Source organism: Variovorax sp. 01N425 (assembly GCF_056399465.1).
Window position 1 is genome coordinate 168750 of the sequence record NZ_JBFTRJ010000007.1, and the last position, 54465, is coordinate 223214.

General features: G+C 68.2%; 55 protein-coding genes and 1 tRNA gene (2 of these 56 running past the window's edge). 19 read left to right on the forward strand and 37 right to left on the reverse strand.

The features are described from left to right. The 6 genes from AC1DSC_RS14500 to AC1DSC_RS14525 all read right to left on the reverse strand — a co-directional run. Positions 1–1605, reverse strand: partial view of a TonB-dependent receptor gene (locus AC1DSC_RS14500; protein ID WP_369663352.1) — the 5' portion only. Its footprint begins 555 nt before the window's first position; only the first 1605 of its 2160 coding nucleotides appear in the window; the start codon lies at positions 1603–1605; the stop codon falls past the left edge of the window. 234 nt (positions 1606–1839) lie between these two features. Beyond that, a complete protein-coding gene (locus AC1DSC_RS14505) occupies positions 1840–2046 on the reverse strand; it encodes a YbdD/YjiX family protein (RefSeq protein ID WP_015866757.1) in 207 nt (68 codons plus the stop codon). Positions 2047–2059: 13 nt separating this feature from the next. After that, positions 2060–4126: a carbon starvation CstA family protein gene (locus tag AC1DSC_RS14510; RefSeq protein WP_369663353.1), complete on the reverse strand. Its 2067-nt coding sequence runs from the start codon at positions 4124–4126 to the stop codon at positions 2060–2062. A 126-nt stretch (positions 4127–4252) separates the two neighbouring features. Then, positions 4253–4657 carry a hypothetical protein gene (locus tag AC1DSC_RS14515; RefSeq protein ID WP_015866759.1) on the reverse strand — a complete coding sequence of 135 codons (405 nt, stop codon included), beginning with the start codon at positions 4655–4657 and terminating at the stop codon, positions 4253–4255. A gap of 136 nt (positions 4658–4793) precedes the next feature. Then, positions 4794–5315 carry a C40 family peptidase gene (locus AC1DSC_RS14520; protein WP_369663354.1) on the reverse strand — a complete coding sequence of 174 codons (522 nt, stop codon included), beginning with the start codon at positions 5313–5315 and terminating at the stop codon, positions 4794–4796. A 9-nt stretch (positions 5316–5324) separates the two neighbouring features. Continuing rightward, complete coding sequence (locus AC1DSC_RS14525; RefSeq protein ID WP_015866761.1) at positions 5325–5747, reverse strand: DUF1801 domain-containing protein; 423 nt, start codon at positions 5745–5747, stop codon at positions 5325–5327. Between the two features lie 116 nt (positions 5748–5863). Between AC1DSC_RS14525 and AC1DSC_RS14530 the strand changes: the two genes are divergently transcribed. Genes AC1DSC_RS14530 through AC1DSC_RS14540 form a run of 3 tightly spaced genes read left to right on the forward strand, consistent with a single transcriptional unit; the run spans position 5864 to position 8408 of the window. Continuing rightward, positions 5864–6424, forward strand: a complete 561-nt coding sequence (locus AC1DSC_RS14530; protein ID WP_015866762.1) for a hypothetical protein — start codon at positions 5864–5866, stop codon at positions 6422–6424. Then, entirely contained in the window at positions 6421–7614 is a 1194-nt protein-coding gene (locus tag AC1DSC_RS14535) for a PrsW family intramembrane metalloprotease (protein WP_018905292.1), read from the forward strand. The genes AC1DSC_RS14530 and AC1DSC_RS14535 overlap by 4 nt, the downstream gene beginning before the upstream one ends. An 11-nt stretch (positions 7615–7625) precedes the next feature. Continuing rightward, positions 7626–8408 carry an extensin-like domain-containing protein gene (locus AC1DSC_RS14540; protein WP_369663355.1) on the forward strand — a complete coding sequence of 261 codons (783 nt, stop codon included), beginning with the start codon at positions 7626–7628 and terminating at the stop codon, positions 8406–8408. An 18-nt stretch (positions 8409–8426) separates the two neighbouring features. Here AC1DSC_RS14540 and AC1DSC_RS14545 read toward each other — a convergent pair whose 3' ends face one another. Both AC1DSC_RS14545 and AC1DSC_RS14550 read right to left on the reverse strand, forming a co-directional pair. Beyond that, positions 8427–8822, reverse strand: coding sequence for a hypothetical protein (locus AC1DSC_RS14545; protein ID WP_369663356.1), 396 nt, complete (start codon positions 8820–8822; stop codon positions 8427–8429). Then, complete coding sequence (locus AC1DSC_RS14550) at positions 8822–9373, reverse strand: type VI secretion system amidase effector protein Tae4 (protein WP_369663357.1); 552 nt, start codon at positions 9371–9373, stop codon at positions 8822–8824. The genes AC1DSC_RS14545 and AC1DSC_RS14550 overlap by 1 nt, the downstream gene beginning before the upstream one ends. Positions 9374–9714: 341 nt before the next feature. Between AC1DSC_RS14550 and AC1DSC_RS14555 the strand changes: the two genes are divergently transcribed. Further along, a complete protein-coding gene (locus AC1DSC_RS14555; RefSeq protein ID WP_369663358.1) occupies positions 9715–11298 on the forward strand; it encodes a serine hydrolase domain-containing protein in 1584 nt (527 codons plus the stop codon). A gap of 2 nt (positions 11299–11300) precedes the next feature. On the opposite strand, the gene AC1DSC_RS14560 is transcribed toward AC1DSC_RS14555, so the two are convergent. Genes AC1DSC_RS14560 through AC1DSC_RS14570 form a run of 3 tightly spaced genes read right to left on the reverse strand, consistent with a single transcriptional unit; the run spans position 11301 to position 13986 of the window. Further along, positions 11301–11924, reverse strand: a complete 624-nt coding sequence (locus AC1DSC_RS14560) for a DUF938 domain-containing protein (protein ID WP_369663359.1) — start codon at positions 11922–11924, stop codon at positions 11301–11303. Positions 11925–11974: 50 nt separating this feature from the next. After that, positions 11975–12619, reverse strand: coding sequence for a response regulator transcription factor (locus AC1DSC_RS14565; protein ID WP_027730758.1), 645 nt, complete (start codon positions 12617–12619; stop codon positions 11975–11977). Then, entirely contained in the window at positions 12616–13986 is a 1371-nt protein-coding gene (locus AC1DSC_RS14570) for a cache domain-containing protein (protein WP_369663360.1), read from the reverse strand. Before AC1DSC_RS14570 ends, AC1DSC_RS14565 begins: the two co-directional genes overlap by 4 nt. 84 nt (positions 13987–14070) lie before the next feature. Between AC1DSC_RS14570 and AC1DSC_RS14575 the strand changes: the two genes are divergently transcribed. Continuing rightward, entirely contained in the window at positions 14071–14487 is a 417-nt protein-coding gene (locus AC1DSC_RS14575; protein ID WP_369663361.1) for a hypothetical protein, read from the forward strand. 16 nt (positions 14488–14503) lie between these two features. Here AC1DSC_RS14575 and AC1DSC_RS14580 read toward each other — a convergent pair whose 3' ends face one another. From AC1DSC_RS14580 to AC1DSC_RS14615, 8 genes are all read right to left on the reverse strand, one after another. Then, the gene (locus AC1DSC_RS14580) at positions 14504–15442 is read right to left on the reverse strand and encodes a VTT domain-containing protein (RefSeq protein WP_015866771.1); all 939 of its coding nucleotides are present in this window, start codon (positions 15440–15442) and stop codon (positions 14504–14506) included. A 40-nt stretch (positions 15443–15482) separates the two neighbouring features. Beyond that, a complete protein-coding gene (locus tag AC1DSC_RS14585; RefSeq protein WP_015866772.1) occupies positions 15483–16493 on the reverse strand; it encodes an aldo/keto reductase in 1011 nt (336 codons plus the stop codon). A 68-nt stretch (positions 16494–16561) separates the two neighbouring features. After that, positions 16562–18103, reverse strand: a complete 1542-nt coding sequence (locus AC1DSC_RS14590; protein WP_369663362.1) for an alkaline phosphatase D family protein — start codon at positions 18101–18103, stop codon at positions 16562–16564. Further along, a complete protein-coding gene (locus AC1DSC_RS14595; protein ID WP_369663363.1) occupies positions 18100–18870 on the reverse strand; it encodes a glycerophosphodiester phosphodiesterase family protein in 771 nt (256 codons plus the stop codon). The genes AC1DSC_RS14590 and AC1DSC_RS14595 overlap by 4 nt, the downstream gene beginning before the upstream one ends. 18 nt (positions 18871–18888) lie before the next feature. After that, on the reverse strand, positions 18889–19809 hold the full coding sequence (locus tag AC1DSC_RS14600; protein ID WP_369663364.1) for an ABC transporter permease subunit: 921 nt from the start codon (positions 19807–19809) through the stop codon (positions 18889–18891). A 24-nt stretch (positions 19810–19833) separates the two neighbouring features. Then, positions 19834–20742, reverse strand: a complete 909-nt coding sequence (locus tag AC1DSC_RS14605; RefSeq protein WP_369663365.1) for an ABC transporter permease subunit — start codon at positions 20740–20742, stop codon at positions 19834–19836. 13 nt (positions 20743–20755) lie between these two features. Continuing rightward, positions 20756–22084 carry an extracellular solute-binding protein gene (locus tag AC1DSC_RS14610; RefSeq protein WP_369663366.1) on the reverse strand — a complete coding sequence of 443 codons (1329 nt, stop codon included), beginning with the start codon at positions 22082–22084 and terminating at the stop codon, positions 20756–20758. 45 nt (positions 22085–22129) lie between these two features. After that, entirely contained in the window at positions 22130–23482 is a 1353-nt protein-coding gene (locus AC1DSC_RS14615; protein WP_369663367.1) for an iron-containing alcohol dehydrogenase, read from the reverse strand. A gap of 174 nt (positions 23483–23656) precedes the next feature. Here AC1DSC_RS14615 and AC1DSC_RS14620 point away from each other — a divergent pair, with 174 nt between their 5' ends. Beyond that, on the forward strand, positions 23657–24616 hold the full coding sequence (locus AC1DSC_RS14620; protein ID WP_436287899.1) for a sugar-binding transcriptional regulator: 960 nt from the start codon (positions 23657–23659) through the stop codon (positions 24614–24616). Between the two features lie 8 nt (positions 24617–24624). On the opposite strand, the gene AC1DSC_RS14625 is transcribed toward AC1DSC_RS14620, so the two are convergent. Further along, positions 24625–25881 (reverse strand): YVTN family beta-propeller repeat protein, encoded by a 1257-nt coding sequence (locus AC1DSC_RS14625; protein ID WP_369663369.1) that lies wholly within the window; start codon positions 25879–25881, stop codon positions 24625–24627. A gap of 136 nt (positions 25882–26017) precedes the next feature. On the opposite strand from AC1DSC_RS14625, the gene AC1DSC_RS14630 reads away from it, so the two are divergent. Both AC1DSC_RS14630 and AC1DSC_RS14635 read left to right on the forward strand, forming a co-directional pair. After that, positions 26018–26581, forward strand: coding sequence for a sigma-70 family RNA polymerase sigma factor (locus tag AC1DSC_RS14630; RefSeq protein ID WP_062365801.1), 564 nt, complete (start codon positions 26018–26020; stop codon positions 26579–26581). Then, complete coding sequence (locus AC1DSC_RS14635; protein ID WP_369663370.1) at positions 26568–27233, forward strand: anti-sigma factor family protein; 666 nt, start codon at positions 26568–26570, stop codon at positions 27231–27233. Before AC1DSC_RS14630 ends, AC1DSC_RS14635 begins: the two co-directional genes overlap by 14 nt. A gap of 5 nt (positions 27234–27238) precedes the next feature. Here AC1DSC_RS14635 and AC1DSC_RS14640 read toward each other — a convergent pair whose 3' ends face one another. The 8 genes from AC1DSC_RS14640 to AC1DSC_RS14675 all read right to left on the reverse strand — a co-directional run bounded on the left by AC1DSC_RS14640 (position 27239) and on the right by AC1DSC_RS14675 (position 37114). After that, positions 27239–28498 (reverse strand): MFS transporter, encoded by a 1260-nt coding sequence (locus tag AC1DSC_RS14640; RefSeq protein ID WP_369663371.1) that lies wholly within the window; start codon positions 28496–28498, stop codon positions 27239–27241. A 126-nt stretch (positions 28499–28624) separates the two neighbouring features. Further along, complete coding sequence (gene urtE, locus AC1DSC_RS14645) at positions 28625–29317, reverse strand: urea ABC transporter ATP-binding subunit UrtE (protein ID WP_369663372.1); 693 nt, start codon at positions 29315–29317, stop codon at positions 28625–28627. Between the two features lie 522 nt (positions 29318–29839). Beyond that, the gene (urtD, locus tag AC1DSC_RS14650; protein ID WP_015866785.1) at positions 29840–30718 is read right to left on the reverse strand and encodes an urea ABC transporter ATP-binding protein UrtD; all 879 of its coding nucleotides are present in this window, start codon (positions 30716–30718) and stop codon (positions 29840–29842) included. Positions 30719–30833: 115 nt separating this feature from the next. Then, positions 30834–32051 (reverse strand): urea ABC transporter permease subunit UrtC, encoded by a 1218-nt coding sequence (gene urtC / locus AC1DSC_RS14655; RefSeq protein ID WP_369663373.1) that lies wholly within the window; start codon positions 32049–32051, stop codon positions 30834–30836. After that, positions 32048–33595: an urea ABC transporter permease subunit UrtB gene (gene urtB / locus AC1DSC_RS14660; protein WP_369663374.1), complete on the reverse strand. Its 1548-nt coding sequence runs from the start codon at positions 33593–33595 to the stop codon at positions 32048–32050. The genes urtC and urtB overlap by 4 nt, the downstream gene beginning before the upstream one ends. 196 nt (positions 33596–33791) lie before the next feature. After that, positions 33792–35060 (reverse strand): urea ABC transporter substrate-binding protein, encoded by a 1269-nt coding sequence (gene urtA / locus AC1DSC_RS14665; RefSeq protein WP_015866788.1) that lies wholly within the window; start codon positions 35058–35060, stop codon positions 33792–33794. 118 nt (positions 35061–35178) lie between these two features. Then, on the reverse strand, positions 35179–36651 hold the full coding sequence (locus tag AC1DSC_RS14670) for an MFS transporter (protein ID WP_369663375.1): 1473 nt from the start codon (positions 36649–36651) through the stop codon (positions 35179–35181). Between the two features lie 76 nt (positions 36652–36727). Beyond that, a complete protein-coding gene (locus AC1DSC_RS14675) occupies positions 36728–37114 on the reverse strand; it encodes a hypothetical protein (protein ID WP_015866792.1) in 387 nt (128 codons plus the stop codon). Between the two features lie 114 nt (positions 37115–37228). Here AC1DSC_RS14675 and AC1DSC_RS14680 point away from each other — a divergent pair, with 114 nt between their 5' ends. Next, positions 37229–38155 carry an AraC family transcriptional regulator gene (locus tag AC1DSC_RS14680; RefSeq protein WP_015866793.1) on the forward strand — a complete coding sequence of 309 codons (927 nt, stop codon included), beginning with the start codon at positions 37229–37231 and terminating at the stop codon, positions 38153–38155. Here the strand turns inward: AC1DSC_RS14680 and AC1DSC_RS14685 are convergent. Both AC1DSC_RS14685 and ppk2 read right to left on the reverse strand, forming a co-directional pair. Further along, positions 38152–39219 (reverse strand): extracellular catalytic domain type 1 short-chain-length polyhydroxyalkanoate depolymerase, encoded by a 1068-nt coding sequence (locus tag AC1DSC_RS14685; RefSeq protein WP_369663376.1) that lies wholly within the window; start codon positions 39217–39219, stop codon positions 38152–38154. The two genes, AC1DSC_RS14680 and AC1DSC_RS14685, sit on opposite strands and share 4 nt — an antisense overlap. Positions 39220–39267: 48 nt before the next feature. Continuing rightward, on the reverse strand, positions 39268–40185 hold the full coding sequence (ppk2, locus tag AC1DSC_RS14690) for a polyphosphate kinase 2 (RefSeq protein WP_369664502.1): 918 nt from the start codon (positions 40183–40185) through the stop codon (positions 39268–39270). Positions 40186–40337: 152 nt separating this feature from the next. Here ppk2 and AC1DSC_RS14695 point away from each other — a divergent pair, with 152 nt between their 5' ends. The 7 genes from AC1DSC_RS14695 (at position 40338) to AC1DSC_RS14725 (ending at position 46690) form a co-directional block, all read left to right on the forward strand. Beyond that, the gene (locus AC1DSC_RS14695; RefSeq protein WP_015866796.1) at positions 40338–41372 is read left to right on the forward strand and encodes a transporter; all 1035 of its coding nucleotides are present in this window, start codon (positions 40338–40340) and stop codon (positions 41370–41372) included. 97 nt (positions 41373–41469) lie between these two features. Further along, complete coding sequence (locus AC1DSC_RS14700; protein WP_062365789.1) at positions 41470–42327, forward strand: 3',5'-nucleoside bisphosphate phosphatase; 858 nt, start codon at positions 41470–41472, stop codon at positions 42325–42327. After that, positions 42324–43301, forward strand: a complete 978-nt coding sequence (locus AC1DSC_RS14705) for a DMT family transporter (RefSeq protein WP_369663377.1) — start codon at positions 42324–42326, stop codon at positions 43299–43301. The genes AC1DSC_RS14700 and AC1DSC_RS14705 overlap by 4 nt, the downstream gene beginning before the upstream one ends. A gap of 15 nt (positions 43302–43316) precedes the next feature. Next, positions 43317–43952, forward strand: a complete 636-nt coding sequence (locus AC1DSC_RS14710) for an L-threonylcarbamoyladenylate synthase (protein WP_015866799.1) — start codon at positions 43317–43319, stop codon at positions 43950–43952. A gap of 43 nt (positions 43953–43995) precedes the next feature. Beyond that, positions 43996–44667: a site-2 protease family protein gene (locus AC1DSC_RS14715; protein WP_015866800.1), complete on the forward strand. Its 672-nt coding sequence runs from the start codon at positions 43996–43998 to the stop codon at positions 44665–44667. 16 nt (positions 44668–44683) lie between these two features. After that, positions 44684–46015 carry a tryptophan--tRNA ligase gene (locus AC1DSC_RS14720; protein ID WP_062365786.1) on the forward strand — a complete coding sequence of 444 codons (1332 nt, stop codon included), beginning with the start codon at positions 44684–44686 and terminating at the stop codon, positions 46013–46015. 72 nt (positions 46016–46087) lie between these two features. Continuing rightward, complete coding sequence (locus tag AC1DSC_RS14725; protein WP_015866802.1) at positions 46088–46690, forward strand: response regulator transcription factor; 603 nt, start codon at positions 46088–46090, stop codon at positions 46688–46690. A 140-nt stretch (positions 46691–46830) separates the two neighbouring features. Here AC1DSC_RS14725 and shkS read toward each other — a convergent pair whose 3' ends face one another. The 3 genes from shkS to serS all read right to left on the reverse strand — a co-directional run bounded on the left by shkS (position 46831) and on the right by serS (position 49962). Then, positions 46831–48246, reverse strand: a complete 1416-nt coding sequence (gene shkS / locus AC1DSC_RS14730; RefSeq protein WP_015866803.1) for a surface-behavior sensor histidine kinase ShkS — start codon at positions 48244–48246, stop codon at positions 46831–46833. 236 nt (positions 48247–48482) lie between these two features. Beyond that, positions 48483–48572 (reverse strand) — tRNA-Ser (locus AC1DSC_RS14735). Positions 48573–48630: 58 nt separating this feature from the next. Continuing rightward, a complete protein-coding gene (gene serS, locus AC1DSC_RS14740) occupies positions 48631–49962 on the reverse strand; it encodes a serine--tRNA ligase (RefSeq protein ID WP_018905263.1) in 1332 nt (443 codons plus the stop codon). Positions 49963–50023: 61 nt separating this feature from the next. On the opposite strand from serS, the gene AC1DSC_RS14745 reads away from it, so the two are divergent. Continuing rightward, positions 50024–50425, forward strand: a complete 402-nt coding sequence (locus AC1DSC_RS14745; protein ID WP_015866805.1) for a VOC family protein — start codon at positions 50024–50026, stop codon at positions 50423–50425. Between the two features lie 112 nt (positions 50426–50537). Here the strand turns inward: AC1DSC_RS14745 and AC1DSC_RS14750 are convergent, their stop codons facing one another. Genes AC1DSC_RS14750 through AC1DSC_RS14760 form a run of 3 tightly spaced genes read right to left on the reverse strand, consistent with a single transcriptional unit; the run spans position 50538 to position 52943 of the window. Further along, positions 50538–51500: a threonine/serine dehydratase gene (locus AC1DSC_RS14750; protein ID WP_369663378.1), complete on the reverse strand. Its 963-nt coding sequence runs from the start codon at positions 51498–51500 to the stop codon at positions 50538–50540. Further along, positions 51497–52465 (reverse strand): 4-hydroxy-3-methylbut-2-enyl diphosphate reductase, encoded by a 969-nt coding sequence (gene ispH, locus AC1DSC_RS14755; RefSeq protein ID WP_015866807.1) that lies wholly within the window; start codon positions 52463–52465, stop codon positions 51497–51499. The genes AC1DSC_RS14750 and ispH overlap by 4 nt, the downstream gene beginning before the upstream one ends. A gap of 34 nt (positions 52466–52499) precedes the next feature. Then, a complete protein-coding gene (locus AC1DSC_RS14760) occupies positions 52500–52943 on the reverse strand; it encodes an FKBP-type peptidyl-prolyl cis-trans isomerase (protein ID WP_015866808.1) in 444 nt (147 codons plus the stop codon). A gap of 109 nt (positions 52944–53052) precedes the next feature. On the opposite strand from AC1DSC_RS14760, the gene radC reads away from it, so the two are divergent. Beyond that, positions 53053–53730 carry a RadC family protein gene (gene radC / locus AC1DSC_RS14765; protein WP_015866809.1) on the forward strand — a complete coding sequence of 226 codons (678 nt, stop codon included), beginning with the start codon at positions 53053–53055 and terminating at the stop codon, positions 53728–53730. Next, a complete protein-coding gene (locus tag AC1DSC_RS14770; protein WP_015866810.1) occupies positions 53730–54386 on the forward strand; it encodes a Smr/MutS family protein in 657 nt (218 codons plus the stop codon). Before radC ends, AC1DSC_RS14770 begins: the two co-directional genes overlap by 1 nt. Positions 54387–54399: 13 nt before the next feature. On the opposite strand, the gene AC1DSC_RS14775 is transcribed toward AC1DSC_RS14770, so the two are convergent. Further along, positions 54400–54465 carry the 3' portion of an NAD(P)/FAD-dependent oxidoreductase gene (locus AC1DSC_RS14775; RefSeq protein WP_369663379.1) on the reverse strand. The gene runs 1158 nt beyond the window's last position, so 66 of the gene's 1224 nt are visible here — the last part of the coding sequence; the start codon falls outside the window, past its right edge — the gene reads right to left on this strand; it ends in the stop codon at positions 54400–54402.

The following is a 54465-nucleotide window of genomic DNA, read 5'->3' on the forward strand; positions in this document are numbered from 1 at the left end:
CGTGAGGTTGAGCGCGCCGTCCAGGAAGTCGAGCTTGGCGCCGATCTCCTTGTTGACGGTGATCTCGGGATCGTTGGCGGCGTTGTTGGCCGACAGCGCGAAGGTCTCGGCCGAAGGCTGGAACGAGCGGCTGTACGAGACGTAGTAGGACTGCGAGTCGCTCGGCTGCCAGACCAGGCCCGCGCGCGGGCTGAACTTGCGGTCGGTGCGCGAGAAGGGAGCCAGCGTGCGCTCGAAGGAAGTCTCCTGGCGGAAGTCGTCGTAGCGTCCGCCGACGAGCGCCTTCCACTGGGGCGCCAGCGTGATCTGGTCCTGCGCATAGAGCGCGGCCGTCTTGAAGGTGGAGTTGCTCGGAATCGCGCTGTTGGCCAGGTAGCTGGCGAGCGGGATGGGCGGCGGCGCGGAGACCGGGTTCAGGATGCTCACGCGCTCGAAGCCGGTGGCCGAGGACACCGTGTACGCACGCTTGTCCTGCTTGCCGAGTTCGGCGCCGATCAGCCACTCCTGCTTGAAGCCGCCAAGCTCGTTGCGCCATGTCAGGTCGGTCTGGTTGAACCAGCCGCTCTCGTCGCGGTCGACGAAGCCGCGGGTGCGGCCGACGGTCATGCGCACCGGGTCGGTGGTGCCGCTGGGCAGCGTGTTGAAGCGGTCGAGCTTGTAGCTGTAGTAGCGCGTGGTGTTGCGCAGGCTCAGCGTGTCGCTGAAGCGGTGGATGAGCGTGGCGGTGAAGGACTGCACGCGGGTGGTGGTGGTGTCGTCGCGCTTCGCGAAGGCCGAGCCGTAGTAGGTGCCGATCGGCACGTTCACCGGGCGGCCGTTGAGCGCCGGAATGCCGAAGTCGGTCAGCCGCTGGTCGTAGGCGTTGGTGTATTGCAGCAGCAGGTCGGTCTGCGGGCTGAACTTCATGGCCAGCGAGGGCGCGATGCTGTAGCGGTCGATGAACTGCTGGTCGCGCCAGCTGCCCGACTTTTCGCGCGCCACGTTCAGGCGGAAGGCCATGTTCTCGCCGATGGGGCGGTTGAGGTCGGCGGTGAGCCGCTTGAAGTCATGGGTGCCCAGGCCGAGCGACACCTCGCCGAAGGGGCGCTCGAAGATCGGCTTCTTCATCACGCGGTTGATCAGCCCGCCCGACGAGCCGCGGCCGTACAGCACCGCGGCCGGGCCCTTGAGCACCTCGATGCGCTCGGTGTCCGACAGGTCGCGGAAGTACAGCGCGTCGTCGCGCACGCCGTCCACGAACCAGTCGGCAATGGCTGTGAAGCCGCGGATCACCACCTGGTCGCGCTGGCCGTCGCCCGCATTGAAGGAAACGCCGGGCGCATTGCGCAGCGCGTCCTGCATGGAGGTGGCGCCCTGGTCCCGCAGCAGCTGCGCGGGCAGCACGTTGACCGCCTGGGGAATGTCGCGCAGCGGCGCACTGCCTTTCGTGGCCGTACTGCCGACCGAGGGTGCATAGCCGGGCTCCTGCTCGGAGGTGACGGTGATCTCCTGCAACGTGCTGGCCGAGGTCTGGGCCTGGGCCGCGCAATGCAGTGCGGCAAGGGTGGCAAGGAAGAGCGGCGTGCGGCGAAGGCGGCGACGCACGGCAGGCGGGCGAGCGGACATGGAGAATTTCCCTCAGGGCGATTTTTTGGGATCGCGAAGCGCCATGCCGCTTCTTCCATCGACCGATGGAGAAACCGCATGCGCCCTGCCTGGAGAAAAATCTGGGTTGGGTCCTTTGCCCGGTTCGCCCTGGCGCGTGGCCGGGGCTTCCTGCAACAAAAGTTCGCTTCGCGCGAACGGCGGGATTGTAAACACAGCCGCGCGGTTTGCGCGCGGCGCCGCCGCCGCCCCTCTTCAGCAGCAGCGCCCCTTGCCCCCGCCGTAGCGCGCCTCGAGCCGCTCGCGGAAGAAGGCCTCGTAGCTCATCGGCGGCTGCTCGGGGTGCGTGGCCGCCATGTGGGTCAGGTAGGCGTCGTAGTCGGGCAGCCCGACCATGAGCCGCAGCGACTGCTTGAGCGAGCGCGCGAAGTAGCGCCCGGCTTCCGGCAATGCGAGAGCCATGGCACCCTCCCGCTCAGCGCGCCGCCGAGGCGGCGAGCGGTTCGAACGGCGTCTCCTGTGCGGTCGGCCGGTGGGCCGCGCGTGCCGCGAGGCAGGCCTTGATGCTGTAGACCAGCACGCTCAGCACCACGAACATGAAGAGCGCGCACAGCGCCGCGTCGAGCCGGTCGTTGAAGACGATGCGCGACATGGCCTCGGGCGTCTTGGCCGGCGCCACCAGCACGCCGTTGGCCAGGCCCTCGGTGTAGCGGGCCGCGTGCGAGAGGAAGCCGATCTTCGGATCGGGCGAGAAGATCTTCTGCCAGCCGGCCGTGAGCGTGCACGCCAGGAGCCATGCGGCCGGCGCAATCGCCACCCAGGCATAGCGCTCGCGCTTCATGCGGAACAGCACCACCACGCCCAGCAGCAGCGCCACCGCGGCCAGCATCTGGTTGGAGATGCCGAACAGCGGCCACAGCGTGTTGATGCCGCCCAGCGGATCGACCACGCCCCGGTACAGGAAGTAGCCCCAGGCCGCCACGCACAGCGCCGTGGCAAACAGGTTGGCCGCCAGCGAATCGGTGCGCTTGAGCGCGGGCACGAAGCTGCCCAGCAGGTCCTGCAGCATGAAGCGGCCGGCGCGGGTGCCGGCGTCCACGGCCGTGAGGATGAAGAGCGCCTCGAACAAGATCGCGAAGTGATACCAGAAGGCCATCATGGCCTGCCCGCCGATCACCTGGTGGAGGATGTGGGCCATGCCCACGGCCAGCGTGGGCGCACCGCCCGCGCGGCCGAGGACGGTGCTTTCGCCCACGTCCTTGGCGGTCTGCATCAGCATCTCGGGCGTGACCACGAAGCCCCAGCTCGAGATGGTCTGCGCGGCCTGCTGCGCGGTGCTGCCCACCAGCGCGGCCGGGCTGTTCATTGCAAAGTAGATGCCGGGCTCGATGCACGAGGCCGCCACCAGCGCCATCACCGCCACGAAGGATTCGGCCAGCATGCCGCCGTAGCCGATGAAGCGCGCATGGCGCTCGTTGTCGAGCATCTTGGGCGTGGTGCCCGAGGAGATCAGCGCATGGAAGCCCGACACCGCGCCGCAGGCGATGGTGATGAACAGGAACGGGAACATGCTGCCCGACCACACCGGCCCGCCGCCATTCGCAAACTGCGTGAGCGCCGGCATCTGCAGCGTGGGCATGACGAACACGATGCCCAGCGCCAGCGCGATGATGGTGCCGATCTTCAGGAAGGTCGACAGGTAGTCGCGCGGCGCCAGCAGCAGCCACACCGGCAGGCTCGCGGCCACGAAGCCGTAGCCCACGAGCATCCAGGTGAGCGCCTTGCCGTCGAAGGTGAAGAGCGGCGCCCATGCGGGGTCCTGGCTCACGGCCTGGCCGCCGAAGATGGCGAGCATCAGCAGCACGAAGCCGATCAGCGACACCTCGCCGATGCGCCCCGGCCGGATGTAGCGCAGGTACACGCCCATGAAGAGCGCCACCGGAATGGTGGCCGCCACGGTGAAGGTGCCCCACGGCGATTCGGCCAGCGCCTTCACCACGATCAGCGCCAGCACCGCAAGGATGATGATCATGATCATGAAGGTGCCGAACAGCGCGATCATGCCGGGCACCGTGCCCATCTCCTGCTTGACGAGGTCGCCGAGCGAACGGCCGTCGCGCCGCGTGGAGATGAACAGGATGATGAAGTCCTGCACCGCGCCCGCGAACACCACGCCCGCCAGCACCCACAAGAGCCCGGGCAGGTAGCCCATCTGCGCAGCGAGCACCGGGCCCACCAGCGGACCGGCGCCCGCAATGGCCGCGAAGTGGTGGCCGAACAGCACGTTCTTGTCGGTCGGCACGTAGTCCAGCCCGTCGTTGTGCCGGTGCGCCGGCGTCTTGCGGTTGCCGTCCAGTCCCAGCACCTTCTCGGCGATGAACAGGCTGTAGTAGCGGTAGGCGATCAGGTAGGTGCAGACCGCGGCGGTCACCACCCACAGGGCGTTGACGCTTTCACCGCGCGTGAGGGCCACGGTGCCGAGCGCGAATGCGCCGGCCACGGCCACGACGAGCCACACCAGGTGGCGGCGGATGCTGTGCATGGGAATGTCTCCTGGGAATGAACCCGGGAGTTTTGCCGCATGGGCGCGCGGGCGCATCCGTCGGACCGCGCGGCCCGCGTGCGTGGCTTTGCGTAATGGAAAACCCTGAAGGGCCTGTGAACAGCCCTAGCGCACGGTCGACATCACCGTCGCGCGGCAGCGGGGCTGGTCGCGCGGCGCCAGCAGGTTGCAGTTGTCCAGCGCGCGCTGCTGCATGTCGCTGAGCCGGGGCTGCTCGCCGGGCGGCGGGCCGTCCCACTGGCGGTAGGCCGGCGGCGGAGGCGGCTGTTCGGCCCAGCGCTCGCGGCGTTCGTATTCGCGCCGCTGCTCGCGTTCGTAGGCGCGCTGCTCGCGGCGGTCATAGCGCTCTTCGCGGTCGCGCTGGATGCGCCACATGCAGGTGTTGAAGTCGACGCCGGAACGGCCGCTGGCGCAGTAGCGGCGGTCGTTCTCGTAGAAGTCGCCGCGCTGCGCGAACGCCGGGAGGATGGTGGCAATGCCCAGGACGGCCAGGGCTAGGATTTTTTTCATGGGGGGACCTCTCCGAGCTTCGGTGATACCGGCACAGCATGCCACACCGGCCAGGCCGTCCCAACGCAGGCATCCCCGTAGAACCAACGGCAACACCCGCGCGTTGAGTGGGATTCGGGCCGCTTTTTTTTCCGGGCTAGAGCCGGCGCGCCTGCATCGGCTGGCGCGACCAGTAGATGCCGTCCAGCCGGTCGAGCCGCACCTCGCCGCCCGTCGAGGGCGCATGCACGAACTGCCCGGCCCCCACGTAGATGCCCGCGTGCGACGGCGTGGAGGCGCCGAAGAGCACCAGGTCGCCCGAGCGCAGTTCGGACGCGGGCACGGGACGGCCGAAGCCGGCCATGCGGGCCACCGTGCGCGGCGTGGCCTGGCCTGTGCTGCTTCTGTACACGTAGCCGATGAGCCCGCTGCAATCGAAGCCGCCCTCCGGCGTGTTGCCGCCGTAGCGGTACGGCGTGCCGACCAGGCCCAGCGCATGGATCGCGACGCTGCTCGATTGCTCGGCCGTCAGCACGGCAGGCGGCGCATAGGCAGCCCCGGGCTGCGGCGCCCGCGGTCCTGCACAGCCCAGCACCAGCAGGCAGGCGCCGATCGGGAGCAGCCGAAGCAGCGCCAGCGGCATGCGGGGAGGTGGCGTGGGTGCGGAGGCGTCGTGCATGTGGTTCCTTCAGGACTTGGCGGTCTTCTTCGCGGGCTTGGGCTTGCCGGCGCTGTTGAGCGCCACCGCCTCGCGCACGAGCGCCTTGAAGGCGGCCCCATCGATTTCGTCGCCTTCGAAGATGTCGATCGCGCGGCGCATGTTGCCGTCCAGGCTCGCGTTGAAGAGGCCGGCCGGGTCCGGCAGCGAGGCGCCCTTGGCGAAGGTGAGCTTCACCTTGTCCTTGTAGGACTCGCCCGTGCAGATGATGCCGCCGTGCGACCAGACCGGCGTGCCCATCCACTTCCATTCCTCGACGACTTCCGGGTCCGCCTGCTGGATGAGCTTGCGCATGCGGCCCAGCGTTTCGCCGCGCCAGCCGCCGAGCTCGGCGATGCGTTGCGAGATGAGTTCCGATGCCGGCTGGCCGGTGCTCGCGTCCGACTTTTTCATGTTCTGTCCTGGAGGTTCCGAAGCGGCTTCATTGCAATGACCGTGGAGGATAGCCATGCATCGAAGCAATGCAAGCATGGCCCGTGTCCCGCCCGTTCATATGGCACGATCGCCGCATGCCAGAGCCCTCCCGCCGCATACCGTACCGCACCTGGCCAGGCGCGCTCGCGGTGCTGCTCGCCATTGCCGCCTACGTGGGCGGCCTGAGCTTCTGGGACAGCCGCACGCCCGGCAGCCGGCCGCTGGCCGCGGGGGAAACAGTGTCCGTCGGCCATGCGAGGTTCGTTCCCGCCAGCGGATGGGAGATGGACGTGTCGCGCTCCAGGGCCGGCCAGTCGCTGATGCTGTTCAAGGGCGGCCACAAGTTCCTGGTGACCACGCGTGCCTGGGCCGGCGGGCCCGACGGTCCGCTGGTGCGCCAGCAAAGGCTCATGGAGCGCGGCCAGCGCCTGAACATCGATGGCGACGTGTCCGACTTCGTCACCTCGTGGGGCCTGCAGGGCAAGACCTTTGCGTACTATGGATCGAAGCTGGCCGGCCGCTTCTGGCAGGTGGTCGACCTGCAGCGCCGCTCGCTCGTGCAGATCGATTGCTACGGTGCCAGCGAAGGCCTGAACGAGGCAATGGCCGATGCGCGCAGCATGCTCGAATCGATGGACCTGGAGGCACCGCAGTGAGCCCGCCCGCCTTCGAGGGCCAGCAGGACCGCGGCGACTGGCCGATCGGCACCGATTCGTTCTTCCAGCCGCAGCGCGCGGCCTTCTGGCTGCTGGCGGCGCTGATCGTCAACGGGCTGTTCTACACGGTCAACATGGTCTCGATGGGGTTCCGCGTCGTGCCCGTCACGGCCCTGCTGGGCATCCTGGTGTGGGGCATCTACACGCTGCTTTTCCTCCTGGTCTTCCGCACGCTGGACCTGCTCGAGCAGCACCCGCCGGAAGCCTTCGTGCTGGCCTTTGCCTGGGGCGGGCTCGGCGCCGTCTACTTTGCCGCGCCGGCGAACATCGCCATCCAGAGCCTGTGCGCCAAGCTGGTGTCGCCGGATTTCGCGGCGCTCTGGGGGGCCGCCGTCGCGGGGCCGGTCACCGAGGAGTTCCTGAAGATCGCCGGCGTCATCCTGCTGGTGCTGGTGGCGCGCAACCAGTTCCAGACCTACCTGTCGGTACTGATCGTGGGTGCCATGGCAGGGCTGGGCTTCCAGGTGGTCGAGAACCTCACGTACACCGTCAACGCCTCGATGCACTTTCCGCTCGAGAACCAGGTGTCTCCGGTGCTCGTCAACCTGCTGACGCGCGGGCTGCTGAGCGGGCTGTGGAGCCATGCGGCCTACACGACGATCGCGTCCTTCGGCGTCGCCTGGTTCCTGCTGCATCCGGAGCGTTCGCTGGCGGCGAGGATCGCCTGCGCCCTGCTGTGCTTCGCGCTTGCGTGGGCGATGCATTTCATCTGGAACTCGCCGTGGCTCGAAGACCTCTTCGACGGCGGCTACGGCGACATGGCCGTGATGCTCGCCGTCAAGGGCATTCCCGCGATGGTTGCGGCCGGGCTCTTCTGGCGAGTTGCCGCACGCGAGAACGGCGCCTATCTGCATGCGCTGGCCGCCTACTTCGTGCCGGAGCGCGAGCTGATCCGCGACGACGAGTGGATCCGCCTGGGCGCGCCCTTGCAGCGCTACAAGGTTCGCCGGGAAATGGGCTGGACCTTCGGGCTGCGGGCCAGGCGCCTGAAGACGCAGTTGCAGCGCGAGCAATTGCGGCTGATCCGCAAGGCCATGACCTACGGACGCGGCGCCCAGACGCTGCGGCATGAAGTGGCGATCCGGCGCGTGCGGGCCGAACTCGATCCGCTCATTGCCGCAAAGCCCTGAGGATCGGGACCATGGCCGTGGATCCTCCGGAGCGTCCGGCAGAGCCCGCGCCTTCGCACCGCAGGCGCTGGCTGCTCGCCGCGGCCGCGGCGGGCGCCGCGCTCGCCGCAGCTGCATGGGCCGTCGCCACCGGCACCGTCGAGATTCCCGAGCGCTTCAATCCGTGGGCGCCGCTCGACGTGGCGGCGGCGCCCAACTGGCTGACCGGCTTCAAGCTCGAGCGGGCCCGCCGCGAACCCGCGCGCTGCCTTGCGGCGCTGGCGCAAACCGGCATGCAGTACGACCTGCTGCCCGACCGCGTCACCGGCCCCGGCTGCGGCTTCGAGAACGCCGTGCGGCTGCGCTCCGCCGGCGTGCGCCTGGGCACTTCGCCTTCGCTGAGCTGCCCGATGGCACTGTCCTTCTTCATGTGGGAGCGGCACGCGCTGCAGCCAGCCGCCAGGCAGCGCTTCGGCCAGCCGGTGGCGGCCATCGAGCATCTCGGCAGCTACGCCTGCCGCAACGTGAACCGCGGCGAAGGCGCCGTGCCGGGCGCTTCGCGCAGCCGGCATGCCACGGCCGATGCGCTGGACGTCGCCGGCCTCACGCTGGCCGACGGCCGCCGCATCACGGTGCTGCATGACTGGCCCCGCGACGGCAGTGCCGCAAGCACGGACGATCCGGCGCCGCTGCTTCTGCGCGATGCGCACCGCGGCGCCTGCCGTTTCTTCAATGGCGTGCTGGGCCCCGACTACAACGCCGCGCACAAGGACCACTTCCACCTGGAGACCGGCGGGTACGACATGTGCCGCTAGCATCCCGAAGCGCTGGCATTACGCAGAGGTTTCGCTCTTCTTGCGTGCCGCCAACGCGGCGAGACCTGCGCTGACGATGGCCCAGGCTCCAATGCCAACAGCCATCGCGTTCTCGGGCTTCATCGGCAATTGGATCGGAACGATGCCGAAGGCGATGCTGGCGGCCGCAATGGCAGCAAGCATTCCAAGCGCCCGCCGCGGACTCGTCGCGGCGACGCCGCCGACCCAGGCACCCAACGCGGCAGAGGCCGCGCCACCCATGACGACATACACGCGCAGCATCCGAGCGGCTTCATCTTCGCCGTGATGCCCGATCCCCGTACCTGGAAACGCGAGCGAAAAGAGGATGGGCAAGCCCAGGAACAGAGCGACGCCGAGCAAAGCCCCGCACAGGGTGAAGATCGGGCGCTTCATCAGCTTATCGGCCAGAAGACAACTCGACGCGACGCGTGCAGATCGGAGTAGAGGTATCCGTTGCCGCTCCACGGTGATCGCAAGGTATCAATGCCGAGCGAGAAGCGAAGGAACGTCGTCCATGACGGCGTCAATCGATTTCGATCCCACAGGTCGATGTGATCTCCAGTGGGAAACATCGCCTCAGCGGTACGCAACCAGTAGTCCTCGAAATAGATGATGCCCGTGCGACCGGAGGGACTCTTGTCGAAGCTTTTTCCCTGGTGTGTTTCCGCATCTGGACAGCCAGCGAACGGACGACGCATCAGCCAGTTGGCCAATTCGGTCGCGCGCAGCACCATTCCGTTTCCGGAAGGGCCAAATTCGCAGCGTGGGCCGGGAAATGACTTGAAACTGACACCCGACTTTTCCAACGCAATGCCGACCCGTATTGCGCATTGATCGTCATACGCCTTCTTGCCCGTGCGGGGGTTCACGCAAGGGTCATCACTGGGGTAGTTCTTCCATATCGCTTCGAACGATATCGGCTTTGCCATTTCGGGAAGTGGCATCTGTTTTTCCTTCCTGTGCCTATCTAGCTTGGCCCAGCGAACTGACCATGGACCACTGTGAGTCCGCCGCATCTTATCGACTCAAGTTCGTGCTGCCAGCCACCCGAAAGGCTACGTTCACACGGGCCGTCTCCTGCGATCATGGAATATTGCCGCGTCCTGCAGGCAAGCACGATGCGGGGACTCCGCAATCATCGAATCCAGTGGTGAGAACCTTGGCGCTACATCGCACGCACTGCACTCGAAAGCGCTGGCCGCCCTTCCGGGATTCACCCACAATCCCGCCGGTGTCGAAAGTTGCACACCGCCATCGACTCTCGCGAAAACCCAAGGACCGCCAAATGAAGTGCTCGATCCGCCGCTCCCTCGCCACCACCGCCGCGGCACTGGGCCTGGCGGCTGCATTGGCCTCCTGCGGTGGGGGCGGCGGCGGCGGGGGTGGAGGTGGCGGGGGTGGAGGTGGCGGGGGGATCGGCATCGGCGCACCCTTGCCGCCGACCACGGCGCAGCTGCCGGAACGCGAAGCGCTCATTGCCCGCGCACGGCCCCTCGAAATCAACACGCCCTACGTGCCGCCGCCCGGCAACGTGCTGGAGCACCACACCTCCGGCTATGCCAAGACGATGTGTTCCGCCGTGTTCATCACCGGCATCGCCCCCGACGTCGCCGCCGAAAGCCTGGGCTATTTCGTGGGCCCTTATGACCAGCGCAAGAACGTCGGCAAGCCCGTGGTCGACCGCGTGAAAAAGGAGGTTCGCATCTCGATTCCCAATGGCCCGACGCTGGTGGCGCGCCACTTCGGTTCGCAAGGCTGCGTCACGCTGCCGGCCGGCCGGGACGACGTGTTCTTCACGCCCGTCGAAGTCCGGAGCACGCTGCCCGACCCCGCGACGCAGCCATGGCCGATGGGCGACGTGCTGCCGGGCGATGCGCCGCCCGCAGAGGTCGACATGGCCAAGGTGAACCAGGCCGTCGATGCCGCGTTCGCCGTGCCCGAGGCCTACACATCGGCCTTCGTGGTCACGCACAAGGGCCGCATCGTCGCCGAGCGCTACATGAGCGGCATCGGCCCGGCGACGCCGCTCGAATCGTGGTCGATGGGCAAGAGCGTCGTGGCGACGATGATGGGCGTGCTCATCAAGCAGGGCGTGTACAAGCTCGACCAGCCGGCGCCGATTCCCGAATGGCAGGGCGCCGGCGATGCGCGGCAGCAGATCAAGATCTCCGACATCCTGCAGATGTCGAGCGGCCTGCGCATCAAGGCGCCGGACGATCCGGACTTCGACCCCAACGGCACCTACCCCGACCACATCTACTACTACACGGGCCGCATCAACGCCTTCAACTACGCCGCCACCCGGCCGCAGCAATGGCCGCCCGGTGCCGTGGGCCGCTACCGCAACACCGATCCGGTGCTGGCCAACTACCTGGTCCGCCTCGCGGTGGAAAAGCGCGGCGAGGACTACCTGTCGTTTCCGCAGCGCGCGCTCTTCGACAAGATCGGCATCCGCTCGATGGTGATCGAGACCGACCCCTACGGCAACTTTCTCACGCAGGGCTACGACTTCATGTCGGCGCGCGACTGGGCACGCCTGGGCAATCTCTATCTGCAGGACGGCATGTGGAATGGCGAGCGCATTCTTCCCGAGGGCTTCGTCAATTTCGTGAGCAGCGTGGCGCCGGCCTGGGCCGCGGACAAGCGCCCGATCTACGGCGGCTTCTTCTGGATCAATGGAATGGGCTCGCTCGCGGTGCCGGCGTCTGCCTACTACATGCTCGGCGCAGGAGGCCAGTTCGTGCTGGTGATTCCGTCGCACGATCTCATCGTGGTGCGGATCGGGCATTCGAAGGGAGAGCGCTTCGCGGGCTCGACGCTGAACCAGGCATTGGCGCTGCTGACCACCGCGGTGCCCCGCGTGCGCTGAGCCTAGAAGCCGAAGACCAGCAGCAGGTTGTTCGCGGGCATCGCATGCCGCTCGCGCAGCGCGAGCCCTGCGCGGCGCGCCTCGGCCACCACGTCCTCCAGGCGGCGAATGCCCCATTCGGAATTGCGGGCGCGCAGGTCTTGGTCGAACGCCAGGTTGCTCGGCGCCGGTGGGGCTTCTTCTTCGAAGTAGGGGCCGTAGGTGACCAGCAATCCATCGGCAAGCAGATGCCGTGCGGCGCCTTGCATCAACGCGGCGCATGCGGCCCAGGGCGCGATGTGCAGCATGTTGGCGCAGTAGATCGCATCGAACTTTTCTTCTGCTCGAGCGAACGCGGCGCCTTGCGACGGCCATCGAGGCGCCATCACGTCGAGCAGCAGCGGCGCACGGAGATTGGGCAGCGCGGCCTGCGCGACGCGGCTTGCAATCGCGGGGAGCACGCGCGCGTCTGCGTCGGTGGGCTGCCAGGCCCACTGGGGCATCGCTGCGGCGAACCAGGCAGCGTGCTGGCCTGTGCCGGATGCGATCTCGAGCGCGCTGCCGCGCTCGCCGAGGATGCGGCCCAGCGCTTCGAGGATGGGCTGCTTGTTGCGGTCCGCGGCGGGGCTGTGAGGAAGGTCGGACATGTGAAATGGACCTGGATAGGTATGGTTTGACTGGAGAAGGACAGCGCGGTTCAGCCCTGCCCGAACTCCCGCGCATGCTCCACCGCATACTTGATGAGTTCCGCCTGCCCTTCGATGCCCAGCCGCCGCTTGATGCTCTGCCGGTGCGCCTCCACGGTGCGCACGCTCAGGCCCAGGTCGCGCGCGATCTGCTTGCTCGATTCCCCGCGGCCCAGCGCGCTGAGGATCTCGCTCTCGCGCGGCGTGAGCAGCGGCCTGGGCGCCTGGTTGCGGAACAGCTTCTTCGACACGGCCGGGCTCAGGAAGGTGCCGCCGGCCGACACCGCCTCGATGGCCGCGACGATCTCGGCCGCGGGCGCGTCCTTCAGCACATAGCCGCGCGCGCCCACCTGCAGGGCCTTCTGCACGTATTCGGGGTTGTCGTACATGCTGAGCATCACCACGTGCGGCGCGGGCTGATGGCGCTGCAGCACCAGTGCGGCCAGGTCGATGCCGTTCATGTCCTTCATGCCGACATCCATCAGCAGCAGGTCGGGCTGGAGCGTTTCGATGAGCGCCAGCGCCTCGGCCGCGCTCCCGGCCTCGCCGACGATCTCCAGCCCCGGCATGGCGCCGAGCCGCGCGCGCAGGCCGTCGCGCACCAGCGGATGGTCGTCGACCAGGAAGAGGCGGACGGGGGCGGCGTCGTTCTTCATGCCGGCTCGGGCCTCGCGCTGCGGGCCGGCACTTCGGCCACGATGGTGGTTCCGCCTTCGCCCGATTGCACGTCCAGGCGCCCGCCGATCGACTCCATGCGCTCGCGCATGTTGCGCAGGCCGATGCCGCGCCGCGCATCGAGCTGCATCGCCTCCACGTCGAAGCCGATGCCGTCGTCGCCGATCGAAAGCCGCACGCCGTCCTCGTCGGAAAAGCCCAGCGCAATGTGCACGCGGTGCGCCTGCGCGTGCTTGCGCACATTGGTGAGCGCCTCCTGCGTGACGCGGAAGAGCGCGGTCTTGGCCTCCTGCGAGAGCTCGAAGGCCTCGCCCTCGATCATGATGGAGGCGTCGATGGCGCCCTCTTCGGCGAATTCGTCGCCCAGGCGCTCGAGCGCGGCGGGCAGGCCGAGCGTGTCGAGCAGGGCCGGCCGCAGGCGGTGCGAGATGCGGCGCACCTCGATCAGCGAATCGTTGAGCCGTTGCAGCGCCTTGCTCAGCGCGGGCGGCGCGGGCTGGCGCTCGCGGTCGAGCGCATCCACGGCCGATTCGATCAGCAGCTTGGCCGAGACCAGCGTCTGGCTGGTGCCGTCGTGCAGCTCGCGCGCGAGGTGGCCGCGCTCTTCTTCCTGCGACTGCACCACGCGCCGCGCCAGCAGCCGCAGCTTGGCCTCGGCCGTGCGGTGCTCGCTGAGGTTGAGCAGCAGCCCGGTGGCGCTCACCACGCCCAGGCACAGCGCCGCGATGCCGGCGATCCACAGCAGCGTGGTGGTGACGTTGGCGCTCATCTGGCGGTCGAGCGCCTGCATGGTGGCCTCGATGTCGTCCAGGTACAGGCCGGTGCCGACCATCCAGTTCCAGCGCGGCAGCGCAGTGACGTAGCCGAGCTTGGGCGCCATCTGCTCGCTGGAGGGCTTGCGCCATTCGTACTCCACATAGCCGCCGCCCGCGCGCGCGCCCGCGATCAGGTCCTGGATGGTGAAGCGGCCGCGCGAGTCGCGCATGTCCCAGAGGTTCTGGCCCACCAGATCGGGCTGGCGCGAATGCATGAGCGAGCGGCCCTGCATGTCGTAGACGAAGAAGTAGCCGTCGTCGCCGTAGTCGAGCGCGGCCAGGCGGCGCAGGGCCTCGCTGCGGGCTTGCTCGTCGTCCTGGCCGGCGTCGTACAGCGGCCGCACGGTGCTCACGGCAAGGTCGACGTAGCTGCGCAGTTCGCTGCGCCGCTGGGCCATGTAGCTTTTCTCGATCAGCGCGCGCTCGCGCTGCGCCAGGTCATGCTCCTGGTGGCGCACCGCCAGGGCCACCAGCACCAGTGCAACCAGCAGCGGTGCAACGGCCAGCGCGACGATCTTGGTGCGGAGGTTCATCGGGAGGCAAGACTACCACCGGGCGGCGCCGAGAACCTTAAGATCGCAAGGGCACGGGGGACGCAACACACGGGAGCAGATCGCATGCAGAACCGCTGGATGGCCGCACTGGCCCTTCTTGCCCTGGCTGGCACGGCCATTGCCGCGGCGCCCTTCACGGCCGTGTTCAGCGGCACGGGGCGCGCATGTTCGGGCGGGCTGTACGTGCGGACGCAAACCATCGAATGGAATTCGAGCTTCAGCATCTGCAAGCCCGGCCGCTACAGCGTGCTGGAGAAAGACCTTGCCTCGGAGCATGGCCGCATCGTCTTTCGCCTCATGGCGCGCAGCCGGCAGTGCCGCTACGAAGTGGTCGAGGCGGAGCAGATCAGCACCTACGGCTGGAGCGTGCAGGGCTACCCATCGCTCGAGGCGTACCAGAAGCGCGCCCTGCCCGGCTGGCGCCACTCGCCCCGCGATGAGCGAATGGTCCTGTCCTGCCCGATGGTGCGGCTGGACTGAGCGCCGCCGAACGGCCTCAGTGCAGGCTCGTCGGCCGGCCCGAGGCCACCCAGGCGTCGAGCCCGCCCGTCAGCGGCAGTGCGCGCCGCGCACCGCGCGCCAGCAGCACGCGCGCAGCCAGCGCGGCCGACACCTCGTTGGGGCAGTTGCAGTAAAGCACCACGTCGCGCCCGCCGACCAACGGCAATTCCGGATGCCGCTGCTGCAGTGCCTTGAGCGTGTACGGCAGCGCCCCGGGAATGCGGCGCGGATCGACCTGCACGCCGGCCTCCCCGCGCACGTCGATCACCAGCGGCGGCGCCTCGCTCGCGAGCAGCTCGTGCAGCTCGTCCACGCTGATGCGCGGCATGCCCGTGAGCCGCATGAAGGCGCGCCGGCGCCAGTAGCGCACCGCCAGCATCACGGCCAGCACCACCACCAGGGCCGCGGTCGCGATGCCGCCGGCCTGGGCCAGCATCGCCAGCACCTCCTGGATCTGGTCGCGAAAGGCCCAGCCCAGCCCGAGGAAGACGACGGTCCAGACCAGCGCGGCGCCGATGTCGAAGCCGATGAAGCGCCACACCGACATGCCCAGCGCGCCGGCCATCGGCGGCGCGACCACCGAGACGCCCGGCACGAACTTGGCGGCCACCAGCGAGAGGCCGCCCCACCGGCCGATCAGCGATTCGCCGCGCCGCACGCATGAATCGGGCGACAGCGAGATGCGGCACAGAAGCCGCATGAAACGGTAGCCGAAGCGGCGCCCGGCATAGAACCACGCGCCATCGCCCAGCACGTTGGCCAGCACCGCAGCCAGCACCACGCCCGCCACCGAGACATTGCCGGCCGCCAGCAGCGCACCCGACACCACCAGCACCGCGGCCGCGGGCACCGGCAGTCCGAGGCGCGCGGCAAAGCTCGCCGCGAAGACGATCGCGATCGCGTTCTGCACCAGCAGCGACATCAGCTGTGCCATGGCAGCAGCGCGAGTTGGGGGGTGTTCACTCCTTGGCTGCCTACCTGGGCGCGTCGCCCTTGCGGTATTCGGCCGTGAGCTCGTCGAGCTTCTGCTTGAGCGCGGGGTCCAGCCTGTAGCTGGCCGCGGCCAGCGTGGCGTCGAGCTGCTCGGGACGGCTCGCGCCGAGCAGCGGCGCGGTGATGAGCGGGTTGGCCATGACCCAGGCCACCGCCAGCGTGGCCAGCGGCACGCCGGCTTCGTCGGCCAGCTTGTGCAGCTGGGTCACGGTGTTGAAGCTGCGCTCGTTCCAGTAGCGGTCCTGGTACATGCCGCCGGCCGTGCCGAGCGTGAAGCGGGTGTTTTGCTCGGGCGCGGCGCCGGGCTTGTACTTGCCGGTGAGCAGGCCGCCGGCCAGCGGGTTGTAGGGAATCACGCCCAGGCCCTCTTCGCCCGCGAGCGGCAGCAGCTCGCGCTCGATCTCGCGGAACAGCAGGCTGTAGCGCGGCTGCACCGACACATAGCGCGTGAGCTTGTGCAGCTCGGCCTTGCCGAGCGCGCGTGCCAGCCGGTAGGCCAGGAAGTTGGAGACACCGATGTAGCGCGCGCGGCCCGACTTGACGATGACGTCGAGCGCCTCCAGGCTCTCTTCGAGCGGCGTCTCGCGGTCGTCGCTGTGCAGCTGGTACAGGTCGACGTGGTCGGTCTGCAGCCGCTTGAGCGAGGCATCGATGGCGTCGAGCAGGTGCTTGCGCGAGGCGCCCTGGTCCCAGCTGCTGGGGCCGACCTTGCCGACGGCCTTGGTGGCCACCACGAAGCGGCGGCGGCCCGCGGCGCCCTGCTTGTGCAGCCAGCGGCCGATGATCTCTTCGGTGCGGCCCGTGGTTTCGACGGTGCCGCCGAGCGGATACACGTCGGCGGTGTCGAGAAAGTTGATGCCGCCCTCGGCGGCCTTGTCGAGAATCTGGTGCGACACGGCCTCGTCGGTCTGCAGGCCGAAGGTCATGGTGCCGAGCGCAAGGCGCGAGACGGTGAGGCCGGTGCGGCCGAGTCGGGTGGTCGGAATGCTCATGGGGGTGTCGCTCCGGGCGATGGAAGTGCGACGGCCATCATAGTCACGACGGCGCAAGGCTGCAGCGATCAGGTGCTTTCAAGATGCACGCCGGGCGCGCCGCGCTCCACCGCAAAGCGCGCCATCGGCGCGACAGCGGCGTCCTCGGCCTTTTCGTCGTCCACGGCGCGGAACTCGACCGTGCAGCCGCGCGCATCGAGCGCCATCTGCGCATAGCCGCGCTTGTCGCCGCGGCCGTAGCGCAGGTGCTCGTTCTTGGCGAGCATGTTGGCCACGCCGGCGGCGCTGGGGCCTTCGGAGGTGATGGCGCCGCCGACGAATTCGGTGGCCACCGCCGGCCCCTGCGGCTCGCGGCGCAGGTCGGCGGCCCAGAAGGCATGCACGTCGCCGCTGATGACCAGCGCATCGCCGCCGCGCGCCTGGTTCGCGGCCAGGCCGTCGAGCAGGCGCGTGCGCGAGGCGGCGTAGCCGTCCCAGCCGTCCATCCAGTAGCCGTGCTCGGGGCCGCGCTTGCGGTCGGCCTCGGCCAGCAGCGTGGGCTGGGCGATCACGGTCCAGCGGGCCGGCGGTGCGGCCAGTTCGTTCGCGAGCCAGGCCTCCTGCCTGGCGCCGAGGAAGCTGCGCTCCGGTGCCAGCCGGTCGGCGCAGTCGGCCAGCGGCGAGGCGCTGCGGCCGGCCAGGCAGGCATGGTGCGAACGGTACTGCCGCCCATCGAGCAGGAACACGTCGAGCATGCGGCCGAAACGGTGGCGGCCGTAGATGGTGGCCGCGGCGCCGGTCGGCCGCATGCTGGCGGGCACGGGCATGTGCTCGTACCAGGCCTGATAGGCCGCGGCGCGGATCGCCAGGAACTGCGCGGGATCGATGCTGCGCGGCGAAACATCGTCGGTGTAGTCGTTCGCCACCTCGTGGTCGTCCCAGGTCACGAGCCAGGGGAAGGCGGCGTGCGCGGCCTGCAAGTGCGGATCGGTCTTGTAGAGCGCATAGCGGTCGCGGAACTCGCCGAGCTGCGTGGGAATGCCGCCCTGGTGATGGCGCACATGGCGCGAGCCCCAGGAGCTTTCGTAGATGTAGTCGCCCAGGTGCACGACGAAGTCCAAAGGCTGCATCGCCATGTCGCGGTAGGCCGCGTAGTAGCCCTGCTCGTACTGCTGGCATGACGCGAAGGCAAAGCGCAGCGGCTGCGGTGCGGCATCGGTTTCGGCCGGCGCGGTGCGGGTGCGGCCGGCGGGGCTTCGCGCGCCAAGAGCCGTGAAGCGGTACCAGTAAGGCCGGCCGGGCGCGAGGCCCTGCACCTCGACATGTACCGAATGCGCGAGCGCCGCGGTGGCCGTCGCCCTGCCCCTTGCCGCGATGCGTGCAAAGCCCTCGTCGTGTGCCACTTCCCACTGCACGTCGACCGGGGCCTCGCCCATGCCGCCGCCCTGCAGCGGATCGGGCGCCAGCCGGGTCCACAGCACCATGCCGTCGGGCCTGGGGCTGCCGGACGCCACGCCCAGCGTGAACGGAAACCCGCGCGCGGCCTGCTGCGCGTGGAGCCGGAGGAACGGGTGGCCCAGCGAGGCAGCGGCCATTCCGCCGAGCAGCAGGCGGCGGCGCGAGACCCTCATGTCCTTGCGCGCGCGGCCAGCGCCAGGTCGGGTCGGTCGGTGGTGATCTGGCGCAGGGGCATGGCGAGCCATTGTGCAATTTCATCGGGCTCGTTGACCACCCAGGCACCCAGCCGCTCGCTGCCGAGCGCGGCCAGGCATTGCGGCCAGGTGGCGGCCAAGAGCTTTTTCTCGACCGCGACGATGCAGCCCGGCAGCGCCGCGTAGCGCGCCAGCGCACGCGTGATGCCGCCCAGCATTTCAGCCGAACGGTGGTCGAGCGAAGCCAGCACGCGTCCGCGCGGCCAGTGGGCGAGCACCTGCGCCAGCACCTCGGGCACGAAGCAGGTCAGGATGCTGCGCTCGGCCACGCCCGCATCGTGCAGCGCCTGCACCGTGCGCGCGATGGCGCCGGGCGGCAGCTCGCCGGCGGCGTCGGTCTTGATCTCGACGTGCAGCTCCATGCGCGTGGGCGCGAAGAGCTTGAGCACCTCGGCCAGCGAGGGCACGCATTCGCCGGCTTCATCGGCCCGCTGTTCTTCCTGCGCGCCCTGCCCCTTGCGCAGGCGCGTGGCCAGCACCTCGGCCGCATCGTGCTCGCGCACCGCGCCCGTGCCTTCGGTGGTGCGGTCGAGCAGCGGATCGTGGATGACCACGGCCTTGCCGTCGCGCGTTTCCTGCACGTCGAATTCGACCGCATCCGCGCCCAGCGCGATCAGGCGGCGGAAGCCGCCCATGCTGTTCTCGGGCCAGAGGTTCCGCGCGCCGCGGTGTCCGACGATGATCATTTCTGCAATGTCCTTTGCCTATTTGCTGCTGTCCACCAGCCCCTTGACGAACGAGCGCTGCAGCGCCACCACCACAATGATGGGCGGCAGCATCGTGAGGAGCGCGGCGCTCATCGCCACGTTCCAGGCGGGCTGCGAATCGGCGCGCGGGATCAGGTGCTTGAGGCCGATCACCGCGGTGGCCATGTCCTTGTCGGTGGTGAAGAGCAGCGGCCAGAGATACTGGTTCCAGCCGTACAGGAAAAGAATGATCGCGAGCGCCGCGATGTTGGAGCGCGACAGCGGCAGCAGGATGGTCCAGAAGAAATGCATCGGCGAAGCGCCGTCGATCCGCGCCGCCTCGCACAGCTCGTCGGGCACCGTGAGGAAGAACTGGCGGAACAGGAAGGTGGCCGAGGCCGAGGCGATCAGCGGCAGGATGAGGCCCGGGTAGGTGTCGACCATGTTCCACTGCAGCTGGATGTCGATGGTGTGGCCCGTGATGGCATTCCACGCCGACGAAAGGTGCAGCGCCTCCACCAGCCACTGCAGCGGCAGCGCCGCGTTCGCCACCGATTCGTAGGTGGGCGAGATGCGCACCTCGATCGGCAGCATTAGCGACACGAAGATGAGCCAGAACGCCGTCATGCGAAAACGGAAGCGGAAGTACGTGATGGCAAAGGCCGACAGCAGCGACACCGCGATCTTGCCCACCGTGATGCCCGCCGCCACGATGAACGAATTGAAGAACAGCCGGCCGAAGTTGGCCTGCATCCATGCGGTGCGCAGGTTCTGCACGAACTGGTCGCCGGGCAGCCAGGGCAGCGGCACATGCTGCACTTCTGCGATGGTGAGCGAGCCCGCGACGAAGGCCAGGTAGAGCGGCACGCAGACAAAGGCCACGCCCACCAGCAGGATGGCGTGGCAGATGCCGTCGAGAACGGGAGCGCGTTCAATCATGCGATGAGTCCTTTGCGCCGCGCGTCATACGTCGTAGCTCACGCGCCGCTCCACGTAGCGGAACTGCAGCAATGTCATCAGCAGCGCGAAGATCATCAGGATGACCGACTGCGCCGCTGACGAGCCAAGGTCCAGGTTGATGAAGCCGTCGACATACACCTTGAACACCAGCACGTTGGTCGCGCCCGCCGGTCCGCCCTGCGTGACCGCATCGACGATGGCAAAGATCTCGAAGAAGCCGTAGACGAAGTTCATCACGGCCAGGAAGAACATCGTGGGCATCAAGAGCGGCAACCCGATGGTGAAGAAGCGCCGAAGCGGCCCCGCGCCATCGACCGCCGCCGCCTCCATCAAGGAAGAAGGCACCGCCAGCAGACCGGCCAGCAGAAAGATGTAGTCGTAGCACACGTGCTTCCACGAGGCCGCCAGGATGACCAGGATCATCGCGTCCGAGCCCACGCGGTTCGGGTCCCACGCGAGGCCGATCGCATGCAGCAGCTGCGCGAGCGGACCGACTGCCGGATTGAAGAGAAAGGCCCACAGGATGCCCGCGATGACCGGCGCAATCGCATAGGGCAGCAGGATGATCGCCTTGTAGACGCCGCGGCCGCGGATCACGCGGTCGCTCGCAAAGGCCAGCACCAGCGCCACCGCGATGGTCAGCAGGTTCTGCAAAATGGTGAACACCACCGTGACCTGCACCGACTCGTGGTACGTGGCGCTTTGCAGCAGCTGCGCAAAGTTGTCGAAGCCGACGAAGTGCACCGTGTTGCCGAACGGATCGGACAGGAAGAAGGCCTGCCCGAGCGCGCGGAACGACGGAATGAAAAAGAAGAACAGCAGGATCGCGAGCTGCGGCAGCAAAAGCAGCGCCGGCAGGCGCACGTCCTTGAAGTGCGCACGCTTCAGGCCCGCTTCGATCGCTGCCGCCATGGGTACCGCCCGCTCAGTAGCGGCCCTTGTTGAGCTTCTCGTACTGCCGCAGGATCTCGTTGCCGCGCTTGACGGCATCGTCCATGGCCACCTGCGGCGTCTTCTTGCCGGCCACCACGTTCTGGAACTCGTCGCGCTGCGCCATCATGGTCTGCGTGAAGTTGCCGAAGTGAAAGCCCGTGGAGTTGGCCGTGGGCGTGCCGCGCGTGAGCTGCAGGATCGCAATCTCGCGCGTCGGATGCTCCTTGTAGTAGCCCTGCGACTTGGCCAACTCGTAGGCCTTGTTGGTCAGCGGCACGTAGCCCGTGGCCTTGACCCACCAGAACTGCGTCTCGGGCTTGGCGATGTAGTCGAGGAAGGCGGCCACGGCCTCGTACTCGGCCGGCTTCTGGCCCTTCATCACCCAGAGCGACGCGCCGCCGATGGTGCTGTTCTTCGGCTGCTTGCCCTCTTCCCACGGCAGGTAGGTGGCGCTCCAGTCGATCTTGGATTCGCGCTCGATGCCGCTGTGTGCAGCGGTCGAGGCAAAGTAGGTGGAGCACTTGCCCGAGGTGAAGAGCTGCTCGGGGCTCAGGCCCTGGCCGGCGATCTGCATCACGTCGTCGTCGATCCATTTCTTGATGCGCGCCACCTGCGAAACCACCGAGGTCTTGTTGTAGACGAACTCGGTGTCCAGCCCCTGGTAGCCGTTGGCCTTGGTGGCATAGGGCAGGTCGTTGATGGCGCTGTAGTTCTCGAGCAGGCTCCAGTGGTAGTCGCCCGCGAGCACCGAGCCGCAGGCCGAGATGCCCTTCTGCTTGATGGCGTAGAGCTGCTTCTCCAGCTCCTGCCAGGTCTGCGCGGGCCCGGCGAAGCCGGCCTTCTCGAAGTGCGCCTTGTTGTACCAGAGGATCGGCGAGGACGAATTGAAGGGCATCGTCATCAGCTTGCCCTTGTAGCTGTAGAAGCCGGCCACCGGCTTCACGAAATCGGCCCATTCGACCTTGTAGCCGCGCTGGTCGAGCAGGTCCTGCACCGGCATGGTTGCATCGGACAGCAGCATGGTCATGAAGCCGCGCTCGTAGATCTGCACGAGCGCCGGCGCGCGCTTGGCGCGGTAGGCAGCAATGGTGCCGTTGATGACCTCGTCGTAGTTGCCCTTGTAGACGGCGGTGACGGCGTACTTGTTCTGCGAGCTGTTGAAATTCTTCACCAGTTCTTCCACGCGCTCGCCGAGCGCGCCGCCCATCGCGTGCCACCACTGCACCTGCACCGGCTGCGCGGCGGCGGGTGTGCCGCTCGCGAGCCAGAGCGTGGATGAAAGGGCCAGCATGGCCAGCGTGCTGCGTCGTTGGATCTTCATCGCGTTCTCCTGTGGGGTGTGTCGATGCCGGGGGTGTTCTTGCGTTCAGGCGGTCCAGAAACCGCCGGGCGCGAACTGCCCGGCGATTGCGCGGTCGAGCCAGCCCAGGTCGTCGAGCAGGTCGAGCAGCGTGTAGCGGCGCCGGATGAGGCGTGCGCGGCGGTGGTCGGCGGCGAACCTGGCGGCGCCGATGCCGAGTTCTTCGGGATGGCTCGCGCCGCCGACGGTGGCCAGCCGCTGCTGCATGTCGCGCGCGCCGATCAGCTGGCGCTTCAGCTGTGCGCGCAGCGCGGGCCAGGTGCGCACCAGCTGGTCGAGGCGGGCGCGGCGGCTGCCGAGTGCGGCCTTCGCATTCATCTCGCCGCGCGCAGCGGCCCTGAATTCCTCATTGCCGAAGGCGGCCTCGATCTCGCGCGACAGCGCGGCCTCGTCCTGGCCGTCATGCGCCTGCGCTGCGGCAGCCGCGATTGCGGCCGCGGGCTGCGCAATGAGCCATTCGTACATCGCCAGCATGGCGACGCAGCCGACGCCCACGCAGGCGCCATGCGCCGCGGGCTCGCCATCGACCTGCAGGTTTTCCATTTCCCACAGGTGCGAGAACTGGTGGTCGCTGCCGCTCGCGGGGCGCGAGTTGCCATGCGCCTGCATGGCGAAGCCGCTGACCAGCAGGCCGGCCAGCAAGCCGGCCAGTGCCTGCGGCTCGTGCACGGCCAGGCGCTGCGGCGCGCCGAGCCAGTCGCCGAGATGGTCCTGCACCAGCGCGTAGGGACGCGGATTGATGGGCTCCACGCCGAGCGCGTCGGCCAGCAGCCAGTCGGCGCCGGCCACGGCCTTGCCGGCCAAGTCGCCGTAGCCCCAGGCCGTCATGCGCGCCGGCGCGGCGCGCAGCACGTCGAGGTCGGCCAGCACCGCCACCGGCGGCGGGCATGCGAGCGTGCGCTTGAAGCCGTCTTCATCGAGCAGCGCGGCGCCGGAGGCCGCGTAGCCATCCATGGAGGCGGCGGTTGCAAGGCACACATAGGGTTGGCCGGCGAGCGAGGCCGCATGCTTGGCCAGGTCGCTGACGACGCCCGAGCCCACCGCGATCGGCGTGGCCGCCTGCGCGGAAAGCTGCTGTGCGATGGCCGCCGAGCGCGCCACGCGCGGCTTCAGGCGAGGCTTCGCAGGAAAGACCAGCGGCGGCGCACAGGACACGCCCTGCGATTCGAGCAGGGCCTGCGCCGACGCGCCCACCGCATCCCAGGTGTTCTCGTCGGCCACCAGCATCCAGCGCCGGCCCGGCGCGCAGCGCTGCAGCACGCCGGGCAGCGAGCGCACCGCGGCGTGCTCGATGACGACTTCCTTGGTGACCGCCGCATCGCGCAGCGCGGCCTTCAGGGGGGATGACGAATCGCTCATGTCTCCTGCAATCTGGACGCCGTTTTCCGGTCGATGAACAAGTGTATAGTTTGAAAGACATTTGTTTCAACCACGTGACTACCCGTAGATCGGCGGGCCCGCGGCGCGGAATCCGCCACACCCGTGCCACCATCGCGGCCGCAGAATCGACGACGACAACCACGGAGAATTCGGATGGCTGAGGAAGATCAGGTGGCGGTGCGCGTGGCCTGGCTCTACTACATGGAGGGCCTGACGCAGGACGGCATCGCCACGAAGCTCGGCCTCACGCGGCTGCGCGTGAACCGCCTGCTGGGCGAGGCGCGCGAGAGCGGGCTGGTCAGCATCAAGATCAACTCGCGCCACGAGAGCTGCCTGCGGCTGGAAGAAGAACTGCGCAGCGTCTGCGGCCTGCGCGAGGCAACGATCATTCCCACGCCCGAGAGCCCCGATCTCATTCCCGTGCTGCTGGGGCGAACGGCCGGCGAATACCTGTCGAGGCACATCGAGACGAACCGCGTGCGCGGCGTGGGCGTGGGCTGGGGCGCCACCCTGCGCGAGGCCATACGCCACGTCGCGCCGGGCCAATGGCCCGAGGTGCACGTCAACTCGATGATGGGCGGCCTGACGCGCGGCCTGGAGATCAACACCTTCGAGACGGCCAGCGCACTGGCCGCGAGGCTGGGCGCGCAGTGCAGCTACCTGGCCGCGCCCCTGTACGCGGGCAGCGCCAGGTCGCGCGACACCATCGTCTCGCAGGATGTCTTCAAGGAAGCCTTCGGCCAGATCGCGGCCAACGACGTGGCGCTGCTGAGCGTGGGCGACCTGAGCACGCGCTCGCTGCTGGTGCGCTACGGCCTGCCGAAGGACGTGCCGGTGGCCGAGCTGCGCCAGGCCAAGGCGGTGGGCGACATCATCGGCCAGTTCCTCGACCGCCACGGCAACCCGGTGAAGCATGCGCTGAACCAGCGCGTGGTCGCGCCCTCACTCGAGGAGCTGGCGCGCATCCCGACGGTGATCGTCGCCTCGGGCGGCGAGAACAAGGCGCCGATCATTGCGGCGGTGCTGCGGGCCAGGCTGCTGTCGGTGCTGATCTGCGACGAGCAGACGGCGCGCACGGCGCTGAAGCTCTACCAGGCGCTGCAGGAGCGCTGAGCCTTCCCTCAGGGCGCGAGCACCGTCACGCGCGCCGTCATGTAGGAATGCACCGAGCAGGCGTAGTCGTGCACGCCCGGCTTGTCGAAGGTCCGGGTGAAGCTCTTGCCGGGCAGCATGAGGTCCATGCCCGCGGTGCCGTCCTTGAAGGCCACGCCGTGCGGCGCGCCGTCGTCGTTCTTCCAGGTCACGCTCTGGCCCGCCTTGACGGTGATCTGCGCCGGCTCGAAGGCGAAGTTGCGGATCGCCACCACCTGCGCGGAAACGCCGGCCTGCGATGCATGCGCGGTGCCTGCGGACGGGGCGCGCTGCACCGCCACCTTGCGCGGCGCGTTGCCGACCGGCACGGTGTGCATCGGGCCGCCGGCAAGGTCGACCACGCTGACGTCGTTGGAGCCTTCGTTGCTCACCCACAGCTTCTTGCCGTCGGCCGACAGGTCGAGCCAGTGCGGCTGCTTGTCCACGCCGATGCTGCGGCCCGGCGCCCGCGTGGCCGGGTCGAAGAGCAAGACCTCGCCCGGCCCCTGCACGACCACCACGCCGCTCGCCATGCCGGCGAAGTGCTGGGCGATGTGGGGCGATACGCCGGTCGGTATCGGCGCCAGCCACTGGTTCGTCGCCGGGTCCAGCACCTGCACGGCGGGCACGCCCGCCAGGGTCAGGTACAGCGCCTTGCCGTCGTGGCCGAACTCCAGGTCGCGCGGCGCTTTCTCGAGCGGGATCTCCGCGACCACCGTGCGCGCCGCCAGGTCGACGACCACCAGTGCGAAGTGCCCCGGCTCCTGCGAGGCGACGTAGGCCTGCCGGCCGTCGGGCCGCACGGCGATGGTGTGCGGCTTGGGCACGGGCACGGTGGCGCTGACGGCGTGCGTCGCGGTGTCGATGAAGGCCACGCGGTCGTCGCCGTTGACGGCCACCAGCAGCCAGCGTCCGTCGGCCGTGGCGGCGAGGCCCTGCGGGCCCTTGCCGACCTCGATGGTGCGCGCCACGCCGTCGCTGGCTGCGTCGATCTCGCTCACCGCCGAGGCGCCGGAGCCGCTGACGAACACGCTGCGCCCATCCGGCGAGATGACGATGCCGTCCGGCCCCGTGGCCACCGGCACGGTGGCGAGCACGCGCTCGGTGCCGGTGTCGATCACGCTGACCGTGCTGTCCTTGAAATTGCCGACGTAGGCCTTGGGGCCGGCTGCGAATGCGCAGAAGGCCGAAGCGCCCAGCGCCGCGAGAACGACGAGGATGCGCACAAACCCGGGAATGGCGATCATGATGAAGAACTCCTGAAAGAGTAGGAAGAGAATCGGCACAGGGCATGACGCATGGCGTGCCCTGCTTATTCCCCGGTCCAAAAAAAAGATGGAATAGAACGCGCAGCTGCCACGTCATGCAGGAAGAAGAAGCCCGTTGACCGACCGCACACGCCAGTTCGAAGCCGCCGCGCTGCCGCATCTCGATGCGGCATGGAACCTTGCGCGCTGGCTGCTGCGCGACGACCAGCTGGCCGACGATGCGGTGCAGGAGGCGTACCTGCGTGCCTTCCGCTTTTTCGACGGGCTGCGCGGCGAGAGCGCACGGCCGTGGCTGCTCGGCATCGTGCGCAACGCCTGCTACGACTGGATGCGGCAGAACCGGCAACTGGCCGACCAGCTCGAGTTCGACGAGTTGCGCGACAGCGGGGCCATGCCACCCGCTTCCGCGGAATGCGCCGACCCGGCCCGGCAGTGGGAGCAGCGCGCGCAGGGCGAGCGCATCAACGCCGCCATCGACGCCCTGCCCGCGGCCTATCGCGAAGTCATCGTGCTGCGCGAGCTCGAAGAGATGCGCTACGAGGACATCGCACGCATCGCGGGTGTCCCCCTGGGCACGGTGATGTCGCGGTTGTCGCGTGCGCGGGCATTGCTGCGCGAAAGCCTGCGCGATGAACGCCCCGGGGACGGGACCGAAAGGACACAGCATGCAAATTCATGACGACGAGCTGGGGCCGCTGATCCGGCGCCACGCCGTGCGGCACGCGCCGCCCGCGGGGCTGGCCGAGCGCATCGCGCAGTCGGTGCGGTCCGAGGCCGGAGCGGCTGCCGCGCCTGCCGCTGCAGTGCCCGGCCGGCACGGCTGGTGGCGGGGGCTCGCCTGGTTCGGTACGGGGGCGGCAACGGCCTGGGGTCTCGCGCTCGTTCTGCTGGCAGCGCCGGTGCCGCCGCAGGACGCGCTCGGCGAGGCGGTCACGGCCAACCACGTGCGCTCGCTGATGGCGGCGCACCTGGCGGACGTAACCTCGTCCGACCAGCACACGGTGAAGCCCTGGTTTGCCGGCAAGCTCGACTTCTCGCCGCCGGTGGTGGACCTGGCGTCCGACGGTTTTCCGTTGGCGGGCGGGCGGCTCGACTACCTCGACGGGCGGACCGTGGCGGCGCTGGTCTATCGCTCAGGGCCGCACGTCATCAACCTGTTTGTCTGGCCCGCGGCCGATGCGAAGGTGCAGCCGCCCGCGTTCTCCACGCGGCAGGGCTACCAGCTCGCGCACTGGGCCGAGGGCGGCATGCAGGCGTGGGCGGTGTCGGACCTGAATGCGGCCGAGCTGCGGAAGTTTGCCTCGCTGATGCGCGAGCGCACCGGGCCGTAGCAGCCCTAGCCCGCCGAACCTTCGCAGGCGATCTTGCCCGGCCGCGCCTCGGCACGCGCGCTCGCGATCGCCCAGCCGAACACCCCCATGCCCGCGAGCGCGAGCAGCGCACCCACCCACCCGGTCGAGGTCCAGCCCAGCCCGGCCGCAATGGCCACGCCGCCGAGCCAGGCGCCCAGCGCATTGGCCATGTTGAAGGCCGAGTGGTTGAGCGCCGCGGCGAGCGTCTGCGCGTCGCCGGCCACGTCCATCAGGCGGATCTGCAGCGCCGGGCCGATGGCCACGGTGGTGCCGATGAGAAACACGTTGACCGCCGCGGCGACCACGTGGTGCGCTGCGAACGAGAACATCGCGAGCACCAGCGCCGCATAGACGAGCAGGCCGCCGATGGTGCGCATCAGCGACTTGTCGGCCAGCCGCGAGCCGACGAGGTTGCCGGTGACCATGCCCAGGCCGAACAGCGCAAGCACGAAAGGCACGCCGCCCAGCGGCAAGCCGGCCACTTCGATCAGCGTGGGCTTGATGTAGCTGAACACCGAGAACATGCCGCCGAAGCCGATGGCGCCGATGCCGAGCGTGAACCACACCTGCTTGCGCTTGAGCGCGCCGAGCTCGCGCCAGGGGCTGGCGCCTGCGGGCGGCGCCAGGTCGGGGATGTCGCGGCGCAGCAGCGCCACGGCCGCCAGCGCGATGAGGCCGACGAACACGAAGGCGGCGCGCCAGCCGAACAGCTGGCCGAGCCATGCCGCGATGGGCACGCCGACCAGCGTGGCGCCGGTGAGCCCCAGCATCACGAGGCCCACGGCGCGCGCCCGGCGCCCGGGCGGTGCGAGCGTGGCGGCCACCAGCGCGGCCACGCCGAAGTAGGTGCCGTGCGGCAGCCCGGTGGCAAAGCGCAGCAGGTTGAGCGACAGGTAGCCGGGCGCCATCGCGCTCGCGAAGTTGCCCGCGGCAAACACGGCCATGAGGGCGATCAGCAGCGCGCGTCGGCCCCAGCCGGCCGCCAGCACCGCGAGCACCGGGGCGCCGATGACCACGCCGAGCGCATAGGCGCTGATGACGTGGCCGGCCTGGGGAATGCTGACGTCGATGTCCTTGGCCACTTCGGGCAAGAGGCCCATGATCACGAACTCGCCGGTGCCGATGGCGAAGCCGCCGACGCCGAGCGCAAGCACGGCGCGCAGGAAATTCACGGGCCGTGCGGCGGGGGAAACAACGGAAATGTCGGTGTCCGCGCCGTCCAGCGCGGGTGGGGAGGCGTTCAAGGCCAGGCTCCTGGGGGGGTGCCCGGCGGCAGCGGGCAGAGGACTGATTTTAGGGTAAACCCTGAATTTCTGCCGATACGGCGATGCTGCAAGGCTGATACCGGGATGCCGGCCCGTGGCCCGTTGTCAGATCGCGACGAGCTGGCGCACGCCCTGCGCTTCCATGTCCTTGCCGAGGCCGCGCGCAATGACCTCGCCGCGCTCCATCACGAGGTAGTCGTCGGCCAGTTCCTGCGCAAAGTCGTAGTACTGCTCGCACAGCACGATGGCCATGTCGCCGCGGTCGGCCAGCATGCGGATGACGCGGCCGATGTCCTTGATGATGCTGGGCTGGATGCCTTCGGTGGGCTCGTCGAGGATCAAGAGCTTGGGCTTGGGCGCGAGCGCGCGGGCGATCGCAAGCTGCTGCTGCTGGCCGCCGGAGAGGTCGCCGCCTCTCCGGTTGATCATCTGCTTGAGCACGGGGAACAGGTCGAACAGCTCCGACGGAATGGGCGTGCTGCCGCTCTTGTAGGCCAGGCCCATGCGCAGGTTTTCCTCGACCGTGAGCCTGGCAAAGATCTCTCTGCCCTGGGGGACGAAGCCGATGCCTGCTCTTGCCCTGTCGTAAGGCGTGGCCTTGTGGATTGGCTTGCCTTCGAGTTCGATGCCGCCGCTCTTGATGGGCACCAAGCCCATGAGCGACTTCAGCAGCGTGGTCTTGCCTACGCCGTTGCGGCCCAGCAATACGGTGACCTTGCCCAGCGTGGCCTCGAAGCTCACGTCTCTGAGGATGTGGGAGCCGCCGTAGTACTGGTGGATGTTTTTGACTGTCAGCATTTTGTTGGCGCCTTCCTTTGTTCTTTTTGGAGGCGCCCGGTATGCGGCACGGCGCGGTCGGCCCCACTATGCCGGCCCTTCGGGCTGCCCTGCGGTGCTCGCGTTTCGCGGGGTCTCGCAGAACTCGCTTCGCTCAAACAGCTGCGAGCCCTGATCCGCGAAACGCTGCGCTCCTCGGCGGCACAGAGGGGCCGCCCACGCCGCGCCGCATACCGGGCGCTGGTCGTCGTGCTGAGGCCGTCGGCCCTCACCCCTGCCCTCTCCCGGAGGGAGAGGGAGGAAGTCAGGGGGTGCACCGCGGCTCTGACCACGGCGACGGGGGCTGTGCCCTTGGGCGGCCGTTGAGGCACCGCCGAGCAGCGCAGCGACGGGCGGATCAGGGCTCGCAGCTGTTTGAGCGAAGCGAGTTCTGCGAGACCCCGCCCGTCGCGAGCAGCGCAGGGAAGCCCGAAGGGCCGGTGACGTCGGCCGCTCAAGGGCACAGCCCCCGTCGCCGAGCCCCGGACACCAACAGCGACCCATTCACCGCCCAAGATAAACCTCGATCACGCGTTCATCCGCCTGCACCTCGTCCAGCGTGCCCTGCGCCAGCACGGACCCGTCGCACAGCACGGTGACGATCTCGGAAATGGTGCGGATGAAGCTCATGTCGTGCTCCACCACCATCAGCGAATGCTTGCCCTTGAGCGTGAGGAACAGCTCTGCGGTGCGCGCCGTTTCCTCGTCGGTCATGCCGGCCACGGGCTCGTCGAGCAGCAGCAGTTTCGGGTCCTGCATCAGCAGCATGCCGATCTCGAGCCACTGCTTCTGGCCATGGCTCAGGTTGCCGGCCAGGCGCGACACACTGTCGGCCAGGTGAATGGTCTGCAGCACCTCGGCGAGGCGGTCGCTCTGCGCCGAGTCGAGCCTGAACAGCATCGAGGCGCGAACGCCCTTGTTGGTCTTGAGTGCGAGCTCGAGGTTCTCGAACACCGTGAGATGCTCGAACACCGTCGGCTTCTGGAACTTGCGGCCGATACCCAGCTGCGCGATGTCGGCCTCGCGATGGCGCAGCAGGTCGATGGTGCTGCCGAAGAACACCGTGCCCTCGTCGGGCCGCGTCTTGCCGGTGATGATGTCCATCATCGTCGTCTTGCCCGCACCGTTCGGGCCGATGATGCAGCGCAGCTCGCCCGGCGCAATGTCGAGCGACAGCTTGTTGATGGCCTTGAAGCCGTCGAAGCTCACGCTCACGTCCTCCAGGTAGAGGATGCGGCCGTGCGTCACGTCCACTTCGCCCGGCGTTGCGATGCGGCCGAAGTCGGCGGAGCGGCCGCCCGATTCGGTGCTGCCGCCCGCGTGGTGCATGCCCTTGGCGCGGGCGGCGCGCTCGGCGCCGGCTTCCATCAGGTCGGGTGTCATTCAGAAACCTCCGCGCTTCGCGCTGCGGTATTCGCCTTGGGAGCGGCCCGGCGGCTCATTTCAGAAACCTCCGCGCTTCGCGCTGCGGTATTCGCCTTGGGAGCGGCCCGGCGGCTCATGCACGCGCTCCCTTCACTTCGGCCACCAGCGGTGCGTGCAGCGCCTCCGGCTCCACGCCTTGCGCGGCAGCCATGGCGCGCTGTGCTTCCTCTCGGCCGGCGCTCGGCGCCGCCTTTTCACGCGACAGCCATTTCTTCACCAGGCCCACGATACCGTTCGGCAGGAACAGCGTGACGGCAATGAACAAGGCCCCCAGGAAGTACAGCCAGTACTCGGGGTAGGCCACCGTGAGCCAGCTCTTCGCGCCGTTGACGATGAAGGCGCCGATGATCGGCCCGATCAGCGTCGCGCGCCCGCCCACCGCGGCCCAGATCGCGATCTCGATGGAGTTGGCCGCGCTCATCTCGCCGGGGTTGATGATGCCCACCTGCGGCACATACAAGGCACCGGCCACGCCGCACATCACGGCCGAGATGACCCAGATCGTGAGCTTGTAGGGCAGCGGGTTGTAGCCCGAGAACATCACACGCGTTTCGGCGTCGCGGATGGCCTGCAGCACGCGGCCGAACTTGCTTGCGATGAGCCACTTCGCAAACAGGAAGAAGCCCAGCAGCGTGAGGCCTGTGAGCGCGAAGAGCGTCATGCGCATTTCCTGCGTGGCGATCGGAATGCCCAGGATGCGCTTGAAGTCGGTAAAACCGTTGTTGCCGCCAAAGCCCGTCTCGTTGCGGAAGAACAGCAGCATCGCGGCAAAGGTCATGGCCTGCGTGATGATCGAAAAATACACGCCCTTGATGCGCGAGCGGAACGCGAAGAAGCCGAACACGAAGGCAATGAGGCCCGGCACCGCGACGATCAGCACCAGCGTGGCAATGAAGCCGTCGCTGAAGGTCCAGTGCCAGGGCAGCGTCTTCCAGTCGAGGAACACCATGAAGTCCGGCAGGTCGCTCTTGTAGTTGCCGTCGCGGCCGATCTGGCGCATCAGGTACATGCCCATCATGTAGCCGCCGAGCGCAAAGAAGAGGCCGTGGCCCAGCGAGAGGATGCCGGTGTAGCCCCAGATCAGGTCCATGGCCAGCGCGCAGATCGCGTAGCACATGATCTTGCCGACCAGCGCCACCGCGTAGTCGCTCATGTGCAGCGGGCTGCCGGGCGGCACCATCATGTTGAGCACCGGCGCCACCGCGCACACCACGATCAGCGCGACGAAGAAGGCCGTCCAGCCCTTGCCGCTCAACAGCGGACCTTTGGTTGGCAACACAACCTTGCTCATGCTTCTGCGCTCCGGCCCTTCATGGCGAAGATGCCTTGAGGTCTCTTTTGAATGAAGATGATGATGAAAACGAGCACCGCGATCTTCGCGAGCACCGCACCCGCCCAGCCTTCGATGAACTTGTTGAGAATGCCCAGGCCCATGGCCGCATACACCGTGCCCGCGAGCTGGCCCACGCCGCCCATCACGACCACCATGAAGCTGTCGACGATGTAGCTTTGGCCGAGGTCGGGCCCGACGTTGCCGATCTGGCTCAGCGCGCAGCCCGCGAGGCCCGCAATGCCGGAGCCGAGCGCGAAGGCGTAGGTGTCGATGCGCGCGGTGTTCACGCCCATGCACGATGCGATCGGCCGGTTCTGCGTGACGCCGCGCACGAACAGGCCCAGCCGCGTGCGGCCGATGAGCCAGCCCATCGCAAGCAGCACCAGCACCGCAAAGACGATGATGCAGATGCGGTTCCACGGCAGCGTGACGTTGCTCAGCATGGTGAAGCCGCCGCTCATCCAGCCGGGATTTTCCACGCCCACGTTCTGCGCGCCGAACAGCGAACGCACGAGCTGCTGCAGCATCAGGCTGATGCCCCAGGTGGCCAGCAGCGTCTCGAGCGGCCGGCCGTAGAGGAAGCGGATCACGCCGCGCTCGAGCACCGCGCCCACCAGCGCGGAACTCAGGAAGGCCACCGGAATGGCCGCCACCAGGTACCAGCCGAAAGCCGCCTCGGGCATGTAGCGCTGGAAGATGCCCTGCATCACGTAGGTGGCGTAGGCGCCGATCATCATCAGCTCGCCGTGCGCCATGTTGATGACGCCCATCAGGCCGTAGGTGATGGCCAGGCCCAGCGCGGCCAGCAGCAGCACCGAGCCCAGGCTGATGCCGCTGAACACCGCGTTGATGCGGTCGCCCCAGACCAGCGAGCCGTCGATGCTCGCGATGGAGGCGACGATGGCGGCCTTGACGTCGGGCTCGGTCTCGTCGGCCAGGCGCTGGTTGAGCAGCAGCTTGGTGTCGGGGCTGGTGTTGGCGCCGAGCTCCTTGGCCGCGGCAAGGCGCCTGGCCTTGTCGGCGCTGGTGAGCATGCTGGCGGCGCGCACCAGCTGCAGCTGCGCCTTGATGCCGGGGTTGGTCTCGGCGGCCAGCGCCTTCTCGACCATCGGCACGCGCGATTCGTCGGGCTCCTTGAAGAGCGCCTGCGCGGCTTCGGCGCGCACCGCGTCGTCCTTGCTCGTGAGCTTGAGCGCGGCCTGCGCGGCATCGAGCGCGCCGCGCATGAGGTTGTTGTTGACCACGTCCTCGGCCGTGTCGGGCACCTTCAGCTCGGCGCCGGTCACGGGGTCGTAGCCCTTGTCGTCCTTCATCACGAAGACCTTGTCTTCGGTGTACTTGACCGCGTCCTCGGACATCGCCTGGATGAACGCGGCGGTCTTGTCGTCGGCCGTGAGCACGGCCTTGTTGAGCGCGCTGATGCGCGCCTCGGATTCGCCCGAGGCGATGGCGCGGGCTTCGTCGGCGGTCAGCGCGTGGACGGCCGATGCCATGAACAGCATGGCGGCGAGTGCACAGTGAAGGGGTCGTCGAAGCATCGTGAGTTTCGTGTTGCCCCTCTCCCCTGGGGGAGAGGGTTGGGGTGAGGGCCGGCGGCCTTCCAACAGACGCGGCGGCCAGATCGACCGCCGCTGCCCTCACCCCTGCCCTCTCCCCGAGGGGAGAGGGAGCAAGAGAAGGAGCTTGGCAATGAGCCAGTTACAGCGACTTGCCGGCCGGCTGATCCGGCTTCTTGTCATTGCCTTCGATGTACGGGCTCCACGGCTTGGCCTTGACCGGGCCCGGCGTCTTCCACACCACGCTGAACTGGCCGTCGGCCTTGATCTCGCCGATGAACACGCTCTTGTGCAGGTGATGGTTCTTCTCGTCCATCTTCGAGACGATGCCCGAGGGGGCCGTGAAGGTCTGGCCGGCCATCGCCGCGATCACCTTGTCGGTGTCGGTGCTCTTGGCCTTCTCCACGGCCTGCTTCCACATGTGGATGCCGATCCAGGTGGCTTCCATCGGGTCGTTGGTGAGCGGCTTGTCCTTGTGGCCGGCGATGTTCTTGGCCTTGGCGTAGTCGCTCCACTGCTTGATGAACGCGGTGTTGGTCGGGTTCTTGATCGACATGAAGTAGTTCCATGCAGCCAGGTGGCCGACCAGCGGCTTGGTGTCCACGCCGCGCAGTTCTTCCTCGCCCACCGAGAAGGCCACCACCGGCACGTCCTTGGCCTTGAGGCCTGCGTTGCCGAGTTCCTTGTAGAAGGGCACGTTCGAGTCGCCGTTGATGGTCGAGACCACCGCGGTCTTGCCGCCCGAGGAGAACTTCTTGATGTCGGCAACGATGGTCTGGTAGTCGCTGTGGCCGAAGGGGGTGTACTTCTCGTCGATGTCGGTGTCCTTCACGCCCTTGCTCTTGAGGTAGGCGCGCAGGATCTTGTTGGTGGTGCGGGGGTAGACATAGTCGGTGCCCAGCAGCACCCAGCGCTTGGCGCCGCCGCCTTCCTTGCTCATCAGGTAGTCGACCGCCGGAATGGCCTGCTGATTGGGCGCGGCGCCGGTGTAGAACACGTTCTTGCTGAGCTCTTCGCCCTCGTACTGCACGGGGTAGAACAAGAGGCCGTTCATTTCCTCGACCACCGGCAGCACCGACTTGCGCGACACCGAGGTCCAGCAGCCGAAGATCACCGAGACCTTGTCCTGGCCGAGCAGCTGCTTGGTCTTTTCTGCGAACAGCGGCCAGTTGGACGCCGGGTCGACCACCACGGGCTCGAGCTGCTTGCCCAGCACGCCGCCCTTCTTGTTGATGTCGTCGATGGCCATCAGCACCGTGTCTTTCAACACGGTTTCCGAAATGGCCATCGTGCCCGACAGCGAGTGCAGCACGCCGACCTTGATGGTGTCGGCGGCAAAGGCCGGCGCAGCGGAGATGCTGGCCAGGGCGACGGCGGCGGTGAGCGCCTTGAGTGTGAAACGACGTTGCATGTGGACTCCTGCTCCGGGGGTGGTTGAAACCTGGTCGCCGGTCGAGCCGGACGATGGAGGAGAGTCTGCGGATTCGCCCGTCCGCGAGAAATACGCCGGGTGGCGTACACGGAGGTACTCAGGACGGCAGCCGGCTGCCGCGCCGATGCAGCAGGGCCACCACCAGCGCGGACACCATCAGGTACACCAGCGCCACACCGAACGCGCTGGCATAGGCCGCCGCATCCGGTGTATCGCCCAGCCGCCCATAGAACAGGATTCCGATCAGCGCCACGCCCAGCGCATTGCTCGCCTGCTGCACCATCGACAGCACGCCCGACGCCACGCCCGCATGCTGCGGCGGCAGGCCGGCCAGCACGGTGGACACCAGCGGCGCCATCACCATGCCGAGCCCCGCGCCCTGCACCAGCAGCAGCGGCACCATCCACGCGGCCACGTGCGTGTGTCCGGCCCACCCCGCCACGTTGACGAACTGCAATGCATGGCCCGCGGCCAGCACCAGGGCGCCGAGCGCGATCGGAGGCTTGCCGCCGGAGCGGCGTGCCAGGCGCGCGCCGGCCATCGAGGTTGCGAAGAAGCCGACCGCCAATGAGGTGAAGACGATGCCCGAGCTCAGCGGGCCGAGCGCCAGGCCTTGCTGCAGGTAGAGCGCCAGCACGAAGTAGAGCGAGGCATTGCCGACATAGAAGGCCAGCGTGGTGAAGAGTCCCATGACGAAGCGACGGTTCGCGAGCAGCACGGGCGCCACCAGTGGCGCACCGCCGTGCGCGGCCAGCCGGCGCTGCTGGAAAGCGAACGCAGCGAGCAGCGGCAGCGCGGCGGCAAGGCACAGCCAGCTCCACAGCGGCCAGCCTTGCTGGCGGCCTTCCACCAGCGGCAGCACCACGGCGACCGAACCCGCTGCCACCAGCAGCATGCCGGCAAGGTCGAGCTTGCTGTTGCTGCCACTGTTCGCAAGCGGCGGAATGAGGCGCGGTGCCAACGCCAACGCCAGCAGCCCGATCGGCACGTTGATGAGAAAGCAGCTGCGCCAGCCCAGCCCCGCCAGGTCCGCATGGATCAGCAAGCCGCCCACCAGCTGCCCCAGCGTGGCGCCAAGCCCCAGCGTGAGCCCGTAGGCCGCAAAGGCGCGCGCGCGGTCTTCGCCGGTGTAGGCCAGGCCGATCATCGCGAGCACCTGCGGCTGCAGCAGCGCACCGGCCAGCCCCTGCAGCACGCGCGCCGCCACCAGCAATTCGGCATTCGGCGCAAAGCCGCAGGCGGCCGAGGCCAGCGTGAACAGCAGGAGGCCGAGCATGAACATGCGGCGGCGGCCGAAAAGGTCGCCCAGGCGGCCGCCGGTTATGAGGCCGGCGGCAGTGGCCAGGCCGTAGCCCGCCACCACCAGTTGCAGCGTGGCGGTGCTCGCCAGCAGTTCGCGCTGCATCGAGGGCAGCGCGACGTTGACGATGAAGAAGTCCAGCACCACCAGGAAGGTGCCGCTGAGCACGACCCACAGGGCCAGCGGGCCGGGCTTCGTTGCGCCCGTGCCGTGGATGCCAGGGGAGGAGGAAAGCGATGCGGCGGGAACAGCGGGATTGGACTGGGTCATGATGGCCTCGAGTGTTGGGGTGGCGGCGTATGGCGGCAATGACCTCGCAGGTCATGGCCGGCCTTTGTCCAAGCGATCAGGCGGCGGGCGTCGGCAGGATGAACTGGTAGTCGATGGCGATGCGGCCGTCCTCGGCCAGCAGCAGGAACTCCAGCCCGAGCGCAGCGACCGGGCCGCCCGCGGCAGGGACCATCTGCCAATGGAACATCACGGTGTCGCGCAGCAGCTGGGCATCGCCGGTGGCAATGAAGCGAAAGCCGTTGCCGCGCACATTCTTTTCGTGCGAGCTGGCGACGCGTTGCTCCAGCGCCTCGTAGCCCTTGGCCTGCAGCGTGCGCACGTAGTGCTCGCCCTGCGGCACCCAGAGGCTGGCGATGGCGTCGCGGCGGGCGCCGGCGTCCGGCAGGTTCCAGAGGGCGACGTAGCGTTCGGCGAGCTCTGCGGCGTGGGTGTCGGCATGCATGTGTCTGCTCCTGTGCGGTGAGAGTGAAGTCGCAGTTTCCGCCGCGGCGAGTGGACAGTGAATGCCCGCAAAGCCGACAATCTTGTCCATTCGTCCACTGCCACCGGAGCCTTCATGGACCCACTCGACGACGTTTTCGCCGCCATGCGCGTGCGCAGCGCGCTGTACGCCCGGCTCGAGGCCGGCGCGCCCTGGGGCGTGAGCCTGGCTGGCGGAGAGAGCGCCCGCTTCGGCCTCGTGGTGCGCGGCAGCTGCCTGCTCGAGGCGCCGGGCGTCGCACAGCCCGTGCCCCTGGCCGCGGGCGACTGCTACGTGCTCGCGCACGGCACGCCCTATGTGCTGCGCGACCACCCGAACACGCCCACGGTGAGCTGCGCCTCGGTGGTGCGCGACCGCATCGGCGGCGTGGTCGAGCTGGGCGGCACGGGCACCGCGGCCTCGGTGATCTGCGGCTGGTTCCACTTCGACCAGCGCGCCGCGCGTCCGCTGCTCGACCTGCTGCCGGTGCTGCTGCACGTGAAGATGGAAGAGGCGCGCGCCTTGGCGCTGCAGGGCACGCTGCAGCTGCTCGCGATGGAAACCGGCGAGCCGGGCCTGGGTTCGGGCCTGCTCGTGAGCCGGCTGGCCGACATCGTGTTCGTGCAGGCGGTGCGTGCCCACGTGGCGGCCCATGGCGAATCGCAGACGGGCTGGTTGGCCGCGCTGGCCGACGCGCGCATCGGCCCCGCGCTGCGCGCCATGCACAAGGACATGGCGCGCGACTGGACGGTGGAAGCGCTGGCCTCGACGGCGAGCCTGTCGCGCTCGGCCTTCGCGCAGCGCTTTCGCGAGCGCGTGGGCCAGGCGCCGCTCGAATACCTCACGCAGTGGCGCATGTTCAAGGCCGGCAACATGCTGGGCCAGGGCCATGCGGCCGTGGGTGCGATCGCAGGCGCGGTGGGCTACGAATCGGAAGCTGCCTTCAGCAAGGCCTTCAAGCGCCGCATGGGCATGGCACCGGGCGCATGGCGCGCCGCGGCGCGCGAGGGCGCTGCCGCCTAGGCGCCCGCCGGAAGGCCCGCCTTGATCTTGGCCGCGTGCTTGAACTGCGCCGCCGCAAAGGCCCACACCATGCGCGTGGCATCGGGCCCGGCCGGGTCGCTGAAGAGCAGCTGGGCGGCACCGCCGCTCCAGGCATGGCCGAGTCCCGCGATCTCGCACAGCACGACCAGCGTGCGGCCCTTGCGCCGGAACTCGGTCAGCCGCATGGCGTGCCGCTTGCCGCGCTGCAGCGTGCGCGCGGCCCCCGGCTTGGCGCCCACGGCCGTGGCCCACACGGCCGCGCTGTTGACGGCATTGCTCGGCGCCACCACGGCATCGGCCTCGCCATGGATCACCAGCATCGGCGGCAGGGTCGCGAACACGGCGGCCGCGCCCATGGCCTTGCCGACCGCGGTGGTCGGCATCGGCGGCGTGTGCTGCCCGCGCATCGCGCCCAGGGCCGTGGCCGAGGACTTCGCTGCGCCCGGCGCCACGCCCGAATGCATGGCCACGGCGCGAAAGCGGGCCGGATAGCGCGTGGCCAGCAGCGCCGCCATGCTGGCCCCGGCCGACAGGCCCGCCAACGCGATGCGCTCGCGGTCCACCGGATAGAGCATCGAGGCCTGGTCGATGGCCGCCATCAAGGTGGCGGCCTCGGCGTCGGCCTTGCCGGAGCGCCGCTCGTACCAGTTCCAGCAGCCCTGGGGGTGGGCCAGCCTGTCCTGCTCCAGGTAGAGCACCAGGAAGCGCTGGCGCACCGCAAGCGCGTTCATTCGCGTGCTGGCCGCGAAGTCGCGCCCGGTCTGGCCGCAGCCGTGCAGCATGACCATGAGCGGCAGCTTCTCGCCGGGCTGCAGTTGCAGGCCGGCCGGGCGGAACAGGTGGTAGCCGCGCGCACCGCCGGGCCCCAGCGCCATGCCGCCGAGCCAGTCGCCCTTGCCCGGCGGCGGCTTGAGCCGCTTGGCGGTTGCGCGCTGCACCTGGCCCGCCACGCGCTTGCTGTTGCCGAGCGTGATCTTCGTGAGGGCCTTCAGGTTGCGCTCATACGCGCGGGCGAACAGGGAAGCGGTGGAACGGCGGGCCATGGCGCAGTGTGACGCAAAGCGCCGGCCATCCAAACAGCGGCCGAGGCCCTAGTAGATTTCCGGCACGATCATGCTGGCCGGCACCGGCTGGCGCAGGTAGTCGGCATGGCGCTCGCGCGCGGGCAGCTCCACCGGCGGATGCGGCACCTCCTGGTAGGGCAGCTGGCCCAGCAGGTGGCTGATGCAGTTCAGCCGCGCCTTCTTCTTGTCCACCGCCTGCACCACCCACCACGGCGCCTCCGCAATGTGGGTGCGCTCCAGCATGATTTCCTTCGCCTTGGTGTATTCCTCCCATCGGCGGCGGCTTTCCAGGTCCATGGGGCTGAGCTTCCATTGCTTGAGCGGATCGTGGATGCGGCCCAGGAAGCGCATGTGCTGCTCGTCGTCGGTGATGGAGAACCAGTACTTGATGAGCTTGATGCCCGATCGCACCAGCATCTTCTCGAACTCCGGCACGGTGCGGAAGAACTCCTCGTACTCGTCGTCGCTGCAAAAGCCCATCACGCGTTCCACGCCGGCGCGGTTGTACCAGCTGCGGTCGAACAGCACCATTTCGCCGGCGGCCGGCAGGTGCGCCGCATAGCGCTGGAAGTACCACTGCGTGCGTTCGCGGTCGTTGGGCGCAGGCAGCGCGGCCACGCGGGCCACGCGCGGGTTCAGGCGCTGCGTGATGCGCTTGATGACGCCGCCCTTGCCCGCCGCGTCGCGGCCCTCGAAAAGAATGACCACCTTCTGCTTGCTGTGCTGCACCCAGTCCTGCAGCTTCACGAGCTCGCCCTGCAGCCGGAACAGTTCCTTGAAATAGGCCTGGCGCGCGGCCTTGTCGTCCGTGCGCGACGCGGGGTCGAGGCCGTCGATGTTGCGGTCCTCGATCTCCAGTTCGAGCTCCTCGTCGTAGCTGTCGATCAAGTCGCGGGCGATGCGTTGCATCAGCTCCTCGTGGTCCGGAAGTGCGCTCGTCAGCATCATGGGCAAAAAGAAGGTGTGGGGTGGAACGGGGCATGCTGCCCGCCGCAGATGACGGTTGCGTGACGGGCCGCATGGCGCCGACACGAAGTTGTCACATATGGCGAACACCATCCGGTGCACACCCTCCGTCCTTCCTGATCCAACGCACCTTGCCGGCACTCCATGACCTGGCCGCCAATTCATATGGCGGCGACGAAGCCGGACTGATCTGCGGCTACCTGTTCGACGCCGCGGCGCCGGAACCCGTGCGCGCGATCGACTCGGCGCAGGCTGCGGCCTGGCTGGACGCCGCTGCGCCCTCTTCGCCGGAGTCTTCCTTCCTCTGGCTGCACTTCAACCTGAGCCACGCGCAAGCGGAGCGCTGGCTGCTGCGCCATGCGCGCCTGTCCGACACCTTCTACGAAACGCTGCACGAAGGCCTGCCCTCCACGCGCATCGAGCGCGCCGACGATTCGCTGATCGCCGTGATCAATGACGTGCACTTCGAGTTCAGCTTCGAGCCCTCGGACATCTCCACGCTCTGGATCAGCGTGGGGCCGCGGCTGGTGGTCACGGCGCGCACCAAGCCGCTGCGCTCGGTCGACGCGCTGCGCACGGCGGTCAAGGCCGGCGACGCGCCGCGCTCGAGCACCGAACTGCTCGAGCACCTGCTGCGCGCGCAGGCCGACGTGCTGGTGAAGATCGTGCGCGGCGTCACTTCGCGCATCGACCGCATCGAGGACGAGCTGCTGGCCGGCCGGCTCGACCACAAGCGCGCCCGGCTCGGCGTGCTGCGCCGGCTGCTGGTGCGGCTGCAGCGCCTCTTGGCCCCCGAGCCCGCCGCCCTCTTCCGCCTGCTGCAGGGCCCGCCGGCCTGGATGGCGGAGCCCGATGCGCAGGAGCTTCGGGGTTCGACAGAGGAGTTCTCGGTGGTGCTGCGCGACATGCAGGCGCTGCAGGAGCGCATCAAGCTGCTGCAGGAAGAAATCGCCGCCAACGTGAACGAGGACAACAACCGCAGCCTGTTCGTGCTGACGGTGGTGACCGTGCTCGCGCTGCCGATCAATATCCTGGCGGGCCTGTTCGGCATGAACGTGGGCGGCATTCCGCTGGCCGAGCACAAGCACGGGTTCTGGATCGTGGTGGCGATCGTCGCGAGCTTCACCGCGGTGGCTGCTTGGGCGGCTTTTCGCAAGAAGCGCTGAGCCGCGCCGGCCGCCGCAGTAATGCTATTTATTTAATAGCAACCACAATAGCATCCATGCGCCCGCATCGATGTTCCAGACCCAATAGAATGCAAATGTGTCCTCCATTCTCAATGCCGATCTGCACTGCCATTCCGTGGTTTCCGACGGCACATTGACGCCCGAAGAATTGGCCGCGCGCGCCGCCGCCAACGGGGTCGAGCTCTGGGCGCTCACCGACCATGACGAAGTCGGCGGCCAGCACCGCGCGGCCGCCGCGGCGCGCGCCAACGGCATCCGCTATCTCACGGGCACCGAGATCTCGGTGACCTTCGCCAACGAGACCGTGCACATCGTCGGCCTGGGCTTCGACCCCGACGACGCCGCCATGACGCAGGGCCTCTACGACACGCGCGGCGGCCGCGGCAAGCGCGCGCAGGAAATGTCCGAGGGGCTGGCCAAGGTCGGCATCCACGGCGCCTACGAAGGCGCGCTCAAGTTCGTCGGCAATCCCGAGCTGATCTCGCGCACCCACTTCGCGCGCTTCCTGGTCGAGCAGGGCCACTGCCGCGACACGCCCGAGGTGTTCCGCAAGTACCTGACCGAAGGCAAGCCCGGCTACGTGCCGCACCGCTGGGCCTCGCTCAAGGATGCGGTGCACTGGATCACGGCCGCCAAGGGCATGGCCGTCATCGCGCATCCGGGGCGCTACAAGTTCACCGCCAACGAGGAATACGCGCTGTTCCTCGAATTCAAGGCGCATGGCGGGCGGGCGATCGAGGTCGTCACCGGCAGCCACACGACCGCCGAATACGTCGAGTACGCCGACAAGGCGCTCGAGTTCGATTTCGCCGCCTCGCGCGGCAGCGATTTCCACAGCCCCGACGAAAGCCATTGCGATCTCGGCAAGCTGCCACCGTTGCCCGGTGCGCTCACGCCGGTGTGGGAACTGCTCAGCCACCGTATCCAGCAGTGAGCCAGAGCCCCGGGTCCGGCAGCGACAGCGCGGCAACGGCGGCACTGGCGAACGCCCGCGCCGCGGCACGCCAGACGCGCGACCTCGAGTCCGAACGCATCCTCGCGGGCATCGGCATGGTGCTGGTGGCGGTGGCCTGCTTTGCCACGCTCGACACCGCCACCAAGACCTCCACCGCCGCCGTGCCCATTCTGATGGGCGTGTGGTTCCGCTATGCCTTCCAGGCCGTGGCCACCACCGCGGTGCTGCTGCCGCGGCATGGCACGGCCCTGCTGCGCACGCGGCATCCGCGCTACCAGCTGCTGCGCGGCGCGCTGCTGCTGGTGTCGAGCACGCTGGCCTTCCTGAGCCTGCGCTACATGCCGCTGGCCGAGTTCACCTCCATCGTGCTCATTGCGCCGCTCGTCATCACCCTGCTTGCGGCCACCACGCTCAAGGAGCAGGTCTCTGCGCTGCGCTGGGTGCTGGTGGCCGGCGGCTTCGCCGGCACGCTGGTCATCCTGCGTCCGGGCGGCGATGCGTTCAGCTGGGCCGTGCTGCTGCCCATTGGGCTGGTGCTGACCAACGCCTGGTTCCAGGTGCTCACGAGCAAGCTGGCGCAGACCGAGAATCCGCTCACGATGCATTTCTATACCGGCTGGGTGGGCGCGCTGATCGCCTCGCTGGCGCTGCCCTTCGTGTGGACCGCCCTGCCCTCGTGGCACTGGTGGGCCTTGCTGTGCCTCATGGGGTTCATGGGCACGGTGGGACACTTCATCCTCATCCTGGCCTACCAGCGCGCACCGGCATCCACGCTCACGCCCTACCTCTATGCGCAGATCGCGTTTGCCATGTTCGGTGGCTGGCTGGTCTTTTCCCACGTGCCCGACCGCTTCTCGCTCATCGGCATGTCGATGATCGCGGTGTGCGGCGCGGCCGGCGCCTGGCTCACGGTGCGCGAGCGCCGCGTGCCGATCGAGCCGGCCGAATCCTGATCAGGAGTCTTTTGTATGGCCCAGTATTTCGAAGTCCACCCCGAGAACCCGCAGCAGCGGCTGCTCAAGCAGGCCGCCGCGCTCTTGCAGCGCGGCGAGATCGTGGCCGTGCCCACCGATTCGAGCTACGCGCTGGCCTGCCACCTCGACGACAAGGACGCGGTCGACCAATTGCGCCGCATCCGCCAGGTCGACGAGAAGCACCATCTCACGCTGCTGTGCCGCGACCTGAGCGAGCTGGCCAACTACGCGCGCGTCGACAACAAGCAGTACCGGCTGCTGAAGGCCGCGACGCCCGGGCCCTACACCTTCCTGCTCGAGGCCACCAAGGAAGTGCCGCGGCGCGTGAGCCATCCGCAGCGCAAGACCATCGGCCTGCGCGTGCCCGACCACAAGGTGCTGCTCGAGCTGCTGATGCTGCACGGCGCGCCGCTTCTGGCCACCACCTTGATCGCGCCTGGCGAGACCGAGGCGCTGAACGACGCGCAGACCATCCGCGAGCGCTTCGAAAAGCAGATCGGCGCCGTCATCGACGCCGGCGCCTGCCCTTCGCAACCCACCACCGTGGTGGACCTCACGCCCATGGGCACGGGCGACGATCCGGTGGTGGTGCGGCAGGGCCGCGGCACGCTGGCGGTGCTTGGCCTCTGACAAGCGGCACCGCAGCTTTCACTCCGTCTGACACAATCGCCCAGTGGATATTTCCAACCTGATACAGACCGTACTTATTTACGCTTTGCCCGTGGTCTTTGCGATCACGGTGCACGAGGCGGCGCATGGCTATGTGGCGCGCCACTTCGGCGACAACACGGCCGAGGCCATGGGCCGCGTCACGCTCAACCCGATCAAGCACATCGACCCCATCGGGACCATCCTGATGCCGCTGATGCTGTACTTCGCAACCTCCGGAGCCTTCCTGTTCGGCTATGCCAAGCCGGTGCCGGTGAACTTCGGGCGCCTTCGCCATCCGAAGCGCGACATGATCTGGGTGGCTCTGGCAGGGCCTGCGTCCAATTTCGTGCAGGCCATCCTCTGGGCGCTGGTGCTCGTGGGGCTGGTAGCGGCCGGCATCGATGAAACCTTTTTCATCAAGATGGCGCAGGGCGGTGTGCTGGTCAACCTCGTGATGTGGGCCTTCAATCTCTTTCCGCTGCCTCCGCTCGATGGCGGCCGCGTTCTTGCAGGCCTGCTGCCCAACGGACCGGCGCAGAATTTCCTCGCGCGCATCGAGCCCTTCGGTTTCTTCATCGTGATGGGCCTGGTGCTCGCGGGCATCGTCAGCACCTTCTGGCTGCGTCCGCTGATGGACTTCGGCTACATGGCCATCAACCTGCTCATCTCTCCGCTCACGGCTTTGCTGCGTTAAGTTCTCCTCTCCTGCCATGGCTTCGTCTTCCCCCGCTCCCCTGCGCGTCCTGACCGGCATCACGCCGTCGGGCACGCCGCACCTCGGCAACTACGTCGGCTCGATCCGCCATTCGGTACGCCAGAGCGTCGCGCCGGGCGTCGAGAGCTTCTTCTTCCTGGCCGACTACCACGCGCTCATCAAGGTGCAGGAGCCGGCGCTGATCCAGCGCTCCACGCTCGAGATCGCCGCGAGCTGGCTGGCCTGCGGGCTCGACCCGGAACGCGTCACCTTTTACCGCCAGTCGGACATCGTCGAGATCACCGAGCTCACCTGGTTCCTCACCTGCGTGACCGGCAAGGGCGTGCTCAACCGCGCCCACGCCTACAAGGCGCAGCTCGACAAGAACATCGCCAAGGGCGAAGACCCAGACGCCGACGTCACAGCCGGCCTCTTCATGTACCCGGTGCTGATGGGCGCCGACATCCTGATGTTCAACGCGCACAAGGTGCCCGTGGGGCGCGACCAGGTGCAGCACATCGAGATGGCGCGCGACATGGCGCAGCGCTTCAACCACCAGTACGGCGAGCACTTCACGCTGCCCGAAGCCGAGATCGACGATGCCGTCGCCACCCTGCCCGGCCTCGACGGCCGCAAGATGAGCAAGAGCTACGGCAACACCATTGCCATGTTCGCGCCGCGCGCGCAGCTGCAAAAGCAGATCGCCAGCATCGTGACCGACTCGCGCGCGCCCGGCGAGCCCAAGGACACCGAAGGCTCGGCGCTGTTCCAGATCTACCAGGCCTTTGCCAGCGCCGAAGAAACCGAGGCGCTGCGCAAGGCGTACGCCGACGGCATCGGCTGGGGCGACGCCAAGCAGATGCTGTTCGAGCGCATCGACCTCGAGGTGACGCCGCTGCGCGCGCGCTACGAAGCGCTGATGAACGACCCGGCGGAGATCGAGCGCATCCTGCTCATCGGCGCCGAAAAGGCCCGCAAGCTCTCGCGCCCCTTCATGGCCGAGCTGCGCCACGCGGTGGGGCTGCGCAACCTTGCATCGGGCCGCGACAAGGGCGGTGCCCGCAAGGCGGCCAAGATAGCCAAGCCGAGTTTCAAGCAGTACCGCGAGCGCGACGGCCTGTTCTATTTCAAGCTGCTCGACGCCCACGGCGCCACCTTGCTGCAGAGCCGCGGATTCGCCTCGCCGCAGGAAGCCGGCCGCGCCATCGCCGCCCTGCAGCAGCAGCGCGGCGCGGCACTGGCCGCGCTCGCCGAACAGCTCGAGCCGGCCGGCCCGGAAGAATTGCGCGCCGCGAACGAGGCGCTGGAAGCACTGGCGGAGACAACAACCTCTACCAACGGAAGTTGATCCGGCAATATCCATCGGCTTACCCGCCGAGGACTGACGAGAGAAGACCGTGCGATCACTAAGGAAGAAAACATGAGCATTTATGTCATCGACGACCACCCCCTGATGCGCGACGCGATCGTGATGGTGCTGCGGCGTCTGCGGCCGGCCGAAAACATCGTCGAGCTCGAGCGCCTCGACAAGCTCGCGAGTGCGGTCCAGCAGCGCGGCGAGCCAACGCTTTTCTGCCTCGACCTGAAGCTGCCCGACACCAATGGCGTCTCGGGCGTGGTCGCTGTCAAGCAGGTCTATCCGAACGTGCCGATCGCCGTCTATTCGGCAGCACCGGCCGGGGACATGGAAGACGCCTGCATCGAAGCCGGCGCCGACACCTACATCGAGAAGTCGGCCAGCTCGGCCGAACTGGCCGCCGCGCTGCGCGGCCTGCTGATGGCGGGCTCGGAAGAAGCGGACGAGCCGGCGCTGGCCAGCAACAGCAAGCTGTCGAAGCGCCAGACGCAGCTGATCGCGATGCTCGACAAGGGCATGAGCAACCGCGACATCGCCACCGACCTCGAGATCAGCGAGCACACCGTGAAGGTGCACCTGTGGCGCCTGTTCCGCCGCCTGGGCGTGAAGAGCCGCACGCAGGCGCTGCATTACGCGCGGACCAACGGGTTGCTTTCCGGTAGCTGAGCCCACCCCCGAAGCGGCTCACTTCGTGTAGCCGCCTCCCCCTCAAGGGGGCAACACCGGAGGCCCGGCAAAGCCGGTTCCTCGGTGTTTCTGGAAGGGTTGAACCGCGCCTTATGCGCGGTTTTTTATTGGCCGCCGGCTCAGCCGCCGGAGGCGCTGACGCGGGCTTGGGCCACGGCTTCGTCGGCGTCGTGCAGGGCGACGCGGAACACGCTGCCGCTGCCGAGGCGGGAGCGCACGCTGACGGGATGGCCCAGCACGTGCGAGAGGCGCGCGACGATGGCCAGGCCCAGGCCGAAGCCGTCGGACGTGCCGGCGTGGTCGGCCACCTTGTAGAACTCCAGGAACACGTCGCGCAGGTGTTCGGGCGCAATGCCGATGCCGGTGTCCCACACCTCCACGCGCAGGCCGTCGCGCGTTTGCCGCGAGGCCAGCAGCACGCCGCCGTCGGTGGTGTACTTGATCGCGTTGGCCAGCAAGTTGCCGAGCATGCGGCGCACCCGGATCGGGTCAGTCAGGAAGCTGCCCTCGGTCACGTGCACGCGGAAATCGAGCCCCCGGCTTTCCGCTACCGGGCGGTATTGCAGTTCCAGGTCATGCAGCAGTTCGGCCACGTCCACACGCTCGATGTGCAGGCGCACCTGGCCCGAATCGATGCGCGCGAGGTCGAACATCGAATCGAACAGCGCGTTCACCGCGTGCGTGGCGCGAACGATCTTGGGCGCGAGTTCCAGCACCAGTTCGGGCTCGTTGCGCAGCCAGTCGGCGTAGAGCGACAAGGCCAGCACCGGCTGGCGCATGTCGTGCGCGGCGCTCGCGAGAAAGCGGTTCTTCATGGCCACGGCCGCCACCGCGGCCTGCCGCTGCTGCGTGAGCGACTTGATCAGGATGTGGTTGTGGAACAGCAGCTCCAGGCTGTTGCGCGCCGTCTCGTGGATGTGGCGCCCCGCGCGCAGCAGCAGGAACCAGTGCAGGATCGGCAGGATCGGCATCAGGAAGCCGTACTGGAAATGCGGCTCCACGAGGTTGATGCTCACGAGCCGGATCAGAACCGCCCCCAGCATCGTGATGAACAGCGTGTTGACGTAGCGCTTGAGCAGCGGTGGATGCAGCGCCAGCCCGTTGAGCGGAAAGGTGCCGACGCCGGCCACGATGAGCCAGCTCATGAACTGGTTGACCTGCGGCGTGCGCTCGAAGAACAGCAGGATCGACAGGCCCCAGACCACCGCGCTGGTGCTCCAGATGAAGCCATAGCGTTCGGTGAACTGCTGCTGCGCCGCCGCGCTCCGGCCGGCGTAGCGCACGGCATAGACCCTCGCGCCCCAGGCCCGGCAAGCCGTGGCAATGAGGCCCGCGGCAAGCCAGGTCAGCAGTTCCCATCGGGGCACATAGCTCCAGTTCAGGCCGACCATCCCCGGCATGAGCGCCGCCGAAACAATGTAGGACCCGCGCGCGGAGCGCATGAGGCTGCGGATCAGCTCGCCGCGTACCCAGGATTCAGCTTCGTCGGCCGAAGCCGGGACCGGTGTCACGCTCGCGATCGACGGATTGGCCATGTGGCGCGGAGCCTCTTGTTCATTCGGGACTACAAGGAAAAAATCCCGGCATGCGGGGGGCATGGGGAGGTGCGATCTTAACGGCCCGATACAGTTGCTTCGAAGCTTGCCCGGACGCCTTGAGCAGCGGCCGCGAAAAACGCGAAGGCATGGGAAACGAAAGGCTCCGGTTTCGCCGGCGCGGATGGCCGGGCCGTGCAACGGGCAAAAAAATAGCCCCTTTGCGGGGCCATTCTTGGAGGAGAGGGAGGGATTCGAACCCTCGGTACTATCGCTAGTACGCCTGATTTCGAGTCAGGTACATTCGACCACTCTGCCACCTCTCCGGTGCTGTCGAGCCTGCGATTATAGCAGACCAAAACCGGGCTTTTGAAGCCCGCTCGTTCAGCCGCGCAACAGTTCCAGTCCGCCGAGGTAGGGCCGCAGCGCCGCGGGCACGTTGATCGAGCCGTCCTCGTTCTGGTGGTTTTCCAGCACCGCGACCAATGTGCGGCCCACCGCCAGGCCCGAGCCGTTGAGGGTGTGGACGAGTTCGTTCTTGCCCTGCGCGTTCTTGAAACGGGCCTGCAGGCGGCGCGCCTGGAAGGCTTCGCAATTCGAGACCGAGCTGATCTCGCGGTAGGTGTTCTGCGCCGGCAGCCACACCTCGAGGTCGTAGGTCTTGGTGGCGCCAAAGCCCATGTCGCCGGTGCACAGCAGCACCACGCGGTACGGCAGCTCGAGCGCCTGCAGCACGGCCTCGGCGTGGCCGGTCATCTGCTCGAGCGCGTCGTAGCTCTTTTCGGGGTGGACGATCTGCACCATCTCGACCTTGTCGAACTGGTGCTGGCGGATCATGCCGCGCGTGTCGCGCCCGGCGCTGCCCGCTTCGGAGCGGAAGCACGGCGTGTGGGCCGTGAGCTTGATCGGCAATTGGGCCTCGGCCACCACCTCGTCGCGCACGAAGTTGGTGAGCGGCACTTCGCTGGTCGGAATGAGGTAGAGCGCCGAATGGTCGGGCGCGGGCTCGCCCTCCTGGCCGCCCTTCTTGGCAGCGAACAGGTCGCCTTCGAACTTGGGCAGCTGGCCGGTGCCGCTGAGGGTGGCGGCGTTGACGATGTAGGGCACGTAGCACTCGGCATAGCCGTGCTTCTCGGTCTGGGTGTCGAGCATGAACTGCGCGAGCGCGCGGTGCAGCCGGGCGATCGGCCCCTTCATGACGGTGAAGCGCGAGCCCGCGAGCTTGGCGCCCATCTCGAAGTCGAGCCCCAGGGGCGCGCCCAGGTCGACGTGGTCCTTGGCCGCGAAGGGCAGCGGCGCGGCATTGGCGCCGGCACCGCCCTGCGGGCTCCAGCGGCGCATCTCGACATTGCCGGTTTCGTCCTCGCCGACCGGCACGCTGGCGTGCGGCAGGTTGGGCACGGCCAGCAGCAGTGCCTGCAGTTCGGGCTGGATCTGGTCGAGCCGCGCGGACTGCGATTCCTGCTCGGCCTTGAGCGCATTGACCTCGGCCATCAGCGCATCGACCGGCTCGCCCTTGGCCTTGAGCGGGCCGATCTGCTTGTTCAGCGCGTTGCGCCGGGCCTGGATCTCCTCGGTGCGGGTTTGCAGCGTCTTGCGCTCGGCCTCGAGCGCGGTGAACGCCGACACATCGAGGTAGGGCTGGTTCTTCTTGCGTTTTTCGAGGCCGGCCACAGCGGAGGCCAGGTCTTTGCGGAGCAGAGTGATGTCAAGCATGGGGGGATTTTAGGTGGGCGTAGCATCGCCCTCCCGCAACTTCAACCGAAGGGAAAGAGCGATGCAAGCCTATCTGACATTCAACGGCAACGCGGCCGAGGCGCTGGCCTTCTACGCGAAGGCGCTGGGCGGCAAGGTCGTCTTCAGCATGAGCTTCGGCGAAAGCCCGATGGGTGCCGAAACGCCGGCCGCCTACAAGGACAAGATCATGCACGCCACGCTGGAGGCCCGTGGCCACCAGCTGATGGCCTCCGACATGCCGCCCGGCATGCCCTTCGAGGGGCACAAGGGCTTTTCGCTGTCGGTTCAGGGCAGCAGCGTGGACGAGGGAAAGAAGCTGTTCGATGCGCTGGCCGAAGGCGGCGAGGTCACGATGCCGTTCGGCCCGCAGTTCTGGGCCGCGGGCTTCGGCATGCTGAAGGACAAGTTCGGTGTGCCTTGGATGGTCAATTGCGAGAAGTAAATAGAGCCCCCCGGCTTTTCACTTCGCTGCGCTGCGTGTAATTCGCCACCCCCCGGGGGGGAGGCGCGGCTCGCCTTGGGGCGGCCCGGCGGCGGCCGCCTCGCTGTCCGCCTCAGGCCACGGTGGCCGGGTCGACATTCGCGCCGCAGACGATCAGGCAGACCTTCTCGCCTTCGCGCGGCACGTAGGCACCGGTCTGCAGCGCCGCCAGCGGCAGCGCGGCGGCCGGCTCCACGGCGAGCTTCAATTCCTTCCACAGCCACTGCTGCGCGGCGCGGATGGATTCGTCGGACAGGAGCAGTGCGTCCTGCACGTATTGCTGGGTGATGTCCCAGGAAATGGCGCCGATGCGGCGCGCGCCGAGCGAATCGGCGGCAATGCCGCCCACCTCGACGTCGACCGGCTCGCCGGCCTGGCGGGCGCGGTACAGCGTGGGCGCCTTTTCGGGCTCGAGCGCCACCACGCGGGCGCGCTTTTCGAACCAGCCGGCAAGGCCGCCGATCAGGCCGCCGCCGCCCACGCTCACGAGCACGGAATCGGGCAGGCCGCCCTCTGCCTCGATCTCCTGGCCGAGCGTGCCCGCGCCGGCCACGACTTCGGGCTGGTCGTAGGCATGCGTGAGCAAGGCGCCGGTTTCCTCCTGGCGCGCGAGGCAGGCCGCCAGCGCGTCGGGATAGAGCTCCCCGACCACCACCACCTCGGCGCCGAGCGCCCTCAGGCGGGCGCGCTTGGCTTCGGGCGAGACGCCCGGCAGGAACACCTGGCAGCGCACGCCCAGCGCCTTGGCGGCCGCCGCGGTGGCAATGCCCGCGTTACCGCCCGAGGCCACGATCACGCCGCTTTCGGGAATGTCGTTGGCCAGCAGGCGGTTCATCATGCCGCGCGCCTTGAAGCTGCCGCTCACCTGCATGTGCTCGAGCTTGAGCCACAGCTCCACGCCCGGCGCCGCGAGGCCGAAGGCCGCGGACGGCAATTTCCAGAGCGGGGTCTGGCGCAGGAAGCCGCCGGCGCGCTCGCGCAGCCTGCGGGAGGCGCTCTCGGTTTCAGAGCGCCAGCGGGTGTTTTCGTTGTTCAAGAGATGTGTCCAGGAGGGGGAATGTCGTCGAGCTTGAGGCCCTTGGGGAGCGGAAACTTGATGGTTTCCTCGATGCCGTCCATCTTGCGGACCGACACCGCGCCCAGCGCCCTCACGCGCTCGACCACTTCGCGCACCAGCACCTCGGGAGCGGAAGCGCCGGCCGTGAGGCCGACCCGGCCCTTGCCCTCGAACCACTCGGGCTTGAGCTCGTCGGCCGAATCGACCATGTAGCTTTCGGTGCCCAGGCGCTCGGCCAGCTCGCGCAGCCGGTTGCTGTTGGAGCTGGTGGGGCTGCCGACCACGATCACCAAGTCGACCTGCGGGCTCAGGATCTTGACCGCGTCCTGGCGGTTCTGCGTGGCATAGCAGATGTCCTGCTGTTTGGGCTCGCGCACCTTCGGAAAGCGCGTGCGCACGGCCGCCGCGATCTCGGCCGCGTCGTCCACGCTGAGCGTGGTCTGCGTGACCACGGCGAGCTTCTCGGTCTGCGCGGGCGCCACCTTCGCCACGTCTTCCACGTCTTCCACCAGGTGGATGCCGCTCGAAAGCTGGCCCATGGTGCCTTCGACCTCGGGGTGTCCCTTGTGGCCGATCATGATGAACTCGTAGCCCTCCTTGGCGAGCTTGGCGACCTCGACGTGCACCTTGGTCACCAGCGGGCAGGTGGCATCGAAGACGTCGAAGCCGCGGTCGCGCGCCTCCTGCTGCACCGCCTTGCTCACGCCATGCGCGCTGAACACCAGCGTGGCGCCGGGCGGCACGTCGGCCAGGTCCTCGATGAAGATCGCGCCCTTGGCCTTGAGCTCGTTGACCACGTAGGTGTTGTGCACGATCTCGTGGCGCACGTAGATCGGCGCGCCGAACTTGGCAATGGCGCGCTCGACGATCTCGATGGCGCGGTCCACGCCGGCGCAGAAGCCGCGCGGCTCGGCAAGGATCACTTCCTCGATGTTCGGGTTCATGCCAGGGATCCTGCGGTTCTTGCAGCCGGGCCGCTCATAGGACACCGATCAGCCGGACCTCGAAGGTCACGGGCTGCCCGGCCAGTGGATGGTTGAAGTCGAAGCGCACCGCGGTTTCGTTCGATTCGACCACCGCGCCCGCATAGCTGCCCGCGCCATCGGGCGTGGGGAACTGCACCACGTCGCCGACCGCGTACTGCTCGTCGGGGTCGCCCATCTGCGCGAGCAGCTTGCGGGCCACCCATTGCTGCATCTCGGGATTGCGCTCGCCGAAGGCCTCGCCGGCGGGCAGCTCGAAGGTGGCGTGGGTGCCCTCTTCCAGGCCCATGAGCCGCTGCTCCATGGCGGGCGAGAGCTCGCCGGTGCCCAGCGACAGGGTCGCGGGCTTGTCGGCAAAGGTGTTGATGATGTCGCCCGCCGGACCGGCCAGCCGGTAATGCAGGGTCAGGAACGAGCCGGAAGTCACAACGTGGGACATGGGTGCAGCGGAGGTAGGCAAAGACAAGGTGGGTGTCCCGATAAACTGGACTGCATTTTAAGGAACGGGGGCTTCCACCCGCTCTTTCAAGGTTTCACCCAGGTTTTCGATGGCATTCAAGGATCTCCCCGCCCACGCCCGCCCGCGCGAAAAGCTCATCGCGCGGGGCGCCGCCGCGCTGGCCGACGCCGAGCTGCTGGCGTTGCTGCTGCGCACCGGCGTGGCGGGAAAAAACGTGCTCCAGCTCGCGCAGGAGCTGCTCGACCACTTCGGCGGCCTTTCGGGCCTGCTGCAGACGAGCGCCGAGGACCTGAAGGTGATCAAGGGCATGGGCGGCGACGCCAAGCGCGCCGAGCTCATCGCCGTGCTCGAACTGGCGCGCCGCGCCATGGCCGAGCGCCTGAAGGAGCGCACGGTGTTCGACTCGCCCGGCACCGTCAAGCAGTACCTGCAGCTGCACATCGGATCGCGCCCCTACGAGGTGTTCGCGGTGCTGTTTCTCGATGCGCAGCACCGGCTGATCGTGCTGGAGGAGCTGTTTCGCGGAACGCTCACCCAGACCAGCGTCTACCCGCGCGAAGTGGTCACGCGTGCGCTGCACCACCAGGCCGCGGCCGTGGTGCTGTCGCACAACCATCCGAGCGGCAGCATCGAGCCCTCGCGGGCCGACGAGTCGCTCACCCAGACGCTCAGGGCCGCGCTTTCGCTGATCGACGTGCGCGTGCTCGACCATGTGATCGTCAGCGCCGGCCAGAGCTATTCGATGGCCGAGAAAGGGCTGCTCTGATGGCTTCCCGCACGCCGCCCATCAAGAACCTGGCCGACCTGAAGCAGGTGCAGCGCACGCTGGCCGAGACCCGCGAGCGCGAAGCGGCAGCGGCCGCCGCCAAGGCCGCGGCCGAGCGCAAGCGCATGGCCGAGAAAGACCTGTTCGCGCGCGCCATCGGCGCGACCGAGCCGCTGCGCCGCAAGGCCGTGGTGCCGCTCGCGCCCGAGCCGCCGGCGCCCATTCCGGTGCAGCACCAGCTCGACGAGCAGCGCGTGCTGCGCGAGTCCCTGTCCGACGAGTTCGACGTGACCACCCTGCTCGACGTCGACGACGCCATGAGCTTTCGCCGCCCCGGCATCGGCACCGACGTGACCGCGCGGCTGCGCAAGGGCGACTGGAGCATCCAGGCGCAGGTCGACCTGCACGGCCTGCGCAGCGACGAGGCGCGCGAGGCGCTCGGCGGCTTCATCCGCAATGCCTACAAGCAGGGGCTGCGCTGCGTGCGCGTGGTGCACGGCAAGGGCCTGGGCTCGCCCGGCAAGCAGCCGGTGCTCAAGACCAAGACGCAGCGCTGGCTGATCCAGAAGAACGAGGTGATCGCCTTCGTGCAGGCCAAGCCGGCCGAGGGCGGGGCCGGCGCGCTGGTGGTTCTGCTGGCCCCTGCGCGGCGCTGACTGCGGCAGGCCGTCAGGCCAGGTGGTTCTTCAGCGGGATCGAGACATCCGCCACCGCCGCCGCATCGGGGCTGCGGCC

Excerpts from the sequence above, each read along its gene's own strand:
- AC1DSC_RS14505 (WP_015866757.1), bottom strand. The coding sequence starts at position 2,046 with ATGGCTCTCGCATTGCCGGAAGCCGGGCGCTACTTCGCGCGCTCGCTC.
- AC1DSC_RS14510 (WP_369663353.1), bottom strand. The coding sequence starts at position 4,126 with ATGCACAGCATCCGCCGCCACCTGGTGTGGCTCGTCGTGGCCGTGGCC.
- AC1DSC_RS14515 (WP_015866759.1), bottom strand. The coding sequence starts at position 4,657 with ATGAAAAAAATCCTAGCCCTGGCCGTCCTGGGCATTGCCACCATCCTC.
- AC1DSC_RS14520 (WP_369663354.1), bottom strand. The coding sequence starts at position 5,315 with ATGCACGACGCCTCCGCACCCACGCCACCTCCCCGCATGCCGCTGGCG.
- AC1DSC_RS14525 (WP_015866761.1), bottom strand. The coding sequence starts at position 5,747 with ATGAAAAAGTCGGACGCGAGCACCGGCCAGCCGGCATCGGAACTCATC.
- AC1DSC_RS14530 (WP_015866762.1), top strand. The coding sequence starts at position 5,864 with ATGCCAGAGCCCTCCCGCCGCATACCGTACCGCACCTGGCCAGGCGCG.
- AC1DSC_RS14540 (WP_369663355.1), top strand. The coding sequence starts at position 7,626 with ATGGCCGTGGATCCTCCGGAGCGTCCGGCAGAGCCCGCGCCTTCGCAC.
- AC1DSC_RS14545 (WP_369663356.1), bottom strand. The coding sequence starts at position 8,822 with ATGAAGCGCCCGATCTTCACCCTGTGCGGGGCTTTGCTCGGCGTCGCT.
- AC1DSC_RS14550 (WP_369663357.1), bottom strand. The coding sequence starts at position 9,373 with ATGCCACTTCCCGAAATGGCAAAGCCGATATCGTTCGAAGCGATATGG.
- AC1DSC_RS14555 (WP_369663358.1), top strand. The coding sequence starts at position 9,715 with ATGAAGTGCTCGATCCGCCGCTCCCTCGCCACCACCGCCGCGGCACTG.
- AC1DSC_RS14560 (WP_369663359.1), bottom strand. The coding sequence starts at position 11,924 with ATGTCCGACCTTCCTCACAGCCCCGCCGCGGACCGCAACAAGCAGCCC.
- AC1DSC_RS14565 (WP_027730758.1), bottom strand. The coding sequence starts at position 12,619 with ATGAAGAACGACGCCGCCCCCGTCCGCCTCTTCCTGGTCGACGACCAT.
- AC1DSC_RS14570 (WP_369663360.1), bottom strand. The coding sequence starts at position 13,986 with ATGAACCTCCGCACCAAGATCGTCGCGCTGGCCGTTGCACCGCTGCTG.
- AC1DSC_RS14575 (WP_369663361.1), top strand. The coding sequence starts at position 14,071 with ATGCAGAACCGCTGGATGGCCGCACTGGCCCTTCTTGCCCTGGCTGGC.
- AC1DSC_RS14580 (WP_015866771.1), bottom strand. The coding sequence starts at position 15,442 with ATGGCACAGCTGATGTCGCTGCTGGTGCAGAACGCGATCGCGATCGTC.
- AC1DSC_RS14585 (WP_015866772.1), bottom strand. The coding sequence starts at position 16,493 with ATGAGCATTCCGACCACCCGACTCGGCCGCACCGGCCTCACCGTCTCG.
- AC1DSC_RS14590 (WP_369663362.1), bottom strand. The coding sequence starts at position 18,103 with ATGAGGGTCTCGCGCCGCCGCCTGCTGCTCGGCGGAATGGCCGCTGCC.
- AC1DSC_RS14595 (WP_369663363.1), bottom strand. The coding sequence starts at position 18,870 with ATGATCATCGTCGGACACCGCGGCGCGCGGAACCTCTGGCCCGAGAAC.
- AC1DSC_RS14600 (WP_369663364.1), bottom strand. The coding sequence starts at position 19,809 with ATGATTGAACGCGCTCCCGTTCTCGACGGCATCTGCCACGCCATCCTG.
- AC1DSC_RS14605 (WP_369663365.1), bottom strand. The coding sequence starts at position 20,742 with ATGGCGGCAGCGATCGAAGCGGGCCTGAAGCGTGCGCACTTCAAGGAC.
- AC1DSC_RS14610 (WP_369663366.1), bottom strand. The coding sequence starts at position 22,084 with ATGAAGATCCAACGACGCAGCACGCTGGCCATGCTGGCCCTTTCATCC.
- AC1DSC_RS14615 (WP_369663367.1), bottom strand. The coding sequence starts at position 23,482 with ATGAGCGATTCGTCATCCCCCCTGAAGGCCGCGCTGCGCGATGCGGCG.
- AC1DSC_RS14620 (WP_436287899.1), top strand. The coding sequence starts at position 23,657 with ATGGCTGAGGAAGATCAGGTGGCGGTGCGCGTGGCCTGGCTCTACTAC.
- AC1DSC_RS14625 (WP_369663369.1), bottom strand. The coding sequence starts at position 25,881 with ATGATCGCCATTCCCGGGTTTGTGCGCATCCTCGTCGTTCTCGCGGCG.
- AC1DSC_RS14635 (WP_369663370.1), top strand. The coding sequence starts at position 26,568 with ATGCAAATTCATGACGACGAGCTGGGGCCGCTGATCCGGCGCCACGCC.
- urtE (WP_369663372.1), bottom strand. The coding sequence starts at position 29,317 with ATGCTGACAGTCAAAAACATCCACCAGTACTACGGCGGCTCCCACATC.
- urtD (WP_015866785.1), bottom strand. The coding sequence starts at position 30,718 with ATGACACCCGACCTGATGGAAGCCGGCGCCGAGCGCGCCGCCCGCGCC.
- urtC (WP_369663373.1), bottom strand. The coding sequence starts at position 32,051 with ATGAGCAAGGTTGTGTTGCCAACCAAAGGTCCGCTGTTGAGCGGCAAG.
- urtB (WP_369663374.1), bottom strand. The coding sequence starts at position 33,595 with ATGCTGTTCATGGCATCGGCCGTCCACGCGCTGACCGCCGACGAAGCC.
- urtA (WP_015866788.1), bottom strand. The coding sequence starts at position 35,060 with ATGCAACGTCGTTTCACACTCAAGGCGCTCACCGCCGCCGTCGCCCTG.
- AC1DSC_RS14670 (WP_369663375.1), bottom strand. The coding sequence starts at position 36,651 with ATGACCCAGTCCAATCCCGCTGTTCCCGCCGCATCGCTTTCCTCCTCC.
- AC1DSC_RS14675 (WP_015866792.1), bottom strand. The coding sequence starts at position 37,114 with ATGCATGCCGACACCCACGCCGCAGAGCTCGCCGAACGCTACGTCGCC.
- AC1DSC_RS14680 (WP_015866793.1), top strand. The coding sequence starts at position 37,229 with ATGGACCCACTCGACGACGTTTTCGCCGCCATGCGCGTGCGCAGCGCG.
- AC1DSC_RS14685 (WP_369663376.1), bottom strand. The coding sequence starts at position 39,219 with ATGGCCCGCCGTTCCACCGCTTCCCTGTTCGCCCGCGCGTATGAGCGC.
- ppk2 (WP_369664502.1), bottom strand. The coding sequence starts at position 40,185 with ATGCTGACGAGCGCACTTCCGGACCACGAGGAGCTGATGCAACGCATC.
- AC1DSC_RS14710 (WP_015866799.1), top strand. The coding sequence starts at position 43,317 with ATGGCCCAGTATTTCGAAGTCCACCCCGAGAACCCGCAGCAGCGGCTG.
- AC1DSC_RS14720 (WP_062365786.1), top strand. The coding sequence starts at position 44,684 with ATGGCTTCGTCTTCCCCCGCTCCCCTGCGCGTCCTGACCGGCATCACG.
- AC1DSC_RS14725 (WP_015866802.1), top strand. The coding sequence starts at position 46,088 with ATGAGCATTTATGTCATCGACGACCACCCCCTGATGCGCGACGCGATC.
- shkS (WP_015866803.1), bottom strand. The coding sequence starts at position 48,246 with ATGGCCAATCCGTCGATCGCGAGCGTGACACCGGTCCCGGCTTCGGCC.
- serS (WP_018905263.1), bottom strand. The coding sequence starts at position 49,962 with ATGCTTGACATCACTCTGCTCCGCAAAGACCTGGCCTCCGCTGTGGCC.
- AC1DSC_RS14745 (WP_015866805.1), top strand. The coding sequence starts at position 50,024 with ATGCAAGCCTATCTGACATTCAACGGCAACGCGGCCGAGGCGCTGGCC.
- ispH (WP_015866807.1), bottom strand. The coding sequence starts at position 52,465 with ATGAACCCGAACATCGAGGAAGTGATCCTTGCCGAGCCGCGCGGCTTC.
- AC1DSC_RS14760 (WP_015866808.1), bottom strand. The coding sequence starts at position 52,943 with ATGTCCCACGTTGTGACTTCCGGCTCGTTCCTGACCCTGCATTACCGG.
- radC (WP_015866809.1), top strand. The coding sequence starts at position 53,053 with ATGGCATTCAAGGATCTCCCCGCCCACGCCCGCCCGCGCGAAAAGCTC.
- AC1DSC_RS14770 (WP_015866810.1), top strand. The coding sequence starts at position 53,730 with ATGGCTTCCCGCACGCCGCCCATCAAGAACCTGGCCGACCTGAAGCAG.